This window comes from Pseudomonas sp. GM18 (assembly GCF_000282195.1).
GTDB lineage: Bacteria > Pseudomonadota > Gammaproteobacteria > Pseudomonadales > Pseudomonadaceae > Aquipseudomonas.
The window spans coordinates 1-45,521 of the sequence record NZ_AKJT01000055.1 but is presented as its reverse complement, the minus strand read 5'-3'; the positions used below and the strand labels follow the sequence as shown (position 1 = coordinate 45,521).

General features: G+C 59.5%; 43 protein-coding genes. 27 read left to right on the top strand and 16 right to left on the bottom strand.

Annotated elements, in window-relative coordinates; translation table 11 throughout:
• The first annotated feature begins 255 nt into the window (after window positions 1-255).
• A complete protein-coding gene (locus PMI21_RS12015) occupies window positions 256-753 on the top strand; it encodes a hypothetical protein (RefSeq protein ID WP_007939199.1) in 498 nt (165 codons plus the stop codon).
• Between the two features lie 146 nt (window positions 754-899).
• Here the strand turns inward: PMI21_RS12015 and PMI21_RS12020 are convergent, their stop codons facing one another.
• Together PMI21_RS12020 and fliK are read right to left on the bottom strand one after the other, a co-directional pair.
• Entirely contained in the window at window positions 900-1,229 is a 330-nt protein-coding gene (locus tag PMI21_RS12020; protein WP_007939198.1) for an EscU/YscU/HrcU family type III secretion system export apparatus switch protein, read from the bottom strand.
• Window positions 1,226-2,800: a flagellar hook-length control protein FliK gene (gene fliK / locus PMI21_RS12025; protein ID WP_007939197.1), complete on the bottom strand. Its 1,575-nt coding sequence runs from the start codon at window positions 2,798-2,800 to the stop codon at window positions 1,226-1,228. The genes PMI21_RS12020 and fliK overlap by 4 nt, the downstream gene beginning before the upstream one ends.
• Window positions 2,801-2,997: 197 nt before the next feature.
• Between fliK and ccmA the strand changes: the two genes are divergently transcribed.
• From ccmA to PMI21_RS12075, 10 genes are all read left to right on the top strand, one after another.
• Entirely contained in the window at window positions 2,998-3,633 is a 636-nt protein-coding gene (ccmA, locus tag PMI21_RS12030) for a cytochrome c biogenesis heme-transporting ATPase CcmA (protein WP_007939196.1), read from the top strand.
• Window positions 3,630-4,298, top strand: coding sequence for a heme exporter protein CcmB (gene ccmB, locus PMI21_RS12035; protein WP_007939195.1), 669 nt, complete (start codon window positions 3,630-3,632; stop codon window positions 4,296-4,298). The genes ccmA and ccmB overlap by 4 nt, the downstream gene beginning before the upstream one ends.
• Before the next feature lie 80 nt (window positions 4,299-4,378).
• Window positions 4,379-5,134, top strand: coding sequence for a heme ABC transporter permease (locus tag PMI21_RS12040; protein ID WP_007939194.1), 756 nt, complete (start codon window positions 4,379-4,381; stop codon window positions 5,132-5,134).
• Entirely contained in the window at window positions 5,131-5,307 is a 177-nt protein-coding gene (ccmD, locus tag PMI21_RS12045; RefSeq protein ID WP_007939192.1) for a heme exporter protein CcmD, read from the top strand. Before PMI21_RS12040 ends, ccmD begins: the two co-directional genes overlap by 4 nt.
• The gene (ccmE, locus tag PMI21_RS12050) at window positions 5,304-5,759 is read left to right on the top strand and encodes a cytochrome c maturation protein CcmE (protein ID WP_007939191.1); all 456 of its coding nucleotides are present in this window, start codon (window positions 5,304-5,306) and stop codon (window positions 5,757-5,759) included. The genes ccmD and ccmE overlap by 4 nt, the downstream gene beginning before the upstream one ends.
• A 3-nt stretch (window positions 5,760-5,762) precedes the next feature.
• Entirely contained in the window at window positions 5,763-7,766 is a 2,004-nt protein-coding gene (locus PMI21_RS12055; RefSeq protein WP_007939190.1) for a heme lyase CcmF/NrfE family subunit, read from the top strand.
• Entirely contained in the window at window positions 7,763-8,299 is a 537-nt protein-coding gene (locus PMI21_RS12060) for a DsbE family thiol:disulfide interchange protein (RefSeq protein WP_007939189.1), read from the top strand. Before PMI21_RS12055 ends, PMI21_RS12060 begins: the two co-directional genes overlap by 4 nt.
• Entirely contained in the window at window positions 8,296-8,769 is a 474-nt protein-coding gene (locus tag PMI21_RS12065) for a cytochrome c-type biogenesis protein (protein WP_007939188.1), read from the top strand. The genes PMI21_RS12060 and PMI21_RS12065 overlap by 4 nt, the downstream gene beginning before the upstream one ends.
• Complete coding sequence (gene ccmI, locus PMI21_RS12070; RefSeq protein ID WP_033064050.1) at window positions 8,762-9,976, top strand: c-type cytochrome biogenesis protein CcmI; 1,215 nt, start codon at window positions 8,762-8,764, stop codon at window positions 9,974-9,976. The genes PMI21_RS12065 and ccmI overlap by 8 nt, the downstream gene beginning before the upstream one ends.
• Window positions 9,977-9,990: 14 nt before the next feature.
• The gene (locus PMI21_RS12075) at window positions 9,991-10,386 is read left to right on the top strand and encodes a hypothetical protein (RefSeq protein ID WP_007939185.1); all 396 of its coding nucleotides are present in this window, start codon (window positions 9,991-9,993) and stop codon (window positions 10,384-10,386) included.
• 185 nt (window positions 10,387-10,571) lie between these two features.
• Here the strand turns inward: PMI21_RS12075 and PMI21_RS12080 are convergent, their stop codons facing one another.
• Window positions 10,572-11,777, bottom strand: a complete 1,206-nt coding sequence (locus PMI21_RS12080; RefSeq protein WP_007939184.1) for an MFS transporter — start codon at window positions 11,775-11,777, stop codon at window positions 10,572-10,574.
• A 235-nt stretch (window positions 11,778-12,012) separates the two neighbouring features.
• Here PMI21_RS12080 and PMI21_RS12085 point away from each other — a divergent pair, with 235 nt between their 5' ends.
• A complete protein-coding gene (locus PMI21_RS12085; protein WP_007939182.1) occupies window positions 12,013-12,645 on the top strand; it encodes a hypothetical protein in 633 nt (210 codons plus the stop codon).
• 57 nt (window positions 12,646-12,702) lie between these two features.
• Here the strand turns inward: PMI21_RS12085 and PMI21_RS12090 are convergent, their stop codons facing one another.
• Complete coding sequence (locus tag PMI21_RS12090) at window positions 12,703-13,701, bottom strand: sulfate ABC transporter substrate-binding protein (RefSeq protein ID WP_007939181.1); 999 nt, start codon at window positions 13,699-13,701, stop codon at window positions 12,703-12,705.
• Window positions 13,702-13,807: 106 nt separating this feature from the next.
• A complete protein-coding gene (locus tag PMI21_RS12095) occupies window positions 13,808-14,632 on the bottom strand; it encodes an ion transporter (RefSeq protein WP_007939180.1) in 825 nt (274 codons plus the stop codon).
• A gap of 219 nt (window positions 14,633-14,851) precedes the next feature.
• On the opposite strand from PMI21_RS12095, the gene PMI21_RS12100 reads away from it, so the two are divergent.
• Window positions 14,852-17,428 (top strand): autotransporter family protein, encoded by a 2,577-nt coding sequence (locus PMI21_RS12100; RefSeq protein ID WP_007939179.1) that lies wholly within the window; start codon window positions 14,852-14,854, stop codon window positions 17,426-17,428.
• A 61-nt stretch (window positions 17,429-17,489) separates the two neighbouring features.
• Window positions 17,490-18,305 carry an alpha/beta hydrolase gene (locus PMI21_RS12105; protein WP_007939178.1) on the top strand — a complete coding sequence of 272 codons (816 nt, stop codon included), beginning with the start codon at window positions 17,490-17,492 and terminating at the stop codon, window positions 18,303-18,305.
• Between the two features lie 42 nt (window positions 18,306-18,347).
• Here the strand turns inward: PMI21_RS12105 and PMI21_RS12110 are convergent, their stop codons facing one another.
• From PMI21_RS12110 to gcl, 6 genes are all read right to left on the bottom strand, one after another.
• On the bottom strand, window positions 18,348-19,232 hold the full coding sequence (locus tag PMI21_RS12110; RefSeq protein WP_007939177.1) for an urea transporter: 885 nt from the start codon (window positions 19,230-19,232) through the stop codon (window positions 18,348-18,350).
• Window positions 19,233-19,369: 137 nt separating this feature from the next.
• Window positions 19,370-20,785 carry a pyruvate kinase gene (gene pyk / locus PMI21_RS12115; protein ID WP_007939176.1) on the bottom strand — a complete coding sequence of 472 codons (1,416 nt, stop codon included), beginning with the start codon at window positions 20,783-20,785 and terminating at the stop codon, window positions 19,370-19,372.
• Window positions 20,775-22,055, bottom strand: coding sequence for a glycerate kinase type-2 family protein (locus PMI21_RS12120; RefSeq protein WP_007939175.1), 1,281 nt, complete (start codon window positions 22,053-22,055; stop codon window positions 20,775-20,777). Before PMI21_RS12120 ends, pyk begins: the two co-directional genes overlap by 11 nt.
• 165 nt (window positions 22,056-22,220) lie before the next feature.
• The gene (locus PMI21_RS12125) at window positions 22,221-23,111 is read right to left on the bottom strand and encodes a 2-hydroxy-3-oxopropionate reductase (protein WP_007939173.1); all 891 of its coding nucleotides are present in this window, start codon (window positions 23,109-23,111) and stop codon (window positions 22,221-22,223) included.
• Window positions 23,112-23,290: 179 nt separating this feature from the next.
• Complete coding sequence (hyi, locus tag PMI21_RS12130) at window positions 23,291-24,073, bottom strand: hydroxypyruvate isomerase (RefSeq protein WP_007939172.1); 783 nt, start codon at window positions 24,071-24,073, stop codon at window positions 23,291-23,293.
• A gap of 145 nt (window positions 24,074-24,218) precedes the next feature.
• Window positions 24,219-25,994 carry a glyoxylate carboligase gene (gcl, locus tag PMI21_RS12135; protein ID WP_007939171.1) on the bottom strand — a complete coding sequence of 592 codons (1,776 nt, stop codon included), beginning with the start codon at window positions 25,992-25,994 and terminating at the stop codon, window positions 24,219-24,221.
• Window positions 25,995-26,260: 266 nt separating this feature from the next.
• Between gcl and PMI21_RS12140 the strand changes: the two genes are divergently transcribed.
• From PMI21_RS12140 to PMI21_RS12160, 5 genes are all read left to right on the top strand, one after another.
• The gene (locus PMI21_RS12140; protein WP_007939170.1) at window positions 26,261-26,701 is read left to right on the top strand and encodes a GlcG/HbpS family heme-binding protein; all 441 of its coding nucleotides are present in this window, start codon (window positions 26,261-26,263) and stop codon (window positions 26,699-26,701) included.
• 223 nt (window positions 26,702-26,924) lie between these two features.
• The gene (gene kynB, locus PMI21_RS12145) at window positions 26,925-27,590 is read left to right on the top strand and encodes an arylformamidase (RefSeq protein WP_007939169.1); all 666 of its coding nucleotides are present in this window, start codon (window positions 26,925-26,927) and stop codon (window positions 27,588-27,590) included.
• Complete coding sequence (gene kynA / locus PMI21_RS12150; RefSeq protein ID WP_007939168.1) at window positions 27,587-28,441, top strand: tryptophan 2,3-dioxygenase; 855 nt, start codon at window positions 27,587-27,589, stop codon at window positions 28,439-28,441. Before kynB ends, kynA begins: the two co-directional genes overlap by 4 nt.
• Window positions 28,442-28,539: 98 nt before the next feature.
• The gene (locus tag PMI21_RS12155; protein ID WP_007939167.1) at window positions 28,540-29,943 is read left to right on the top strand and encodes an amino acid permease; all 1,404 of its coding nucleotides are present in this window, start codon (window positions 28,540-28,542) and stop codon (window positions 29,941-29,943) included.
• 21 nt (window positions 29,944-29,964) lie between these two features.
• Complete coding sequence (locus PMI21_RS12160) at window positions 29,965-30,978, top strand: AraC family transcriptional regulator (RefSeq protein ID WP_007939166.1); 1,014 nt, start codon at window positions 29,965-29,967, stop codon at window positions 30,976-30,978.
• A gap of 13 nt (window positions 30,979-30,991) precedes the next feature.
• Here the strand turns inward: PMI21_RS12160 and PMI21_RS12165 are convergent, their stop codons facing one another.
• Window positions 30,992-31,465 carry an Lrp/AsnC family transcriptional regulator gene (locus PMI21_RS12165; RefSeq protein ID WP_007939165.1) on the bottom strand — a complete coding sequence of 158 codons (474 nt, stop codon included), beginning with the start codon at window positions 31,463-31,465 and terminating at the stop codon, window positions 30,992-30,994.
• Window positions 31,466-31,675: 210 nt separating this feature from the next.
• Here PMI21_RS12165 and kynU point away from each other — a divergent pair, with 210 nt between their 5' ends.
• The 3 genes from kynU (at window position 31,676) to PMI21_RS12180 (ending at window position 35,829) form a co-directional block, all read left to right on the top strand.
• Window positions 31,676-32,926: a kynureninase gene (gene kynU / locus PMI21_RS12170; protein ID WP_007939164.1), complete on the top strand. Its 1,251-nt coding sequence runs from the start codon at window positions 31,676-31,678 to the stop codon at window positions 32,924-32,926.
• Between the two features lie 105 nt (window positions 32,927-33,031).
• Window positions 33,032-34,345 (top strand): OprD family porin, encoded by a 1,314-nt coding sequence (locus tag PMI21_RS12175; protein WP_007939163.1) that lies wholly within the window; start codon window positions 33,032-33,034, stop codon window positions 34,343-34,345.
• A gap of 74 nt (window positions 34,346-34,419) precedes the next feature.
• Window positions 34,420-35,829, top strand: coding sequence for an amino acid permease (locus PMI21_RS12180; protein WP_007939161.1), 1,410 nt, complete (start codon window positions 34,420-34,422; stop codon window positions 35,827-35,829).
• A gap of 71 nt (window positions 35,830-35,900) precedes the next feature.
• Here PMI21_RS12180 and PMI21_RS12185 read toward each other — a convergent pair whose 3' ends face one another.
• Window positions 35,901-36,506, bottom strand: a complete 606-nt coding sequence (locus PMI21_RS12185; RefSeq protein WP_007939160.1) for a TetR/AcrR family transcriptional regulator — start codon at window positions 36,504-36,506, stop codon at window positions 35,901-35,903.
• 134 nt (window positions 36,507-36,640) lie between these two features.
• Between PMI21_RS12185 and PMI21_RS12190 the strand changes: the two genes are divergently transcribed.
• Window positions 36,641-37,555 carry a DUF808 domain-containing protein gene (locus PMI21_RS12190; RefSeq protein WP_007939159.1) on the top strand — a complete coding sequence of 305 codons (915 nt, stop codon included), beginning with the start codon at window positions 36,641-36,643 and terminating at the stop codon, window positions 37,553-37,555.
• Window positions 37,556-37,634: 79 nt separating this feature from the next.
• On the opposite strand, the gene PMI21_RS12195 is transcribed toward PMI21_RS12190, so the two are convergent.
• Together PMI21_RS12195 and PMI21_RS12200 are read right to left on the bottom strand one after the other, a co-directional pair.
• Complete coding sequence (locus tag PMI21_RS12195; RefSeq protein WP_007939158.1) at window positions 37,635-38,423, bottom strand: MlaA family lipoprotein; 789 nt, start codon at window positions 38,421-38,423, stop codon at window positions 37,635-37,637.
• The gene (locus tag PMI21_RS12200) at window positions 38,416-39,714 is read right to left on the bottom strand and encodes a hypothetical protein (protein ID WP_007939156.1); all 1,299 of its coding nucleotides are present in this window, start codon (window positions 39,712-39,714) and stop codon (window positions 38,416-38,418) included. The genes PMI21_RS12195 and PMI21_RS12200 overlap by 8 nt, the downstream gene beginning before the upstream one ends.
• 221 nt (window positions 39,715-39,935) lie before the next feature.
• Between PMI21_RS12200 and PMI21_RS12205 the strand changes: the two genes are divergently transcribed.
• Window positions 39,936-40,304 carry a hypothetical protein gene (locus PMI21_RS12205; protein WP_007939155.1) on the top strand — a complete coding sequence of 123 codons (369 nt, stop codon included), beginning with the start codon at window positions 39,936-39,938 and terminating at the stop codon, window positions 40,302-40,304.
• 61 nt (window positions 40,305-40,365) lie between these two features.
• On the opposite strand, the gene PMI21_RS12210 is transcribed toward PMI21_RS12205, so the two are convergent.
• Entirely contained in the window at window positions 40,366-41,961 is a 1,596-nt protein-coding gene (locus tag PMI21_RS12210; protein ID WP_007939154.1) for a glycoside hydrolase family 17 protein, read from the bottom strand.
• A 285-nt stretch (window positions 41,962-42,246) separates the two neighbouring features.
• Here PMI21_RS12210 and PMI21_RS12215 point away from each other — a divergent pair, with 285 nt between their 5' ends.
• From PMI21_RS12215 to PMI21_RS12225, 3 genes are all read left to right on the top strand, one after another.
• Complete coding sequence (locus PMI21_RS12215) at window positions 42,247-43,098, top strand: glycine betaine ABC transporter substrate-binding protein (RefSeq protein WP_007939153.1); 852 nt, start codon at window positions 42,247-42,249, stop codon at window positions 43,096-43,098.
• 196 nt (window positions 43,099-43,294) lie between these two features.
• Complete coding sequence (locus PMI21_RS12220) at window positions 43,295-43,606, top strand: DUF485 domain-containing protein (protein WP_007939152.1); 312 nt, start codon at window positions 43,295-43,297, stop codon at window positions 43,604-43,606.
• Window positions 43,603-45,261: a cation acetate symporter gene (locus PMI21_RS12225; RefSeq protein WP_007939151.1), complete on the top strand. Its 1,659-nt coding sequence runs from the start codon at window positions 43,603-43,605 to the stop codon at window positions 45,259-45,261. Before PMI21_RS12220 ends, PMI21_RS12225 begins: the two co-directional genes overlap by 4 nt.
• The last annotated feature ends 260 nt before the right edge of the window (window positions 45,262-45,521 follow it).

Below are 45,521 nucleotides of genomic sequence, written 5' to 3'. Positions count from 1 at the left end.
CAAAAGATCAAAAGATCAAAAGATCGCAGCCTTCGGCAGCTCCTACAGGGGGACGTACTCTTGTAGGAGCTGCCGAAGGCTGCGATCTTTTGCTTTTAAACGCCAATGAATAATCCGTCCTCAGATAGGGATTACGTTGCCGTAGTCCCCTGCCTATAGTTTTTCCGGATTCCTCCGGCTTGTGATCGCGCCCCGCCATCGGTAGCTTGATCATCAATTCAATGTTCTATCGCCGATGGACAGCCAAGGAGGCCTATGCTCGATATTCTGCGTGGTACACCGCTGTGGGTTTATGCGGTCTTTTTTATCCTGACTTATTACGGTGTCCTTGCTTGCTTCAAGAGTCATGAATCGAAAAGGTCTTTGCAGATCACACCGGCGATATTCGTCGCTATTTCCTTGGCGTCACTGAAACTCTCCCAAGGCGTTGCAATCCCGCTCTCGGCATATGCATTAGGTTTGTTGGCGGGGTGGGTGCTGGCATTGCGCTTTTACTCGTACCACAACGTGGAGCGCGAGGGGGAAAGTCTGGTGCTGGGTGGCACCATCAAAGTGCTGATTGTGTATTGGTGTTTCTTTGCCTGGCGTTACTACTGTGGTTACCTGGCGGCTATGCATCCGGAGCTGGTCAATGAGGTACCGGCGGTGGCATGGTCAGCACTGGGGGCTGGGCTTATTAATGGGTTGATTGTCGGTCGTAGTCTCAGGCTGTTGCGTTTTTTCAAGTCCGCTAACGTGAAGGCGGGGAGTTGATGAGCAAGTTGCACAGAAACTAACGCCTGCCAGGATCGTTCCCACGTTCTGCGTGGGAATGCCTCCTGGACGCTCCGCGTTCCGTTGTTGAATGTGACGCGGAGCGTCACGGGCTGCATTCCTTTGCTGCGCGTGGGAACGATCAATCAGTAATCATCCCCGCGCTCGGTGACATCCTTCTCCACCATCGGCGCATGCGGATCATGCCCTTGGGGAAACTTGCCTTTCAGATTCCACGCAAACGCGATGATCTCGGCAATCGTGCGATACAGCTCTTCCGGGATGCTGTCCCCCAACTCCATCCGCGCCAGCAGTTTCACCAGCTCGGCGTTTTCGTAAATCGGCACTTCGTAATCGCGGGCAATCCGCAGAATTTCTTCAGCCAGTTCCTCGTCACCCTTGGCCGTGAGGGTAGGGGCGTGGCTGCCGTCGTATTTGAGGGCGATGGCCTGGCGCGGTGCGGTGGATTCGTTCATGCGGTTTCGTCGACCCAGCGTTGTTCGAGGCGGGTTTGAGGGCCCTGTGGTGGTGTGCCGAGGTGGCAATCCAGATCGCCGACGTTCAGGCCTGACGCCAACAGGCGTTCACGCAGCGCGGCCAGATTGCTTTCGATCAGGCTCGCGGTGTACGGCCGTTCGGCCCACAGCTGGCTGGAGAGGCTGCCTTTGATCAGTTGGGCCTGAACCTGCAACGGCCCCAACGGTTCCATGTCGAACGCCAGGTCGACTCGCCACAATTGTTGTTTTGGTTCGCGTTCGTCGCGACGTTCGCGCGGTTGTTCTTTTTCGGGGGCTTCTTCGCGCTGGAATTTGACCTGCAACGGCACGATGTCCTGCAGGTTGCGCATGGGGATTTCCAGCTGCCAGGTGCTCATCAACCGCCCGTCACTGGTGACGCCAGTCTGCTCAATACTCGACAGCTGATGACTTTGCAAGCGTGAAACCGCCGCCGCAGCCAGGCGCAGCAGATGCTCGAGATCATCTTCGCCTTCCGCGTTTTGCAGCAGGCGCTCGGGCAGTGGAAAACTGGTCGGTGACGGCTTGGCACTGACTTGCCCGAGCATGCCGAGGGCATTGCGCACGAAACTCGGCATAGCCTGGACCAAGGTGTTGGCGGCGATGATTGCGTTGAGATTGGTGTTGGCCGGCAGGCCTGGCGTCAGTTGGGCGATCAGCTTGAGCAGGTCGCCTTTCATGTCTGGCGTCAGTGTCGGGTTTTGTCCGGTCAGCAATTTGGCTTCGAGGAACAGGCCACTGTTGGCCAGCGCCTGGGCCAGGCCTTTGGGCGAACTCAGTTGCTGCACGTCCGGCAGGCCTGCGAGCAATTTGTCCACGGCGGCGCGCAGGTCGCTGGAGGTCTGATCCGACGGCGGCAGGTTTTGCAGGACTTTGATCAAGCCATCCAGAGAGCCTTGGCGACTTTGCTGGCTGACCAGTTGTTGCGTCACCGCCAGCTGTTCCTGACGGCTGCTCAACGGCACGAATTTGAGTGTCTGGGTGTCCTGCACCAGGGCGCTCAGCAAGGTGCCGATGCGCAGCGGCGTCGGGCTGTCGATGCTCAACGTGCTGCCGCTCAGCGCGGTGTTGAGCAGGCTTACCATCGAGCGAAACACCGTCGGCTGGCCCGGCACCTGCGGCATCACTTGAGAGGTCAGCACTTTGCCTTGCAGCAAGGTGCCGACCGGCAGTTGCGCGGTGTCGATGCGGGTGAGGGTGGCGACACTGGAGGCGATGGCCTGTTGCACCGTGACCGCCAGATTGCCCGCCGACGGCTGGGTAATCGTCAGGCTGGCGCCCTGGGGCAACGGCTGAGTGCTGGTGGCCTGGACCGTGGTCTGACGGCCGTTGTCGAGGGTGACCTTGAGCAACAGTTGAAAGGTCTGATCCGCCTGCTTGAGCGACAGTACTTCAGCCTTGGCGGTCTGACCGGCCGTGATCAGGCCCTCCATCGGCGTCAGCAGATTGAGCAACTCGCCGCTGATCACCAACGGGCGCGAAGTCGCCGGGGTGGTTGGCGGGAGCGGGAGGATGTTCATTTCGCCTGTCATACGCGGACACAACCTGAGGAAATTGCACTCTTGAGAGTAAGGTACGGCATGTATAATGCCGCCCGTCTTTCGCAGAGTGGCGAAAACATTGCAATTGATTGACGCAGCTCTCTAGAACAAGCCGTCATAGCATCTATGCTGCATCTCTTTAACGGCCGCGCCAGAGCCGACTTGAACCGTATAAGGCCCGTGAACCCTTGACCAGTCCTGTCCTGCAAACCGTTGCCCTTGCCTGTGAGCGAGACCTTCGGCTGCTTTTCGAAAATCTCGAATTGCGACTGGCCAGTGGCGAAATGTTACAGATCAGCGGCCCTAACGGCAGCGGCAAGACCAGTCTCTTACGTCTGCTTTGCGGCTTGATGCATCCGACCGCCGGTCAAGTGTTGCTCAACGGCCAGCCACTGAACGAACAACGCAGCGAACTGGCGCGCAACCTGTTGTGGATTGGCCACGCCGCCGGGATCAAGGACCTGCTGACCCCCGAAGAAAACCTCAGTTGGCTCTGCGCCTTGCACCAACCGGCCTCCCACGAGGCGATCTGGCAAGCGCTGGCGGCGGTGGGGCTGCGCGGTTTCGAGGATGTTCCCTGCCACACCCTGTCTGCCGGCCAGCAACGTCGCGTGGCGTTGGCGCGGTTGTACCTGGACAGCCCGCCGCTGTGGATCCTCGACGAGCCGTTCACTGCACTCGACAAACAAGGCGTGGCGCAACTCGAAGAACACCTGGCCGCGCACTGCGAGCGGGGCGGCATGGTGGTGTTGACCACTCACCACACGCTGAGCCGGATGCCGGCCGGCTATCGCGACATTGATTTGGGGAACTGGGCCGTATGAGTGTTTTCGGCCTGTTGGTCGCCCGTGAGGCACGTTTGCTGTTCCGCCGTCCTGCCGAATTGGCGAACCCGTTGGTATTTTTCGCCATCGTCGTCTCCTTGTTCCCGCTGGCGGTCGGTCCCGAGACTCAATTGTTGCAAACCTTGTCTCCGGGACTGGTCTGGGTGGCGGCGCTTTTATCGGTTTTGCTCTCGCTGGATGGGCTCTTCCGCAGTGATTTCGAAGACGGATCCCTTGAACAGTGGGTCCTTTCGTCGCACCCCCTGCCTCTTTTGGTGCTGGCCAAGGTGCTGGCACACTGGGCCTTTTCCGGCCTGGCACTGGTTTTGCTCGCGCCATTGCTGGCGCTGATGCTCGGTTTGCCTGCCGCTTGTCTGCCGGTGTTGCTCCTTTCTTTATTGCTCGGTACACCGGTGTTGAGCCTGCTCGGTGCGGTGGGCGCGGCGCTGACGGTAGGATTGAAGCGTGGTGGCCTGTTGCTGGCGCTGCTGATTCTGCCGCTGTATATCCCGGTGTTGATTCTCGGCAGTGGCGCCTTGCAGGCGGCATTGCAGGGCATGCCGGCGACCGGTTATCTCTTGTGGCTTGGCAGCCTGACCGCCCTGGCGATAACCCTGGCACCTTTTGCAATAGCTGCTGGCCTGAAAATCAGTGTCGGCGAATAATGAGGTCTGGTTAAATTTTAACCAGTAAAGACCCTTTGGCTGTTTCGTGATAACGAACAGCAACCGTGATGGAAACAGCAATGAACTGGACCTGGTTTCATAAGCTCGGCTCGCCCAAATGGTTTTACGGCATCAGCGGCAAATTGCTGCCCTGGCTGAGCGTCGCGGCGTTGCTGCTGATTAGCGTCGGCGTGGTCTGGGGCCTGGCCTTCGCGCCGCCGGACTACCAGCAAGGCAACAGCTTTCGAATCATCTATATCCACGTTCCCGCCGCCATGCTGGCGCAATCGATCTACGTGATGCTGGCCGTGTGCGGCGTTGTCGGGCTGGTGTGGAAAATGAAACTGGCCGACGTCGCCCTGCAATGCGCCGCCCCGATCGGTGCCTGGATGACCGCCGTGGCGCTGGTTACCGGGGCGATCTGGGGCAAACCGACCTGGGGTTCGTGGTGGGTCTGGGATGCGCGACTTACGTCCATGTTGATTCTGCTGTTCCTGTACTTCGGTCTTATTGCGCTGGGCAACGCCATCAGCAATCGTGACAGCGCGGCCAAGGCCTGCGCGGTGCTGGCGATTGTCGGCGTGATCAACATCCCGATCATCAAATACTCGGTGGAGTGGTGGAACACCCTGCACCAGGGCGCGACGTTCACCCTCACCGAAAAACCGGCGATGCCCGCCGAGATGTGGTTGCCACTGCTGCTGACGGTGCTGGGTTTCTACTGTTTCTTCGGCGCGGTGCTGTTGCTGCGCATGCGCCTTGAAGTGCTCAAGCGCGAAGCCCGGGCGAGTTGGGTGAAATCCGAAGTGCAGAACAGTCTGGAGGCCGCTCGATGAGTTTCGCTTCATTCGGCGACTTTCTCGCCATGGGCCATCACGGCCTGTATGTCTGGTCAGCCTATGGCATTTGCCTGGCGGTGCTGGCCCTCAACGTGGCGGCGCCGATCCTGGCCCGCAAGCGGTATCTGCAACAAGAGGCGCGTCGTTTGCGCCGGGAGAACGGTCAGTGAATCCGCTGCGTAAAAAGCGTCTTGTCATCATTCTCGCGATCCTGGTCGGTGTCGGCGCTGCCGTCGGCCTGGCCCTGAGCGCCCTGCAGCAGAACATCAATCTGTTTTACACCCCGACCCAGATCGCCAATGGCGAAGCGCCGCAAGACACGCGCATCCGTGCGGGCGGCATGGTCGAAAAGGGCTCGCTGCAACGCTCCGGCGATTCCCTGGACGTGAAATTCATCGTTACCGACTTCAATAAATCCGTAACCATCAGCTATCGCGGCATCCTTCCGGACCTGTTCCGCGAAGGGCAGGGCATCGTTGCCCTCGGCAAGCTCAACGCTGATGGCGTGGTGGTGGCCGACGAAGTGCTGGCCAAGCACGACGAGAAGTACATGCCGCCGGAAGTGACCAAGGCGTTGAAAGACAGTGGTCAGTCGGCACCTACGCCAGCCAAGGAGGGCTAACTGATGACTTCCGCACTTTACAGTTCAGGGCTGTTCATCCCCGAACTCGGCCACCTGGCCATGATCCTGGCGCTGTGTTTTGCGCTGGTGCAGGCCGTGGTGCCGTTGCTCGGTGCCTGGCGCGGCGACCGTTTGTGGATGAGCCTGGCCCAGCCGGCCGCGTGGGGGCAGTTCGCGTTTTTGCTGTTCGCTTTCGGTTGTCTGACCTATGCGTTCATGGCGGACGACTTCTCTGTCGCCTATGTGGCCAGTAACTCCAACAGCGCGCTGCCGTGGTACTACAAGTTCAGCGCCGTGTGGGGCGCTCACGAAGGTTCGTTGCTGCTGTGGGCGTTGATCCTCGGCGGCTGGACCTTCGCGGTATCGGTGTTCTCCCGGCAGTTGCCGCAAGTGATGCTGGCCCGGGTGCTGGCGGTGATGGGCATGATCAGCACCGGTTTCCTGCTGTTCCTGATCCTGACGTCCAACCCGTTCGCCCGGATCCTGCCGCAAATGCCGGCAGACGGGCGCGATCTTAATCCTCTGCTGCAAGACATCGGCCTGATCGTTCACCCGCCAATGCTGTACATGGGTTACGTCGGTTTCTCCGTGGCCTTCGCCTTCGCCATCGCCGCGCTGTTGGGCGGTCGTCTCGATGCGGCGTGGGCGCGCTGGTCCCGTCCGTGGACCATCGTCGCCTGGGCCTTCCTTGGTATCGGTATCACGTTGGGTTCCTGGTGGGCCTACTACGAACTCGGCTGGGGCGGCTGGTGGTTCTGGGACCCGGTGGAAAACGCGTCCTTCATGCCTTGGCTGGTGGGTACGGCACTGATTCACTCGTTGGCGGTCACGGAAAAACGTGGTGTGTTCAAGAGCTGGACCGTGCTGTTGGCCATCGCTGCGTTCTCGTTGAGCCTGCTCGGGACCTTCCTGGTGCGTTCCGGCGTGCTGACCTCGGTTCACGCCTTTGCGTCCGACCCTGAACGCGGCGTGTTCATTCTGGTCTTCCTGCTGTTTGTGGTCGGTGGTTCGTTGACGCTGTTCGCCCTGCGCGCGCCGGTGGTCAAGAGCCATGTCGGCTTCAACCTCTGGTCCCGGGAAACCCTGCTGCTGGGCAACAACCTGGTGCTGGTGGTGGCTGCTTCGATGATCCTGCTGGGCACCTTGTATCCGCTGATTCTCGATGCGATGACCGGTGCCAAGCTGTCGGTCGGCCCGCCGTACTTCAACGCGCTGTTCATTCCGTTGATGGCGATCCTGATGATAGTGATGGCGGTCGGCGTGGTGGTGCGCTGGAAAGACACCCCAGTCAAATGGCTGATGAACATGCTGACTCCGGTGCTGCTTGGCAGCGCCGCGTTGGCCGTCGTGGCGGGCGTCGCTTACGGCGATTTCAACTGGGCGGTGCTGGCGACCTTCATGCTCGCTGCCTGGGTGTTGCTGGCCGGAGTGCGGGACATTTTCGACAAGACTCGCCACAAAGGCTTGATCAAAGGCCTGCCGACCCTGACCCGCAGCTATTGGGGCATGCAACTCGCGCATTTGGGCATCGCCGTGTGCGCGCTGGGTGTCGTGTTGTCGAGCCAGAACAGTGCCGAGCGCGATCTGCGCCTGGCACCGGGTGATTCCATGAGCCTGGCCGGTTACCAGTTTGTGTTCGAAGGCGCCAAGCACTTCGAAGGCCCGAACTTCACGTCCGACAAGGGCACCGTACGGGTGATCCGCGACGGTAAGGAAGTCAGTGTGCTACACCCGGAAAAACGCCTGTACACCGTGCAGAACTCGATGATGACCGAAGCCGGGATCGACGCCGGTTTCACCCGTGATCTGTACGTCGCACTGGGCGAGCCGTTGGGCGAGGGCGCCTGGGCGGTTCGCGTGCACGTCAAACCGTTCGTGCGCTGGATCTGGTTCGGTGGTCTGCTCACCGGTTTGGGCGGGTTGCTGGCGGCGCTGGATCGCCGTTATCGAGTCAAGGTAAAAAGCCGCGTGCGTGAAGCGCTCGGCATGACGGGAGCCACTGCATGAGACGTTGGTTGATGCTGTTGCCGCTGGCGATTTTTCTGGTGGTTGCTGTTTTTCTGTATCGGGGGCTGTACCTGAACCCGGCCGAGTTGCCCTCGGCGATGATCGACAAGCCGTTCCCGGAGTTTTCCCTGCTCTCGGTGCAGGGCGACAAAACCCTGACCAAAGCAGACATTCTGGGTAAACCGGCACTGGTCAATGTGTGGGGTACCTGGTGCATTTCCTGCCGGGTCGAGCACCCGGTGTTGAACAAACTGGCCGAGAAGGGCGTGGTGATCTACGGCATCAACTACAAGGACACCAATGCAGACGCCTTGAAGTGGCTGGCCGAGTTCCACAACCCGTATCAACTGGATGTCCGTGACGATGAAGGCACCCTGGGCCTGAACCTCGGCGTGTACGGCGCACCGGAAACCTTCTTCATCGACGCCAAGGGCATCATCCGCGACAAATTCGTCGGGGTGATCGACGAGCAAGTCTGGCGCGAAAAACTGGCGGCCAAGTATCAGGCGCTGGTCGACGAGGCCAAGCCATGAAGCGCTGGATTGCCGCCGCCGTTCTGGGGTTGAGCATGGCTGGCGTGGCCCACGCGGCCATCGACACCTATGAGTTCGCCAAAGAGAGCGATCGCGAGCGTTATCGCGAGCTGACCAAAGAGCTGCGTTGCCCCAAGTGCCAGAATCAGGACATTGCCGATTCCAACGCACCGATTGCCGCCGACCTGCGCAAAGAGATTTTCCGCATGCTCGGCGAGGGCAAGGACAACCAGCAGATCATCGACTTCATGGTTGATCGCTACGGTGACTTCGTCCGCTACAAACCTGCCCTCAACGCCAAGACCGCATTGCTCTGGTTCGGCCCCGCCGGTCTGCTGCTGGGCGGTTTTGTGATCATCGCCGTGATCGTCCGCCGTCGTCGTGTGCAACGTGCCGACAGCAAGGATGAGCTCTCTTTTGATGAGCGTGAGCGCCTCGACCACCTGTTGGATAAAACCAAGCATGATTGATTTCTGGCTCGCTGCAGGTCTGCTGCTTCTGGTAGCCCTGAGTTTTTTGCTGATCCCCGTTCTGCGCGGTCGTCGCGCCCAGCTTGAAGAGGATCGTACGGCGCTTAACGTCGCGCTGTATCAGGAGCGCGTGGCTGAGTTGCAGACTCAGCAGGAAGAAGGCGTGCTAAACGCCGAACAAATGGATGCCGGCCGCGCCGAAGCCGCCCGTGAACTGCTTGCCGACACCGAAGGCGTCGAGGCACCGCGAGTGTCGCGTCTGGGCAAACCATTGCCATTGCTGGCGGCGATTCTGGTGCCCGTGCTGGGCCTTGGGCTGTACCTGCATTTCGGTGCCAGCGACAAAGTCGAGCTGACCCGCGAGTTCGCCCAGGCGCCGCAGTCGATGGAAGACATGACCCGTCGCCTGGAACGTGCGGTTGCAGCCCAACCGGATTCAGCCGAAGGCCTGTACTTCCTCGGCCGCACTTACATGGCTCAGGACCGTCCTGGCGATGCGGCGAAGATCTTCGAACGCACCGTGAACCTGGCCGGTCGCCAGCCGGAACTGCTCGGGCAGTGGGCTCAGGCTCAATACTTCGCCGATGGCAAGAAGTGGTCGGATAAGGTCCAGAGCCTGACCGACGAAGCGCTGAAAGCCGATCCGAAGGAAGTCACCAGCCTCGGCCTGCTGGGCATCGCGGCCTTCGAAGGCGAGCGTTACCAGGAAGCCATCGACTACTGGAATCGCCTGTTGGTGCAACTGCCGCCGGATGACCAGTCCCGTGTCGCGCTGCAAGGCGGTATCGCTCGGGCCGCCGAGAAGCTTGAAGCCAGCGGTGGCAAAGTGGCTCAGGCTCAGGCTCAGGCTCCGGCAGTGAAGGTTGCAGCACTGCTCAAGGTGCGTGTCGATCTTGCCCCCGACTTGAAAGCCAAGGTCCAGCCCGGCGACAGCGTGTTCATCTTCGCCCGTGCCACCGCAGGCCCGCCCGCACCATTGGCGGCCAAGCGTCTGACCGTCGCCGACCTGCCGGCGACTGTCGAGCTGGGCGATGCCGACGCAATGATGCCGCAATTGAAACTGTCGAACTTCCCTGAAGTCCAACTGGTTGCGCGCATCTCCCGCGCCGGCCAACCGACTGCAGGCGAATGGATCGGTCGTAGCCAGCCCTTGGCCACCAGCACCACCGCGCCACAAAAACTGACCATCGACAGCCCGGATAAATAACAGGAAGCGCCACCATGACCGCCATCGCTCGTATCACTCTCCTCAGTATGGTTTTGGGGCTAAGCGCGTGTGCGGTCCAGGAGCACGAGCCCGAACGGCTGCCGCCGATCCCGCCCTCGCAGCCGAGCACCAAACCGACCACGCCGAGCAAACCGGTCACGCCGATCAAACCATCGAAACCGCTGCCACGCACCTCCGCCAGCTTCGCCCCGCCACCGGGCGGCAATAGCCATTGGGATGCGAAACTTGGTGTTTACGTCCTCGACAACCAGACCAACACCTTCTACCGCCAGCGCACCTACTACCGCTGGAACAACGGCTGGAGCCGCTCGATCAGCCCGAACGGGCCGTGGGAAGAGACGGATATCCACGGTGTGCCGGGTGGATTGGGCAGACAATTCGGGCAGTGAATGGAAACGGCGATCTGAGGATCGCCGTTTTGCTTTTTGGGGTTTGAAAAGATCGCAGGCTTCGCCAGCTCCTACAGAATCGCGTACGACGATGATCGCGCATGTACGCGGTTAATGTAGGAGCTGGCGAAGCCTGCGATCTTTTGATTTTGGTTGAGCGTTTGTTCACGATGCTTCTAACGTTGTTACGCCGTCGCCAGTGCCGGCTTCTCTGAAGCACTCAAAAACCGCAACAACGCCAGCAACGGAAACACGCTGCCGACAATCACGATCCACAACCAGCCACCGTGTTCGTACACCGCACTGGCCACCGATGAGCCGAACGCGCCGCCGATGAAGATGCTGGTCATGTACAGCGCGTTAAGGCGGCCGCGGCTCTTGGCGTCGAGGGCGTAGACCGCGCGTTGGCCGAGGACCATGTTCATTTGCACGCAAAAATCCAGCACCACGCCCGTCACGGCCAAGCCGATGATGCTGTAGGCCGGGTGGATGAAGGCCGGCAGGAAGCTCAGGCTGGCGAACAGCATCGCCAGCAGCGAGGCGAGTCGGGTGTGGCCGGCATCGGCCAGTCGACCGGCGATGGGCGCGGCAATCGCGCCGATGGCTCCGACCAGGGCGAAAATCGCGATCTGGGTTTGCGACAGACCGTGATTGCGCGCCAGTTCCAGCGGCACGGCGGTCCAGAACAGGCTGAAGGTGGCGAACATGCAACCCTGATAAAACGCCCGCTGACGCAACACCGGTTGCTGGCGCAGCAGTGTCCAGAGCGAACCCAGTAACTGACCATAAGAGGCGCTGTGATCAGGCTGGCGCTTGGGCACCGTCAGGGCCAGGACGATGCTGATCGCTGCCATCAACACCGCAGCGATGACGAACATCGCACGCCAGCCGAAGTGGTCGGCCACTACGCTGGACACCGGCCGGGCCAGCAAAATCCCCAGCAGCAGACCGCCCATGATCCCGCCAACCACGCGGCCGCGCGACGCTTCCGGCGTCAGGTGGGCGGCCAGCGGAATCAGGATCTGTACCGACACCGAGCTGAAACCCACCAGCAACGAAATCAGCAGAAACACGTTCGGCTGATCGGTGAAAGCCGCGCCCAGCAGACTGGCAATCGCCACCACGGTGGTGATGATCATCAAACGACGGTTTTCCAGCAGATCACCCAGCGGCACCAGGAAGAACAGGCCCAGCGCATAACCAATCTGCGTCAGCGAAACGATCAGGCTGGCCATGGTGTCGGTCAGGCCGATGTCCGGGGCAATCAGGCCGATAATTGGCTGGGCGTAGTAGATGTTGGCGACGATCGCGCCGCAGCAGAAGGCGAAAAGCAGCACCATGCCCCGGGTCATTGTCGCGGTACCGTGGGGCACCTGAGTCGCTGAATTCATAACGTGGCTCGCTGAGCAAGAAGAAAGTGAGCAGAGGCTAATCGGCTGGCTAGAGCGGCGGAAGAGGGTTTGCAGTGATAGTAATCATTCCTTTGCGGAATGAGTGACACAGGTGTGAACTGTCTGCCGATGAACCATGCGTCCGAACAGTGGGATCCGATGATACATTCACTTACATCTTCTTCGATAGCGTGCTTATGTTCTCTTACGCTCCATAAACCGGAAGGCACTCAACATGAATGCGATGTTCCGTCACCTGATCCACGGCGCTTGTGTTGTTACCCTGATCAGCTTGTTCACGGCAGCTGTTGCTCAGGCTGCCGATGTGCCGCCGGGAATGCGCATCGGCGTGCGTGGCGAGATCACCGGCGTCAGCGCCGATGTCATGAAAGTCCACGTCAACAGTGGCGAAAACGTGGTGATCAACCTGACCAAGGACACCAAAATCCGCGCCGTCACCCTGGCCAATATCGAAGACATCAAGCCCGGCAGCTACATCGGCTCGGCTGCCGTGCCGCAAGAGGATGGCACGCTCAAGGCGCTGGAAGTCCACGTATTCCCGCCGGAACTGGCCGGCAGCGGCGACGGCCATCGGCCTTTTGATCTGGTCAAGGGCAGCAGTATGACCAACGGCAGCGTGGGCGATCTGGTGGTCAGCAACGGCCGGGTTCTGACCGTCAACTACAAGGGCGGCCAGCAGACGATTCTGGTGCCGGAGGATGTGCCGATCGTCAATCTGGTGCCGGGGGATCGCAGCTTGCTGAAGGTGGGCGTGAAGATCGTGACGTTTGTGACCCAGAGTGCCGACGGGACGCTCACTGCTCAATCCGTTTCGGCCGGCAAGGACGGTGTAACCCCACCGATGTAACGGTATTCCACAAAAAAGGCGACCTTCACAGGTCGCCTTTTTCATTGAGCTCAGCGATTACTGACCGCTGTAAATCTGGTCGAAAATCCCACCATCATTGAAGTGGGTCTTCTGCACGGTGCGCCAGTCACCAAAGGTCTTCTCCACCGACAGGAAATCCACTTTCGGGAAGCGATCGGTGTACTTCGCCAACACCGCCGGATCACGCGGGCGCAGGTAGTTGGCAGCCGCAATCTCCTGACCTTCCGGCGACCACAGGTACTTCAGGTATTCTTCGGCAGCAGCGCGAGTGCCTTTCTTGTCGACAGTTTTGTCGACCACCGACACCGGCGGCTCGGCTTCCGCGGAAACGCTCGGGTAGATCACTTCAAACTGATCACGACCAAACTCGCGAGCAATCATTTCCGCTTCGTTTTCGAAGGTCACCAGCACGTCGCCGATCTGGTTGGTCATGAATGTGGTGGTTGCTGCACGGCCACCGGTATCCAGCACCGGGGCTTGTTTGAACAGTTTACCGACGAAGGCTTTTGCCTTGTTTTCGTCACCGCCGTTTTTCAGCACATAGCCCCAGGCCGAGAGGTAGGTGTAGCGGCCGTTGCCCGAGGTTTTCGGGTTGGGGACGATCACCTGCACGCCGTCCTTGAGCAGGTCCGGCCAGTCTTTCAGGGCTTTCGGGTTGCCTTTGCGCACGATGAACACGGTGGCCGAAGTGAACGGCGCGCTGTTGTTCGGCAGGCGTGTGACCCAGTTGTCCGGGACCAGTTTGCCGTTGTCCGCCAGAGCGTTGATATCGGTGGCCATGTTCATGGTGATGACGTCAGCCGGCAGGCCATCGATCACTGAACGGGCCTGTTTGCTGGAACCGCCGAAGGACATCTGCAGCGTGATGTTTTCGTTGTGTTCGGCTTGCCAGTGTTTCTGGAAGGCAGCGTTGTAGTCCTTGTAGAAATCTCGCATCACGTCGTAGGAAACGTTAAGCAGGGTCGGTGCGGCCTGAGCCATGCTGCTCAAGGCCAGGCCAGCGGCCAGAAGTGAGGCGCCAAAGAGTTTTTTCACTGCGCATTCCTTGTTTTATCAAACGTGTTCGATGGAAAGTGTTGGCAATTTGCCAGCGACTATAGCCGGGCTCGCATAGTCGTTTAAAGATTAAAAAGAACTTTGCTTATTCCATTTTCTTGAACAGCACATTGCCACAACGGGAGCAGAACGCCGCGCTGTGTTCGTGGCTGTTTTTCTTGCAGGTCGGGCAATCGTGTTGCAGTTGTTCACCACGCATTGCGTTGGCCAGTTCCGCGGTGAAGATCCCCGTCGGCACGGCGATGATCGAGTAACCGGTGATCATCACCAGGGATGAAATGACCTGACCCAGTGGCGTCTTGGGCACGATGTCGCCAAAACCCACGGTGGTCAGCGTCACGATAGCCCAATAGATCCCTTTTGGGATGCTGGTGAAGCCGTGCTCCGGACCTTCGATCACGTACATCAGCGTGCCGAACACCGTTACCAGGGTGCTGACGCTGAGCAGAAACACCACGATCTTCTGCTTGCTGCCGCGCAACGCCGACATCAAATAGTTGGCTTGCTTGAGATACGGGCTGAGCTTGAGCACGCGGAAAATCCGCAACATCCGAATGATCCGGATGATCAGCAGGTACTGCGCGTCGCTGTAATACAGGGCGAGGATGCCGGGCACGATCGCCAGCAAATCCACCAACCCATAGAAGCTGAACGCGTAGCGCAGCGGCTTGGGCGAGCAATACAGGCGCAGGCCGTATTCGATGATGAAAATGACGGTGAAGCCCCATTCGATGTACGCCAGCACGTCGGCATAGTTCTGGTGAACGCTGTCGATACTGTCCAGAACCACGATCACCAGGCTGGCGAGGATGATCAGTAACAGCGTGCTGTCGAAGCGCCGTCCAGCCATTGTGTCGCTCTGGAAAATCATGACGTAGAGGCGATGGCGCCAGTCGTTGTTGCTTTCCATATGGTCTTGCCCAAGCCGAAAAATGGAAGAAGCCTGGGTGATCGGTGAGGATTGCGCAAGCTGGACGCTAAGTGCGCCATGTTCGACCGATTTTTTTCGTTGATGGATTAAGAAGTTGACGATCTCGTCGATATATCGACTTCCCGCAGAACAAGAACCTTTGTCTTGATGTGCGGCCCGGATTTCAGGCGATGGGTCTCAAAACCTCACGGAAGCGATATGGATAACAAGTTTTTCAAGAAAAGCCTACTGGCAATGGTTGTCAGCGCTTCGACCGTTCAGGCATTTGCCAGCGAGTACGACCTGAGTCAGGGATTCAAGGACTGGACGGGGCAAACCCTTAATGAAACGTTGACCCTGACCGGGCAGCGAACCCGCCAGAGCAATACGGACAACAAAGGTGTCACGTTCTTCCAGAACACTGTCGCGGGTTCGATCATTAATCAGGGGGATTTCACCTTTGACGCTCAAGGCGCGAGAGTATCCGGCATCGGCCTGGATGCCGGGTTAATGAGCAATACCTCGGCTGGAAGTCACCTTCAAGGTGACTTCATCAACGCCGGCCACATTATTCTGAACAACGTGAGTGGCGCGCAGGGGATCGAAGTCGGTAATGCGACCATCACCGGTAACTTCGTCAATGCCGGGACCGTATCCATCACTCAGGTCGCGGGGCCCAGCATCTTTTCGTCGGAAGGTATCTACCTGCATGGCACTACTCTGGGCGGGGATCTGCTCAATAGCGGCCTGATCGATGTGACCGGTAACGAAGTCACCGGCCTGATTCTGGACTCCCATTTCGGGCATCCGGTGAACATCGCCGGCAAGATTCTCAACACAGGGACCATTCGGGTCACGGGTGAGGAGTCCATCGGTTTTGATGTCGAGACCAATACCAGTGATTTGCGAATCGAGAACAGTGGCTCGATTTTGAGCAATGGCAAGAACTCCGAGGCCATCATCTTGCAGGCCGGCTCGGTCGATTCGCTGCGCAACAGTGGAACTATTCAAGCTACAGGCGATAACGCAGTCGCCATCAAGCTCGATGGCACTACCTTTACCCAGAATGCCGCGTCGGGCGCGCGGGGTATTATCAATACGGGCAGTATCGTGGCACAGGGTGTTGCGATTCAGGTAGGTGGTGACCAGGTCTCTGCTTTCGAGATCAATCAGCAGGCGGGCGTGATACGCAGTACCCAGGCCGCGGCGATTGACGGTGCAGGGCTGGCGAAGCTGAACTGGACCGGAGGCGCTATCGAAGGGGACCTGCTCAACCTCGACGGGACGAATATCGCCGGTCAAGCCAATTACACCGGGAAGAAAATAGGCAGCACGGTTTCTGTGACGTCAGGCTCTCTGAATCTGCAAAATCAGGGGGTCGTGATTACCGGTGACCTGAACGTCGGTGCCAACAGTGGTATCGATATGTTGCTTTCGGATCGCGTCACGCCCGGTACGCCTTATTTGACGGTGGACGGCAAGGCTACCTTCGCCCAGTCCTCCAAAGTGACGTTGAATGCCAAACCAGGTGATTTCACGCCGACCGCTGCCGGCACTCAATACACGCTGGTCAAGGCGAGCAGCCTGCAGAACAACGGGTTGAGCGTCACCAGTTCGTCTTCGTTGTTGAACGTCGCCAGCTATACAACCGATGCCCAGACCGTCAACGCGCTGGTCACACTGAAAAGTGACAGTCAGGTGGATGAAGAACAGGGGAATATCGGCACTTCCCGCAGCACCCGCCAGATCCTCAATCGCTTCAAGAATGGCCCGCTGGGACAATTGAACAGTAATGATGCGGTCTTCAAAGCCTTTGCCAACGCCTCTTCCCAAGAGGAACTGGCAAAGCTCGGTGAACAACTGGCACCGGAAGTCAGCCGTGGCGCAGTCAACGCGGCAGTATCGGGTCAGGCGATGATGAATGGAGCGATCAGCAATCGCGTGTCCGGCCTGCGCTCGGGGCTCTCATCAGGGGATTCGCTGGCAGATACCGGCGTGTGGGTTCAGGGGTTGAGCAGCAACCAGGATCAGGACAGCCGTGATGCAGTCGCCGGTTATTCGGCCAACAGCAGCGGTATTGCTGTCGGGGCGGATGGCAAACTGAATGCCAACTCCACTGTGGGACTGGCCTATTCGTATCTGAACACCAACGTCACCTCCGACACCGGAAATAAAACCGATGTACAGGGCCAAGCATTGACGCTGTACGGTAGCTGGGATCTGCGCAACTGGTTTGTCGATGGCAGCCTCAGTTACGGGCGCAATGACAATGACAGCAAACGTTATATTGCCGATAGCGCGGCCAAAGCGAGCTACAACAGTGACGCATGGGCACTGAGCGCCTTGAGCGGTTATACCTTCAAACTCACTGACCAACTGATTGTCGAACCGCGTGTCGCCGCACGCTACACCAATATTCAGCTGGACAGCTTTAATGAGCATGGCTCATCGGCCGCCTTGCACTCCAATGCCCAGCGCTTCGAAATTGGCGAGTTGGGCGCCGGGTTGCGAATGGCCGCTGACGTGCCATTGCTCAATGGCACCCTTACCCCTGAAGCGAGCGTGATGGCTTACCATGACTTCATCGGTGACCAGATCAATCAGACCTCCAGTTTTATCTTGGGGGGCTCGCCTTTCATTGTCGCGGGAGCCAGTCCGGTGCGTAATAGTTATGAAGGTCGCATAGGGGTGAAGTATCAAATTGATGCTCTAACCCTGGGGACCAATTATGGCTATCAAACGAAGACCGGTTTTAACGCCGACACCTTTACCGTTGAAGCGCGCTACGCTTTTTGATCGACTGGATTGCAACGGTTCGCACTGGCGGATCGTTGCGTCTGATCAACAGGTCTAAACCATGTTTAAAGCACTGGCCGCCATCGGCTTCGCGGTCCTCGGGCTCAGCGGGTGCGCGGGTAAAGTCGATTTGCAGGCGGTAAGCCAAGGCTCTTCGCTTACGCCTGGCACGCTCGATAGTTCACCTTACACACTCATGGCCTTACTACCGCCACCAGGGGGCTACAAGCATCTGCGTGTTTACATTGAAGGCGACGGTCGGGCATGGGCGACACGATCTCAACCGAGTATCGACCCGACCCCTCGTGTGTCCTTGATGGCGAGATTGGCCGCTGGAGATCGGGGGGCCAGCGCCTATCTGGCGCGCCCTTGTCAGTTCGTGACATCTGCGGGTTGCAACACTGATTTATGGACTTCCGGTCGTTTCAATTCATCAGTCATAGAGGCCATGAACGCAGCCCTTGATCGTCTGAAAAGCCGCTTTGCAGTGGAGCAGTTCGAACTGGTCGGATATTCGGGCGGCGCGGCGATTGCCTTGATCCTTGCGGGTTCTCGTCACGACGTCACTCAAGTGCAAACGATTGCCGGGAATCTTGACCCGGTAAAGTGGGCAGAGCTGATGCAGCTCGCGCCATTCTCGAAGCCGGTGACACCTCTGCAGTTTCGCGACAAGTTGCGTGCGCTCCCGCAACGTCATTTCGTTGGTTTGAATGACAAGGTCGTGCCACCTCAAATGCTCCAGGTCTACACCACACAGCTTCAGGGTAAATGCCTGGAAGTCGTCGAAACCCTCGCCACCCACGATCAGGGATACGATGAAAGTTGGGGCTCGCGGTCGGATCTGCCATTGGCTTGCGAGACTGACCCATTGCGCTGAATGCAGACTCAGCCCTGTCCGGCGCCACCATTGATTCAGCGATCAATAGCGCAAGGCGTCGACAGCGGCCTGACGCAGTACTCGGATGCTGGCATGGACCAGCCAGCAGGCAAGAATGAACGGCGCGGTCAGCGTTGCCAGGCCGAGTGCGGCGAAGCCCGGTGTGAGTAATACGGCGAGCAGAATACCGAGCAGCGGCAGCCACGGTTGGCGGCGTTGCGGGCTGAAGGCGAGGGCGGCGAGCAGCGGGTTGTAGCTGCTCAAACCGTGCAAGGCGCTGGAGGTGTCGTGATGCAGCAAGGCGAAGCCCAGGCCGGCGGCGGAGCCGAGCAGTGCCCACAGAAAGGCGCGGCGGTCGGCGATCAGCAACCCGGCGGCAATCAGCGCGCCGGCCAGGGGATGGCCGAGAAACATGACTTGCCCCAAGCCTTTCAATTCGGCGGCGAGCAGGCTGAGGGTGTTCAGTTCGATCAGCGGAACGGGTTGCTGTGGTGCGGCAAAGCCGAGCAATAACCAACTCAACCCAACGAACGGTGCGGTGTAGGCCGGTAGACATTGATGATCGCCAGCGCCTTTGAGCCATTGCTGGGTGAGTATCGCACTCAGGCCGCCGCAGGCGATGATCAGCGGTGGCAACAGCACCGACCATGGGAAATACAGGCTCAGCAACAGGCCAAGCAAAATACCGTTGTAACTGAACAGCCCGGCCTGACGATCCGCCTTGGCATACCCGCGACGTTGCGCGGTAAGCAACCCGGCGACGCCGCCCAGCAACGCACCGCCGAGCAGAGCGGGCGCGGTGAACAGAATCGCCAACAGACACAACAGCCCGCACAGCGGATGGCGCTGGAGGAATATCTGGCTGAAGCCGTTGAGCAAGGCGGTCGCCCAGTCGGGGCAGTGGGTGTTGAAGTGGTTGGCAGGCATGATGGGGCAGTCAGTACAGATCGTTCCCACGCTCTGCGTGGGAATGCCTCAATGGACGCTCTGCGTCTGCTCTTGGGACGCGGAGCGTCCCAGGCTGCATTCCCACGCAGAGCGTGGGAACGATCATGGTGAGGGGGTTAGATTAATGTCTCAATGCGCAACGAATTGGTCGATCCTGGCTGCCCAAACGGCACGCCCGCGGTAATCAGCAACGTATCCCCGCGCTGAGCCATCCCCTGTGCCTGGGCAATTTCCAGCGCCGTCGAGCACACTTCATCCACTTGGCGCAGCCGATCGTTGACCACCGAATGCACACCCCAAGCGACCGTCAACCGCCGGGCGGTTTGCAGGTTCGGTGTCAGGTTGAGGATCGGCACCGTCGGCCGTTCCCGCGCCGCCCGCAGGCTCGAGGTGCCAGACTCGCTGTAGTTCACCAGCACCGCCACCGGCAGCACGTTGCTGATGCGGCGGATCGCGCAGCTGATCGCGTCCGACACCGTGGCCTCGGCTTTTGGCCGGCTCACGTCCAGTTGGGTTTGATAGTCCGGGCCGTTTTCCACCTGACGGATGATCTTGCTCATCATCTGCACGGCTTCCAGCGGGTACTCGCCAGACGCGGTTTCTGCCGACAGCATCACCGCGTCCGCGCCTTCGGCCACCGCGTTGGCAACGTCGGTGACTTCAGCGCGGGTCGGGGCCGGGGAGAAGCGCATCGACTCCAGCATCTGCGTCGCCACTACCACCGGTTTGCCGAGTTGGCGGCAGGTGCTGATAATGTTTTTCTGAATCTGCGGCACGCTTTCGGCCGGCACTTCCACGCCCAGATCACCGCGAGCGACCATGATTGCATCGCTCAACTCTGCGATTTCCCGCAACTGAGTCACGGCCGATGGCTTCTCGATCTTCGCCATCAAGAACGCCTTGTCGCCGATCAGCGCGCGGGCTTCGCGGATGTCTTCCGGGCGTTGCACGAACGACAGCGCGACCCAGTCGACACCCAATTCCAGGCCGAAGCTCAAGTCGCGACGGTCCTTGGCGGTCAGCGGGCTCAGGTCGAGCACCGCTTGCGGCACGTTGACGCCTTTTCGATCCGACAACTCGCCGCCATTGAGCACCGTGGTGTCGATGGCGTCGGCGTACTTGGTCACCACCCGCAGGCGCAACTTGCCGTCGTCCAGCAGCAGGTCCATGCCCGGCTCCAGGGCGGCGATGATTTCCGGGTGAGGCAGGTTGACCCGGCGCTCATCGCCGGGGGTTGCATCCAGATCCAGGCGCAATGCCTGGCCGCGATGCAGCTGCACTTTGCCCTGAGCGAATTTGCCGACCCGCAGTTTCGGACCTTGCAGGTCCATCAGAATCCCCAGCGGATAATTCAGCTGGCGCTCGACTTCTCGAATCCACTGATAGCGCTGCGCGTGGTCAGCGTGATCGCCGTGGCTGAAGTTCAGGCGAAAGATATTGACCCCGGCCCGCACCAGCTCACGGATATCGTCGATCCCGTCGGTGGCCGGGCCGAGGGTGGCGAGGATCTTGACCTTCTTGTCAGGCGTCATGTTTAGGGCTCTCGAGAATCAGGATGGCGCGGAAGTCGTTGACGTTGGTGCGGGTCGGCTCGGTGACGATCAGTGCATCCAGCGCCGCGAAGTAGCCGTAGCCATTGTTGTTGTCCAGTTCATCGCAGGCAGCGAGGCCGAGGGCGGCGGCACGGGCATAGCTGTCCGGAGTCATGATCGCGCCGGCGTTGTCTTCGGAGCCGTCGATGCCGTCGGTGTCACCGGCCAGAGCGTAGACGCCGGGCAAACCTTTTAGGCTGTCGGTCAGGCTCAGCAGGAATTCGGCGTTGCGTCCGCCACGGCCATTGCCGCGCACGGTGACGGTGGTTTCGCCGCCGGACAGAATCACGCACGGCGCCGCCAGCGGCTGGCCGTGCTGGACGATCTGCCGCGCAATGCCGGCGTGGACTTTCGCCACTTCCCGGGATTCACCTTCCAGGTCGCCGAGAATCAACGGGCTGAAACCGGCCTGACGGGCTTTCACCGCCGCCGCCTCCAGCGATTGCTGCGGGCGGGCGATCAATTGGAAATGACTGCGGGCCAGGCTCGGATCGCCGGGTTTGACCGTTTCCGACTCGGGGCTTTGCAGCCAGTTGCGCACCGAGGCCGGGACTTCGATGGCATAACGCTTGAGGATCGCCAACGCTTCAGCCGAGGTGCTCGGGTCGGCCACGGTAGGGCCGGAGGCGATGACCGTGGCGAGGTCGCCTGGCACATCGGAAATCGCATAGGTGTAAACCGTTGCCGGCCAGCAGGCTTTGCCCAGACGCCCGCCCTTGATTGCCGAGAGGTGCTTGCGTACGCAGTTCATCTCGCCGATGGTCGCACCGGATTTGAGCAGCGCTTTGTTGATCGATTGCTTGTCGGCCAGGGTGATGCCGGCGGCGGGCAAGGCGAGCAGGGCAGAGCCACCACCGGACAGCAGGAAGATCACACGGTCGTCTTCGCTCAGGTTGCTGACCAGTTCCAGAACCCGTTTCGCGACGGCCAGACCGGCAGCGTCCGGCACCGGATGCGCGGCTTCGACCACTTCGATTTTTTCGCAGGGGGCGCCGTGGCCGTAGCGGGTCACCACCAGGCCTGACACTTCACCCTGCCAGCAGCGTTCGACCACCTGGGCCATGGCTGCTGCGGCTTTACCGGCACCGATGACGATCACCCGACCGCTGCGGTCGGTTGGCAAATGAGCTTCAAGGACGTGCTGCGGATGGGCCGCGTCGATGGCTGTGGCAAACAGCTCGCGCAGCAATTGTTGCGGATCGACCGACATGGCGGGCTCCAATTTTTATTGTTCTGGGTATGGTGCTAATGATCGTTCCCACGCTCTGCGTGGGAATGCCTCAACTGGACGCTCCGCGTCAGCTCGGCAGGGACGCGGAGCGTCTCGGGATGCATTCCCACGCAGAGCGTGGGAACGATCAGTACGGGGCAGGCGTTATTTATCGCGAATCGAGAAATTCGCCATGTGCTCCAGGCCCTTGATCAGTGCCGAGTGATCCCAGTTACTGCCACCGATGGCCGCGCAGGTGCTGAACACTTGCTGGGCGTTGGCGGTATTCGGCAGGTTGATGTTCAGCTCGCGCGCGCCGGCCAGGGCCAAGTTCAGGTCCTTCTGGTGCAGGCTGATGCGGAAGCCCGGGTCGAAGGTGCCTTTGATCATGCGCTCGCCGTGAACTTCAAGGATCTTCGACGACGCGAAGCCACCCATCAGCGCTTCACGCACCTTGGCTGGGTCGGCACCGTTTTTCGAGGCGAACAACAGCGCTTCGGCCACGGCCTGGATGTTCAGCGCGACGATGATCTGGTTCGCCACTTTCGCGGTTTGCCCGTCACCGTTGCCACCGACCAGGGTGATGTTCTTGCCCATGGCCTGGAACAGCGGCAGGGCGCGTTCGAAGGCATCGGCTTCGCCACCAACCATGATGCTCAGGGTCGCGGCCTTGGCGCCGACTTCACCGCCGGAAACCGGGGCGTCGAGGTATTGCGCGCCTTTTTCGTTGATTTTGGCGGCGAAGGTTTTGGTGGCCGTCGGCGAGATCGAGCTCATGTCGATCACGACTTTGCCCTTGCTGACGCCTGCCGCAACACCGTCGGCGCGGAACAGCACGTCATCGACCTGCGGGGTATCGGGAACCATGACGATGATGAATTCGGCTTCCTGGGCGACTTCTTTCGGGTTCGCCAGCGCAACGGCGCCAGCGGCCACCAGGTCGGCAGGCGCAGGGTCGTGGTGCGCCGACAGGAACAGGCTGTGACCGGCTTTCTGCAGGTTCAACGCCATTGGGTGGCCCATGATGCCGGTGCCGATAAATCCGATTTTAGCCATGAGAAAATCCTCTTGTTTTTATTGCTCTATTCGCAAAATTCGTGGGGTGGCAGCGAGGACGCCTTCGCGGGCAAGTCGGATCGCCGCACCGCTCGCTCCTACAGACAACCATGGCCCCCGTAGGAGCGAGCGGTGCGGCGATCCGACTTGCCCGCGAAGAACGATGACGCGGTGCCGGATCAAACAGCGTTATGGGTTTTCAACCAGCCCAGACCCGCTTCAGTCGTGGTCAGTGGTTTGTATTCACAGCCGACCCAACCCTGATAACCGATGCGGTCCAGGTGTTCGAACAGGAAGCGGTAGTTGATTTCACCGGTACCCGGTTCGTTGCGCCCAGGGTTGTCGGCCAACTGGATGTGGTTGATCTCGCCCAGGTGCGCGGCCATGGTGCGGGCCAGGTCGCCTTCCATGATTTGCATGTGATAGATGTCGTATTGCAGGAACAGGTTGGCGCTGCCGACCTGCTCGCGAATCGACAGGGCTTGCGCCGTGTTGTTCAGGTAGAAACCCGGGATGTCGCGGGTGTTGATCGCTTCCATCACCAGTTTGATACCCGCCGCTTGCAGCTTGTCGGCCGCGTACTTGAGGTTGGCGACGAAGGTTTTTTCCACGGTGGCCTCGTCGACGCCTTGTGGACGAATACCGGCCAGGCAGTTGACCTGGGTGTTGCCCAGCACTTGGGCATAAGCGATGGCCAGATCGACACCAGCGCGGAATTCTTCGACCCGGTCCGGCAGGCACGCGATACCGCGTTCGCCCTTGGCCCAGTCACCGGCCGGCAGGTTGAACAGCACCTGGGTCAAGCCATTGGCATCGAGCCTGGCCTTGATTTCGGCGGAGCTGAAGTCATAGGGGAACAGGTATTCGACACCACTGAAGCCGGCCTTGGCGGCAGCGTCGAAACGGGCAAGAAAATCCTGCTCGGTGAACAGCATGGACAGGTTGGCTGCGAAACGCGGCATGGTGGTCTCCTGTAAAAATATGTGCCTGTAGCAGCTGCCGAGGCACGAGGCTGCGTTGGGCTGCGAAGCGGCCCCCCGACGGCGGTCCTGCGGACACGCAACGCAGCCTCGTGCCTCGGCAGCTGCTACAGGTGTCAGGTCATTCTTAATCGAGCAACGAAATCGCCGTTGGCGCATCGTTGCCGACCAGCGCCAGGTCTTCGAATTCGTTGACGGCGTTGATCTCGGTGCCCATGGAGATGTTGGTCACGCGCTCCAGAATGATCTCGACGATCACCGGTACCTTGAACTCTTCGATCATCTCCTGAGCCTTGCGCAGGGCAGGGGCGATGTCAGCCGGCTCGAATACCCGCAGCGCCTTGCAACCCAGGCCTTCGGCGACCGCGACGTGGTCGACGCCGTAACCGTTGAGTTCCGGAGCGTTGAGGTTGTCGAAGGACAGCTGCACGCAGTAGTCCATGTCGAAACCGCGCTGCGCCTGACGGATCAGCCCCAGGTACGAGTTGTTCACCACGACATGGATGTACGGCAGCTTGAACTGCGCGCCCACCGCCAGTTCTTCGATCATGAACTGGAAGTCATAGTCGCCCGAGAGCGCCACCACCTTGCGGGTTGGATCAGCCTTGACCACGCCGAGTGCTGCCGGAATGGTCCAGCCCAACGGGCCGGCCTGGCCGCAATTGATCCAGTGACGCGGTTTGTAGACGTGCAGGAACTGCGCGCCGGCAATTTGCGACAGACCGATGGTGCTGACGTAGCAGGTGTCCTTGCCGAACACCTGGTTCATCTCTTCGTAAACGCGCTGCGGTTTGACCGGCACGTTGTCGAAGTGCGTCTTGCGCTGCAGGCTGGCCTTGCGTTGCTGGCAGTCTTGCAGCCAGCCGTTGCGGTTTTTCAGTTTGCCGGCGGCTTGCCACTCACGGGCGACTTCGATGAACACGGTCAACGCGGCAGCGGCGTCGGAGACGATGCCCAGGTCCGGGGTGAATACGCGGCCGATCTGAGTCGGTTCGATGTCGACGTGAATGAATTTGCGGCCTTCGGTGTAAACGTCGACCGAACCGGTGTGACGGTTAGCCCAACGGTTACCGACGCCCAGTACCACGTCGGACTTCAGCATCGTGGCATTGCCATAACGGTGCGAGGTTTGCAGGCCGACCATGCCGACCATCAGCGGGTGATCGTCCGGGATGGTGCCCCAGCCCATCAGGGTCGGGATGACCGGAATACCGGTCAGCTCGGCGAACTCCACCAGCAAGTCGCTGGCGTCGGCATTGATGATGCCGCCACCGGCCACCAGCAATGGGCGTTCAGCCTGGTCGAGCATGGCCAGGGCTTTTTCCACCTGCACGCGGGTCGCGCTCGGCTTGGCCAATGGCAGCGGCTGGTAGGCGTCGATGTCGAATTCGATTTCGGCCATCTGCACGTCGAACGGCAGGTCGATCAGCACTGGGCCCGGACGGCCGGAGCGCATCTCATAGAAGGCTTTCTGGAACGCGTAAGGCACCTGGCCCGGCTCCAGAACCGTGGTCGCCCACTTGGTGACCGGCTTGACGATGCTGGTGATGTCGACGGCCTGGAAGTCTTCCTTGTGCATACGGGCCCGCGGTGCTTGCCCGGTGATGCACAGAATCGGGATCGAGTCGGCCGAGGCGCTGTAGAGCCCGGTGACCATGTCGGTACCGGCTGGTCCCGATGTGCCGATGCACACGCCGATGTTGCCGGCCTTGGTACGGGTGTAACCCTCGGCCATGTGCGAGGCGCCTTCAACGTGGCGAGCGAGGACGTGATCGATGCCACCGACCTTCTGCAAGGCGGAGTACAGCGGGTTGATCGCGGCGCCCGGGATGCCAAAAGCGGTATCGACCCCTTCACGGCGCATCACCAGAACGGCGGCTTCGATTGCTCTCATTTTGCTCATGGTTTTGTGCCTCTTACGTTTTGTAATTGTATACAAGTGGCTTTGCGCAGAGTGTATTCACGGCGGACGGCGCAGGTCAATCCATTTTCTCAAGCGGCTGTTTCATTCGTCGGAAGTCCAAAGAACTGTGGCTTTTCGTCGCATGTCGCGCTTTTCGAAAATTATTGTATACAAAAAAATAATTCATTGTGTTCTATTTATTGCATCGGATTGCGCAGCACAAAGCAGTCCAACGGCTTTCCCTATAACAAAATGAGGACAGCACCATGAGCGCTTTAACCTTGAAAGTCGCAGTCAACCTGGCCGATCAGGCCATCACCGCGGGACGGGCGATCTCTGCCGCGCCATTGACCGTTGCCGTACTGGACGCCGGCGGGCACTTGATAACACTGCAACGGGAAGACGGCGCCAGCCTGCTGCGCCCGCAGATCGCCATCGGCAAGGCCTGGGGCGCGATCGCCCTGGGCAAGGGCTCACGCCTGCTGGCACAGGACGCCCAACAACGCCCGGCGTTCTTCGCCGCGTTGAATAGCCTGGGGCAGGGCAGCGTCGTGCCGGTACCGGGCGGCGTGTTGGTTCGGGATCAGGACGGGACTGTGTTGGGGGCAGTTGGCATCAGTGGGGATTTGTCTGATGTCGATGAGCAATGTGCGATCCGCGCGATCGAGGGGCAGGGGTTGAAGGCGGATGCGGGGGTGGCTGGTTGATCTTCGGCGTCTGATTTACCGCTTTCGCGGGCTTGCTCGCGAAAGCGCCTTGCGGATGAAAACAGCTTTTTAGCTGTCTGCTTTCTCCGTTGAAATTTCCATCCGGTAAATTCCGGATTTTTAGAATTTTGTGCGAAACATTTGGCTGTTGCCGAATATTTTCGCAAGAATATTCACAGGTATCACTCGTATCATTCTCTCGGAACAGGCCGAGAGCTTTGCAATGAAAACAACACTGTCGTGGTGGGATATCAGCCCGCCTTTGAGCACCGCTACACCTACCTGGCCGGGTGACACACCTTTTCAGGAAGAGCGCGTTTGGACGTTCGGACCAGAGTGTCCGGTGAATGTCGGGCGTATCACCCTGTCGCCTCACACGGGTGCCCATGTCGATGCGCCGCTGCATTACAGCGCTGATGGCGCGGCCATCGGCGATGTGTCGCTCGATGTCTATATGGGGCCTTGCCGTGTGCTGCATTGCCTGAACAGCAGTCGGCTGGTGCACCCCGAGCAGCTTGAAGGTCGCTTGCAAGACCTGCCTGAACGGGTGCTGCTGCGCACCTGGCGACAAGCGCCGTTGAGCGCCTGGGATCCGGATTTCACCGCCATCGCCAAAGAAACCGTCGACCTGCTGGCGAGCCTCGGTGTGCGCTTGATCGGTATCGATACGCCGTCGCTGGATCCTCAGCAATCCAAAACCATGGATTCGCACAATGCCGTAGCCCGACATGGCATGGCCATCCTCGAGGGCATCGTGCTTGATGACGTCCCGGAAGGGGACTATGAATTGATCGCGCTGCCGCTGCGTTTTGCCCATCTGGACGCCAGTCCGGTCAGGGCAATTTTGCGTCCACTGAATAAACCGCAACTCGAGGAGCCGACTCAATGAGCCAATGCCCCTATTCGCCTGCAAACCAGACAGAAGAATGGCATAACGCCGAGCTGAATTTTTCCGACTCCATGAGCTACGGCGACTACCTGGATCTGGGGCGCATTCTCAGCGCACAGCACCCGTTATCTCCGGACCATAACGAGATGCTGTTCATCATCCAGCATCAGACCTCAGAGCTGTGGATGAAGCTGATGCTGCACGAGCTCAAAGCCGCCCGTGAACACATTCGGCTGGGAGAGTTGCCGCCCGCTTTCAAGATGCTGGCGCGGGTCTCGCGGATTTTTGATCAGCTGGTGCATGCCTGGACGGTGCTGGCCACCATGACACCCACCGAGTACCACGCGATACGGCCGTTTCTGGGGCAGTCATCGGGCTTCCAGTCGTTCCAGTACCGCGAGATCGAATTCATTCTGGGCAACAAAAGTGCGACCCTGTTGCGCCCCCATGCACATCGGCCGGAACTGTTGCAGGCGCTTGAAAAGGCGATCGCCACACCGTCGCTGTATGACGAGGCGATTCGCTTGATGGCCAGCGCTGGCTTGACCATCGACCCGCAGCGTTTCGAGCGCGATCCGACCAGCCCGACGGCGCATGACGCGTCGGTCGAAGCAGCCTGGCGCGTGGTCTACACCGACCCTTCGCGTTACTGGGACCTTTATCAGTTGGCGGAGAAACTCATCGACCTTGAGGATTCGTTCCGTCAATGGCGCTTCCGGCATGTGACCACGGTCGAACGGATCATCGGCTTTCAACCAGGGACCGGTGGCACAGAAGGTGTCGGTTATCTGCGCAAGATGCTTGATACCGTGCTGTTCCCGGAGTTGTGGCGAGTGCGCTCAACGCTCTAATTTACCGAGAGTAATGTCTGAACGCTTAAACCGAGCGGCAATTGAATAAACTGACGCATTCAAACCAGGCCTGACCATAACAATTAGAAGGTAACCAGATGGCGGATGAAATCTTGCGACAAGGCGAGCTCAAGCGAGGGCTGAAAAATCGTCATATTCAGCTGATCGCATTGGGCGGAGCGATAGGTACCGGGTTGTTTCTCGGTTCTGCCGGAGTACTCAAATCGGCCGGGCCGTCGATGATCCTCGGCTATGCGATTGCCGGCTTCATCGCCTTTCTGATCATGCGTCAGCTGGGCGAGATGATTGTCGAGGAACCGGTGGCCGGCTCCTTCAGTCATTTTGCCCACAAGTACTGGGGCGGCTATGCCGGCTTTCTGTCCGGCTGGAACTACTGGGTGCTGTATGTGCTGGTGGGCATGGCCGAGTTGACGGCTGTCGGCAAGTACGTGCAGTTCTGGTGGCCGGAAGTCCCCTCCTGGGTCAGTGCGGCGGTGTTCTTCGTCCTGGTCAATTTGATCAATATGATGAACGTCAAAGTCTTCGGCGAGATGGAGTTCTGGTTCGCAATCATCAAGGTCGTAGCGATCATTGGCATGATCGTCCTGGGCTGCTACATGTTGTTCAGCGGAACGGGCGGCCCGCAGGCCTCGGTCAGCAATCTGTGGAGTCACGGCGGCTTCTTTCCCAACGGCACCACTGGTTTGCTGATGTCCATGGCGTTCATCATGTTCTCCTTCGGCGGCCTGGAGCTGGTCGGTATCACCGCCGCTGAAGCCAGCGAGCCGGGAAAAGTGATTCCCAAGGCGATCAACCAGGTGGTTTATCGCGTGCTGATCTTCTACGTCGGCGCACTCACCGTGTTGCTGTCGCTGTATCCGTGGGATCAACTGCTCCAGACACTGGGCGCTTCGGGCGATGCCTATAGCGGCAGCCCGTTCGTGCAGATCTTCTCCTTGATCGGCAGCGACACCGCAGCGCACATTCTCAATTTCGTGGTGCTCACCGCAGCGCTCTCTGTCTATAACAGTGGCGTCTACTGCAACAGCCGCATGCTCTATGGCCTGGCCGAACAGGGCGACGCACCCAAGGCGCTGATGAAACTGAACAAGCAGGGCGTGCCTCTACTGGCGCTGGGCGTATCTGCGTTGATCACCATGCTGTCCGTGCTGGTTAACTACCTCGCCCCGCATCAAGCGCTTGAGTTGCTCTTTGCACTGGTGGTCGCATCGCTGATGATCAACTGGGCGATGATCAGCCTGACGCACCTGAAATTTCGCAAAGTCATGGGCCAGCGAGGCATCGTGCCGGGCTTCAAGGCGTTCTGGTTTCCCTACAGCAATTACCTGTGCCTGGCCTTCATGGCCATGATCGTCTGCGTCATGCTGATGATTCCAGGGATACGCGCTTCAGTCTTCGCCATACCGGTGTGGGTGTTGATCATCTTCGGCTTTTACCGGATGCGTATGGCCAAGGATCAGGCCTTGCCGATGGTTCAATAGCCTTGCCGTGGGGGCGCCGTGATGAGTAGCAACGCTGATCCGCAGTTTCGCGACATTCGTATCGATCACTATGACCTCGAGGGTGCGAGGAGCTGGATGTCTGGTATCTGCGGGCCGCACCGCCTGCAGACTTCGACGCCCGAGCGGATCCGCTTTCATCACAGCGCCAATGTGTTCAAGTCGATGGCCACGACCCTGGGCACTCTCTCATATGGCACCGATGTCACCATCGATATCGAAGACGCCGAGCACTTCAGCAGTTACAGCCTGAGTTTGCCGTTGGTGGGCGAGCAGGAACTGAGCAAGAACGGCAGCGTGTCGAAATCCAACCGCGATCAAGGGGTGATCATTTCCCCGAATGAGAACCAGGTGCTGGCGATCTCCGGCGACTGTCGCAAAGTCCAGGTGGTGATCACCCGCGTCGCCATGAGCGAGTCGCTGGAAGGCATGCTGCAGCGACCGCTGGATACGCCGCTGCGTTTCGAGCCGGTGATGGATGCGGTGGACGGCGCGTCGGCCTCGTGGTGGCGCATGGCGCGTTATTTCATCGAGGAACTCGAGCGCAGCAATGAACTGTATGAACAGGTGGCCTTCACTCGGGACATCGAAAGCTCATTGATCAAGGGCTTGATCCTCGCCCAGCCGAACAACTACTCCGAAGAATTGCGCAACGTGCTCGGCGTGAAACTGCCGCACTACCTGATCAGGGCCAAGCAATACATTCACGACAATGCTCGCGAAGCCTTGCACCTGGAGGACATCGAGGTCGCGGCCGGGGTCTCGCGTTTCAAGCTGTGCGAGGCGTTCAAGAAGTACTTTGCCCTGTCGCCGATGGTCTACCTGAAAAAGTACCGGTTGAACGCTGTGCGCCAGGAAATCCTCGAACACGGCTCGGCGCGTAATATTTCCGCGATCGCCATGGGCTGGGGCTTTACCCATCTCGGACGTTTTTGCGCCGAATACCGCAAGTTGTTCGACGAGTCCCCCAGCATGACCTTGCAGCGTAACGAAGCCCGGCGCATGCGCGGGGTCTGAATATCCCGGCGGCTCACTTACGCACCACCAAATCAAGCAACGTCTCCCGCTCCTTGATTTTCTGCAACACGATTTCCGAGCGGATATCAGTCACCCCCGCCGTGCGGTTCAGTTGGTTGACGATGAAATCGGAGAAGTGTTTGACGTTGCGCGCCTGGACCCGCAGCACATAGTTGCTCGCCCCGGTAATCACGTAGGCGGTGACCACTTCCGGCCACAACTGGACCTTCTTGATGAAGGTCTCGTGCCAGTCCTCGACGTCCTGTCGCAATGACACATGGACGATGGCTTCCAGTTCGACTCCCAGCTTCTCTGCGTTCAGCATCGCGCGATAGCCGGTGATGATTCCTTCACTTTCCAGCAGGCGTAAACGGCGCAAACAGGCCGACGGCGACAGTGCGACCTTCTCTGCCATTTCGTGATTGCTGATACGGCCGTCCCGCTGCAAGAGATGCAGGATCCGCAGGTCTGTCGGGTCGAGAGTCATGGCTAGAATAAATCCGCGATATTTGGAGTTGGATTCGAATTTTCTTCGAGATAAATACTAGATGGCCGCTTACTTTGCACGAAAATTCTCTGAAGCTTCGTTCATTATTTCCTCACCGTGAAGGCGCAAATGACGCCTGAAACACGACACTCACACCCGACTATCGCGATTTGCCCGGACGGCACTTCTTTCAAAAAAGCAGGACACCCAATGACTACAAGAAACGACTGTCTGGCGCTTGATGCGCAGGACGCTCTGGCCCCTCTGCGTCAGCAGTTTGCGCTCCCCGAAGGCGTGATCTATCTCGACGGCAACTCCCTGGGCGCGCGCCCGGTCGCCGCGCTGGCGCGTGCTCAGGCCGTGATCAGCGATGAATGGGGCAATGGCCTGATCCGCAGTTGGAACAGCGCCGGCTGGCGCGACCTGCCTGAACGTCTGGGCAATCGACTGGCGGGGCTGATTGGCGCCGGTGACGGCGAAGTGGTGGTGACCGACACCACCTCGATCAACCTGTTCAAGGTGCTCAGCGCCGCCCTGCGCGTGCAGGCCACGCGGGCGCCGACGCGGCGGGTGATCGTCACCGAGACCAGCAACTTCCCGACTGACCTGTATATCGCCGAAGGTCTGGCGGACATGCTGCAGCAGGGCTACACCCTGCGTCTGGTCGACAGCCCGCAAGAGCTGCCGCAAGCGATTGACCAGGACACCGCGGTGGTCATGCTCACCCACGTCAACTACAAGACCGGCTACATGCACGACATGCAGGCCCTGACCGCGCTGACCCACGAATGTGGCGCGCTGGCCATCTGGGACCTGGCGCATTCCGCCGGGGCGGTGCCGGTCGACCTGCATCAGGCGCGCGCCGACTACGCCATCGGTTGCACCTACAAGTACCTCAATGGCGGTCCGGGCTCGCAAGCTTTCGTCTGGGTTTCCCCTGAGCTGTGCGATCTGGTGGCGCAACCGCTGTCCGGCTGGTTCGGTCATTCGCGGCAGTTCGCCATGGAGTCGCATTACCAGCCGAGCAGCGGAATCGCCCGCTATTTGTGCGGCACCCAGCCCATCACTTCATTGGCGATGGTCGAGTGTGGCCTGGATGTTTTCGCCCAGACCGACATGGCCAGTCTGCGCAGCAAGTCCTTGGCGCTGACGGACCTGTTCATCCAGTTGGTCGAGCAGCGCTGCGCCGCTCACGAGCTGACCCTGGTCACTCCACGCGAACACGCCAAACGTGGCAGCCATGTCAGCTTCGAACATCCCCAGGGTTATGCGGTGATCCAGGCCTTGATCGCCCGTGGCGTGATCGGCGATTACCGCGAGCCGCGGATCATGCGGTTCGGCTTCACCCCGCTGTACACCAGCTTCACCGAGGTCTGGGATGCGGTACAGATCCTCGGCGAAATTCTCGATCAGAAAACCTGGTCGCAAGAGCAGTTCCAGATCCGCCACAGCGTCACCTGATACCCCCGACGCCTTTGTCTTGCTGCCGCGATTTTCCCGGCAGCAGGGCTTCGGTCGTCTCCGATAAGCAGTTCTGTGAAAACACAATAATAAGGAGCACGCAGAATGAAACTGTCCCTCTGGCCCGCCTTGCCGCTAGCCATTACCAGCTGTCTCGGCCAAGTGGCCTATGCCGTACCCGACAATGGATTCGTTGAAGACAGCAGCCTGACCCTGACCAATCGCAATTTCTATTTTTACCGAAACAACCTCAACAACCCGGGCGGCCAGAACTATCGGGAGGAGTGGGCCCACGGGCTCATGCTCGATTACCGTTCCGGCTATACCCAGGGCACTGTGGGCTTCGGAGTCGACGCCTATGCGCAGTTGGGTCTCAAACTCGACAGCGGCAGGGGTCGTACCGGCACCGGTTTGTTGCCGGTCGATTCCGATGGACGCGCCGAGGATGAGTATTCCGAAGCGGGTGGTGCACTCAAGGCGCGGATCTCGAAGACCGAACTCAAATACGGCAACCTGACACCGCTCAACCCGGTGTTCGGCACCGGCTCGGCGCGCCTGTTCACCACCTACGCCAATGGTTTCCAGCTGACCAGCAACGAGTTGAAAGGACTGAAACTCGATGCCGGGCACTTCACCTCGGGCAATGACAGTGCGTCGACCAACGACGATGGCGCCCTCAAGGCGCTGTATGCCGGGGTCGAGACCCGCAGCGTCGATTATCTGGGTGGCAGTTATGCTTTGAGCGATCAATTGAGCGTCAGCCTTTACGGTTCGCAGTTCGCTGATATCTGGCGGCAGTACTACGCCAATGCCAACTACAGCTATGCCCTGAGCGAAAACCAGTCGCTGAACCTGGATTTCAACCTCTATCGCACCAACGACTTTGGCCAGAGTCTGGCCGGCAAGATCGACAACACCACCTGGTCGCTGGCCGCCGCTTACAAGGTGGGTGCGCACCGCTTGACCCTGGCCTACCAACAGGTCGATGGCGATGAACCGTTCGATTATCTCGGCTTCGATCAGCAGCCGGGCACCTCGATATTCCTTGCCAACTCGGTACAGATCCTCGATTTCAACGCGCCCAATGAACGTTCCTGGCAGCTGCGTTATGACCTGGACATGGCGCCTTTCGGCGTGCCGGGCCTGAGCTTCATGTCGCGCTATGTGAGCGGTGACCATATCGACGACAGCCACTACGACGGCGGCCCCAATGGTGCCTATGGACGTTACGGCAGTGACGGCAAGCGCTGGGAGCGCGACCTTGAAGCGCGCTACGTGGTGCAGGAGGGCAAGGCCAAGGACCTGTCGATACGTGTGCGCCAGGCCAGTATACGTTCCACCGGCCAGGTGGCCCGGGCGGACACCACCGACAACAATGAAGTCCGGGTGATCGTCGAGTATCCGCTGAATATTTTCTAATCCGTGGCTGATCCCCACCGGCAACCCAAAAGATTTGCTCTCTTCAAGAAAGACAATATTCAGAGGACAGAAAAATGACCGATAACGCTGGTTTTGAAAACATCTCCAAGCGTGAGCAGGGCCTCAGGCGCCAGCTCACCTCGGGTCAGATGAGCATGATCGCCATTGGCGGTGCGATTGGCACCGGGCTGTTCATGGGCAGTGCCTACGCCATTGGCTATGCCGGGCCGAGCGTACTGCTCAGCTACGCCATTGGCGCGATCATCACCCTGCTGTTGATGGGCTGTCTGGCGGAAATGACGGTGGCCCATTCGACCTCCGGCTCGTTCGGCGCCTATGCCGAATTCTATGTCAGCCCATTGGCCGGGTTCCTGGTGCGCTATGCCTATTGGGCGGCGATTGTGCTGGCAGTGGGCACGGAAGTGACGGCGGTGGCGATGTACATGAAGTACTGGTTCGCCAACGTGCCTGAATGGATCTGGATTGTTTCGTTCTCGAGCATGCTGATCGTGCTCAACGCCATCAGCGTGAAAACCTTCGGCACCTTCGAGTACTGGTTCTCGACCATCAAGATCGGTGCGATTGTCGGCTTCATCATCCTCGCGGTGTATGTGGTGTTCGGTTCCGGCAATGCGGATTACGGCGTGCACAATTACACCGCCCACGGCGGCTTTTTTCCCAATGGTCTGCAAGGCATGTGGATTGCGGTGATCGTCTCGATCTTCAGCTATCTGAGCGTGGAAATGATCGCAGTGGCCGCCGGTGAGGCGCAGGACCCGGAGCGGGCGGTGAAGAAAGCCTTTCGCGCGACCATCGTGCGGCTGGTGGTGTTCTACCTGCTGACCCTGGCCCTGATGCTGGCGATTGTGCCGTGGGTCCAGGCCGGTCAAGCGCAGAGCCCGTTCGTCACCGTCATGCAGACCATCGGTATTCCCGGCGCAACCGGGGTGATGAATTTCGTGATTCTGATTGCGGCGTTGTCGGCGATGAACAGCCAGCTCTACATCACCACCCGCATGATGTTCAGCCTGTCCCGCGGCGGCTATGCACCCAAGTCCATGGGGGTGTTGAGCAAGACCGGAATCCCGCTGAATGCCTTGCTGCTGTCGAGCTCGGGCATTGCCCTGGCAACGTTGCTCAACGTGCTGTACCCGGAAAGTTCCTTCACCTTGATGATGGCGATCTCGATGTTCGGCGCGATCTTCACCTGGTTCATGATCTTCCTGACCCACTACTGTTTCCGTCGTTACCACGAGCGCAACGGCGAACGGAAACTGTCCTTCCGCATGCGCCTGTTCCCGTACACCACGCTGTTGGGGCTGCTGCTGATGGGCGCGGTGATGATCACCACCTACTTCACCGATGCCTTCAAAATGACCTTGGTATTCGGTGTGCCTTTCCTGCTGATCCTCACGATTGTCTACTGGATCTTCTTCAGAAAACCCAAGGCAGCCGTGGCGTTGAATCCGTTGCCGAAGGTTTAGAGGGAGGCAACATGCAATCCCGACCGGCAGTTTTCATAGACTGCCGAGTCGGCATTGATCCCGGGCCGCTATCAGTCCGGCTCACACCCCTTGAGCACCAAGCGGATAATCGTCTGCGCCGCCGCTTCATAGTCGGCCTCATCCAGCTTGGCCTTGCCGGTCACTGCAGAAATCTGCCAGTCGAAATCGGCGTAGGTCTGGGTCGCGGCCCAGATGCTGAACATCAGGTGGTTGGGGTCGATCGGGGCGATCTGGCCGCGGTCGATCCAGGTCTGGATGCAGTCGATGTTGTGTCTGGCCTGACCGTTGAGCTGCTCGACCAGGTCGGGGCTCAAATGCGGGGCACCGTGCATGATTTCGCTGGCGAACACCTTGGAGGCGAAGGGCAGGTCGCGGGAGATGCGGATTTTCGAGCGAATGTAGCCACTGAGCACTTCGCTGGGCACACCGTCGGCGTTGAACGGCGTCGAGGCCTGCAGGATTGGCTCGATGATGCTTTCCAGGACCTCGCGGTAGAGGTTTTCCTTGGATTTGAAGTAGTAGTAGACGTTGGGCTTGGGCAGCCCGGCCTTGGCCGCGATGTCGCTGGTTTTGGTCGCAGCGAAGCCCTTGTCGGCAAATTCTTCACTGGCGGCACGCAGGATCAGTTCTTTATTGCGCTCGCGGATAGTGCTCATAAACCAGGGGGTTCCTTGCCTGTTCTGGCGGTTGCGCATGGTAGCACCGGCCTCGCGCGGCGCTCAAGAATGCCCCGTGTGGCCTCGGGTCGCGTTATGCTGCGCACCATTCATTCAAGAAGGAAACCCGATTCATGGCAGGAAGCAGTTTGCTGGTGCTGATCGACGACATCGCCACCGTACTGGATGATGTGGCGTTGATGACCAAAATGGCCGCGAAGAAGACCGCCGGTGTACTGGGCGACGATCTGGCGCTCAACGCCCAGCAGGTTTCCGGCGTGCGTGCCGAACGGGAAATCCCGGTGGTATGGGCGGTCGCCAAGGGCTCGTTTCTCAACAAGCTGATCCTGGTGCCGTCGGCGTTGGCCATCAGTGCGTTCATTCCGTGGCTGGTCACGCCGTTGTTGATGGTCGGTGGCGCTTACCTGTGCTTCGAAGGCTTCGAGAAGCTCGCCCACAAATTCCTGCACAGCAAAGCCGAAGATCAGGCCGAACATGCGGAGCTGGTCGAGGCCGTGGCCAACCCGGCGGTCGATCTGGTGGCGTTCGAGAAGGACAAAATCAAAGGGGCGATCCGTACCGACTTCATCCTGTCGGCGGAAATCATCGCCATCACGTTAGGCACTGTGGCTGACGCTTCGCTGACCCAGCAAGTGATCGTGCTCTCGGGCATTGCCATCGTCATGACCATCGGCGTCTATGGCCTGGTGGCCGGCATCGTCAAGCTCGACGACCTTGGCCTGTGGTTGACCCGCAAGCCCGGCCAGATGGCCAAGAGCATCGGTGGAGGGATTCTGCGCGCAGCGCCGTATATGATGAAAAGCCTGTCGGTGATCGGCACGGCGGCGATGTTTCTGGTCGGCGGCGGGATTCTGACCCATGGCGTGCCGGTGGTTCATCACTGGATCGAGAGTGTCACCGCTGGTGCCGGTGGGGCCGGGTTTATCGTGCCGACGTTGCTGAATGCGGTGGCCGGGATTGTCGCGGGTGCGGCGGTGTTGGTGGGGGTGATGGCTGTCGGCAAACTCTGGAAAACGGTGAAAGCCTGAATCTGTGGTGTTTGAAACACCGCGCATGAAAAAAGGCCATTCGACGCAAATCGAATGGCCTTTTTCGTTGCCGATGAAGTTACTCGGCGATCTGCAGCTTGCGCGCCTCGGTATACACGTAACGCACTTTTTCATACTCGAAAGGTGTGTTCATTTGCCCGTAGCGGAAGCCGTTCTGATAGCGCTTGTCGATGGCGCGCAGTGCCCAGATTTCCGGGTGGTTGGAGCTGACTTCGGACACGTTCAGGAAGTTGATCGCCGATTCGCCGGTGTAGTCGACCGCCAGGCCCGCGGTGTCACGCAGGTTCGACGGGCCGAGGATCGGCAGCACCAAGTAGGCGCCGCCCGGTACGCCGTAGAAGCCCAGGGTCTGGCCGAAGTCTTCATTTCGGCGCGGCAGGCCCATGGCGGTAGCTGGGTCCCACAGGCCGGCGACACCGATGGTGGTGTTGAGCAGCAGGCGCGCGGTGGTGTCCAGCGAGCGCTGCCCCTTGAATTGCAGCAGGCTGTTCACCAGGTTCGGCACATCACCGAGGTTGTTGAAGAAGTTGCTGACACCGGTGCGCAGGAAGCTTGGGGTGACGTAGCGATAGCCGTTGACCACGGGCAGGAACACCCATTGGTCGAACCGGTAGTTGAAGTGGTAGACGCGGCGGTTCCACTCTTCCAGCGGGTCATAGACGTTCAGTGCGTTGAGCGATGAGCGTTCGAACTCGCGCTGGTCCAGCCCCGGGTTGAATTTGAGTTTGCTCAGCGGTTCCTTGAAACCGTCTTTATCGATCACCACGGGGGCGTTGGCTTTGCTGTTGTCGGCATTGGCGACGCCTGCACAGAGTAACGCTGCGATCAGCAGGAGGTATTTAGCCACGGAAAAACTCCAGCATGGCGTCGCTGTTGACGCGATAGTTGAGGTTGCCGCAATGGCCGCCCAATGGATAAACAGTCAAACGGTCGCCAAAGGTGCGGCGCAGAAAGCCCAGGTCGCCGGGGCCGAGGATCACGTCATCGGCGTTGTGCATGACGGCGATTTTCGGGCTGTCGTGCAGGTAATCCTTCAGTGCATACAGGCTGACCTGGTCGATCAGCTGCAGCAGGCTGCCACCGTCGGTGCGGGCGCGCCACATCGGGATGACCTGCTCGGTGATGTAGCAATCGAAGTCGCACTGCAGCGCGCGTTTGAGGAACGGCGTGAGGGTGGTGCCTTCGGTGATCGGGAATTTCGGTGGCGTGATCAGGCCGCGACGGTTGATCAGGTCCGAGGTGAAGGCGATGTCTGCCGCCGAGAAACGGAACGAAGTGCCGATCAGCATCGCCATCTGCTCGTTGCTCAGGTGTTGCTTGGACTGCTGGAAGTCGTAGAGCAGCGCATCGTTGAGGTCGATGTAGCCTTTCTGTTGGAAATAGCGGGTCAGTTTGTCCAGCACCAGTTCATAGAAAGTGGTGGTGTTGTTGATGCCTTTCACCTCTGTCTGCACCAGCTTGTCCAGGTTGGTGACCGAGGTGTAAAGGTTGACCGGCGGGTTGAGCAGCAGGACTTTCTTGAAATTGAAGCTGCGGCGGGTTTCATCCAGGTGCGCAACAAAGGCCGCATCCAGGGCGCCAAGGCTGTAACCGGTCAGGAAAAAATCGGTGACCGGCAGTTTCGGGTTTTGTGCCCGCACGGCCTGCATCACCCGGTACATGTCTTCGGCATCTTCCTTGGTCACGCCCGGGGTGGCGAAACGCGAGGCGGCGGTCATGAAGTCGAAGCTGGTGGGCGATGACAGCTGCACTACGTGATAGCCGGCCTTGTAGTAGAGCTTTTTCAGGTATTCGTTGAGGGTGCTGTCATAGCGTGCACCGGTGCCGGAGATCAGGAAGATCAACGGTGCGGCATGATCCTGCGTGGCGATGCGGTAGGTGAGTTTCTTCACCGGCCAGAAGTTATCCGGCAGGCTGAACTCACGCTCCGGGCGCAATGTGACGCTGCGATCTTCTTGATTGATATCATCGTCCTGCGGCAATTCCGGACGCAACTCTGGCGGTGTCGTGGCGATGGTCGCCTCGAACGGGTTGGTCAGGGGATAGCCATAGCTGGCGGCGTCAATGTCGGCCGCCAGTACGGACGCACTTAAAATCAAGCCGCCAAACAGGGCGGCGAAGCGCAAGGAACGGAGCATGACTATATCCCTTAGAGGAAGGTGCCGGATGAAGTTCGCAGGCTATGACCATCGGATTTGGGCCAAAGTGCCATGCATCGGCAGCAAACAGGCCTGATTTCGGAGCAACGGTAGCGGGACGATACACTTTGCAGTTATTTCATGAACAGTTAATTGATGTTATTTGCTTACCACGGGCGGGGGATTAAGCTGGCCGCCGATTTCGTTTATTGGAGTGCTTCATGTCCCGCCGTTTGCCCGTGATTCTGCTGCTCGTTCTTCTGCCATTGTGGCTGGCCGCCAGTTATGGCGCGCGTTATGGCTTCATGGAGGATGCTCAATGGGTCGGCATCTGCGTTGACGAGGCCAGTCGCTGGGAGTGCCAGGTGCGGTCGAATCTGGGCCTGATGATTCATTTCAAGGTGCTGGGCTGGGCAGCAGTGGCGGCAGCCGTGACCGGTTTTGTGCTACCTGGCCGGGCAGGGTGGTGGTTGGCGGTATTGGCGCTGGTGTTCGGGTTTCCGGCACTGGCGTTGTACACCACCACGTTGGCGGTGTTTGCGGTGGTGATTGCTGCTTTGCGTCTGGTCCGGGCTTCCCGTAGCGCTTAATGAAAAGATCGTCCGAACGCGGCCCGAGCCTTCGGACGATCTTTTGATCTTGCTGTGTTGATTACCCCTTGCGAACCCGCAAGCTGCGCCACAACGCCGCCACCATCAACATACTCACCAACGCCCAACCCCAGGCCTGCTGGTTCTGCAAACCTTCACGAAACAGCTGCGGCGCAATGCCGGCGCCGATGATGAAGGTCAGCAGGGCGATTTCCCGACGCGGCACGCTCACCGGGCGGCACAGGTATACCAGCGCCGGCAGGATGAAAGCGACGCTCGGGAAGCTGCGATAACGCGGGTCGAATACCAGTTCCAGCATCATCACTGCCGCAGCAAAACCTGCCGCTGCCAGCCACCAGCCCGCTCGACGCTCCAGCGCATTGAAGGCGCGCCCGCGCCAACCGGTGCGTGCGCTCAAGGTGAGCGCGGCATGGGCCAGCACCAACAGGTTCAACCCCGTCAGCAAGGCTACCCACACCCATTCACTGGTAAACCGGGTGGTGACACGGGCCAGGTCGCCCCAGGCGCCGATCGAACAGGCCGCCAAGGCACCGAGCAGTGGCAGCACCAACGCTGCGCGGGTGCTGCGAACGCGACCGCCGAGGATCAGCGTGCCGATGAAGATCAAGCCGCCCACCGCCAGCCATTGCGACCAGTACGGCACGTTCGAGACCGGCCCGGCGAGCACGCCCTTGTCGTGGCGATCGGCGTCGAACAGTCCCCAATAACCGCCCACCGCACCTTCGCTGGCGCGTTTCCAGGGCTGGTCGAACGCCTCGATCAGGTTGTAATGCCAGCCTTGCTGCTCGGCCATGATCACAAAGCTGCGAATGAACTTGGCTTCATTGACCCGGCTCGGCAGCGCTGTTTCGCGCTGACGACCTTCGCTCGGCCAACCGGTTTCGCCAATCATCACGTCCTTGGGGGCGAACTTGTTGCCAAACACCTGGCGCACTTCAGCCACATGTTGCAGCGCGGCATCGATGTTCGACGGGTCGTCTTCCCAGTACGGCAGTAAATGGATGGTCAGGAAGTCCACCGCCGGGGCGATTTCCGGGTGCTTGAGCCAGAATTCCCAGACATCGGCGTAGGTCACCGGTTGTTTGACCTGACTTTTGACTTTGTTGATCAGCGTTGCCAACTGAGCGCCGGTGACTTCCTTGCGCAGCAGGGTTTCATTGCCGACGATCACCGCGGTCACCACATCCGGGTTGGCATTGGCCGAGGCGATCAGCAGGTCGACTTCCTTGGCGGTGTCCACCGGGTTGCTGTTGACCCAGGCGCCGATCATCAGCTTCAAGCCGTGCTTGCGCGCCAGATCGGGCAGGGCCTGGAGGCCGGTCATGGAATAGGTGCGGATGCATTCGAAACGGGTCGCCAGCAGCGCGAGGTCGGCGTCCATGCGCTCGGGGCGAAGTTTGAACGGCACGTCGAATGGCGATTGGTCCTTGTCGAACGGAGTGTAGGAGGCACATTGCAGCTTGTGCGTTGCGCTGGCCACGTCCGGCAGGATCACCGGTTTGCCGAGGCCGTACCAGAAGCCTCCAAGGGCAAACAACCCCAGCAGGCAAGCGAAAATATAAGCCAAAAAAGGAAAGCGTGATGTCGCGGGCATGTTCAGGCCGTCTGGGAGCAAAGCCGGGCATGTTACCTGCATTTGGCCTACGCTTGGTGGCCTGCATGGTTTTGACATGCAAAGTTCGGGCGGGCCGGCCGAGGCATTTGCGACGGTCGCAATTAATGGCCTTCTGATGTCGTTTCTCGTTGCCTTGATGTCGCTGGCAGAGCAGGTCCTTGTTGGCGTCAGGTTGATGATCGACACGTCAGTACTCCGCTGATGATCGAACGAGTTTGCGGTCGGCGTGATGGGGGCGCTGTGCACCATAAAAATACGTTGAGCGACTCGGCATCCGTCGAGTGCAGCACTTTCGGGGAAGTAACGATGAAGATGCGACGACTCTTGGGCGCAGGTGCCGCTTTGGTGCTGGCGATCAGTTCTACCGTAGCCAGCGCTGAAGGCAAGGCAGTAACGATCGGTTATGTCGACGGCTGGTCGGACAGCGTCGCCACGACCAACGTGGCTGCTGAAGTGATCAAACAGAAACTCGGTTATGACGTGAAACTGCAAGCGGTTGCCACCGGGATCATGTGGCAAGGTGTGGCCACCGGCAAACTCGACGCGATGCTGTCGGCGTGGCTGCCCGTGACTCACGGTGAATACTGGGCGAAGAACAAGGATCAGGTCGTCGACTACGGCCCGAACTTCAAGGATGCGAAAATCGGTCTGATCGTACCGGAGTACGTCAAGGCCCAGTCGATTGCGGATCTGAAAACCGACGAGAGCTTCAAGGGCCGCATCGTCGGCATCGACGCCGGTTCAGGCGTGATGCTCAAGTCCGAGCAGGCGATCAAGGACTACGACCTGACCGGCTACCAACTCAAGGCCAGTTCCGGCGCCGGCATGATCGCCGAGCTGACCCGTGCCGAGAAGAAAAACGAATCCATCGCCGTCACCGGTTGGGTGCCGCACTGGATGTTCGCCAAGTGGAAACTGCGCTTCCTGGAAGACCCGAAAGGCGTTTACGGCGCTGCTGAAACCGTGAACAGCATCGGCAGCAAGGAGCTGGCAACCAAAGCGCCTGAAGTCGCGAAGTTCCTGAAGAACTTCCAGTGGGCGTCGAAAGACGAAATCGGCCAAGTCATGTTGGCGATTCAGGACGGTGCCAAGCCTGAAGCCGCAGCGAAAGACTGGGTGGCCAAACACCCGGATCGCGTTGCCGAATGGACCAAATAATTTGAGCTGAAGCGTCTGGTCAGCACTTCTCAAGGCCCCTTGGCTTAAATGCCAAGGGGCCTTTTGCTTTCTGTTGGGGGCTCGGCGGGGCGAAGCAGTCATGTCGTTCTAATACTAAGGTCGTCTGGAACCTGTCCGGTAGCCGCATAGAGTGGATAACGTTCCAACTAAAATCTGTGCTGCGAGGATAAAAACAATGAACGACAGCATTTACCTCTCGATTCAAAACAGCCCGCGCTTCAAGGAGCTGGTTAGCAAGAGGGAACGATTCGCCTGGATTCTTTCAGCGATCATGCTTGGGCTGTACTCCGGATTCATCCTTTTGATCGCTTACGGGCCGCATATTCTGGGCGCGAAAATCAGCCCCGAGTCTTCGATTACCTGGGGCATTCCGATCGGTGTCGGGCTGATTGTTTCGGCCTTTGTCCTGACCGGCATCTACGTACGACGCGCCAATGGCGAATTCGACGATTTGAACAATGCGATTCTCAAGGAGGCTCAGCAATGATCCGGCGTCTAATCGCTCTCTTGAGCATCGCAGCCTTTGCACCGGGCGCCTGGGCGGCTGAGGCCCTGACGGGTGCCGTGCAGAAACAACCGCTCAACGTATCCGCGATCATGATGTTCGTGGTGTTCGTCGGGGCAACCTTGTGCATCACCTATTGGGCGTCCAAACGCAACAAATCGGCGGCCGACTACTATGCAGCGGGTGGCAAGATCACCGGTTTCCAGAACGGTCTGGCGATTGCCGGTGACTACATGTCCGCGGCGTCCTTCCTGGGTATTTCCGCCCTGGTGTTCACCTCCGGCTACGACGGCCTGATCTACTCGATCGGCTTCCTGGTGGGCTGGCCGATCATTCTGTTCCTGATTGCTGAGCGTCTGCGTAACCTGGGCAAGTACACATTTGCCGATGTGGCGTCCTATCGCCTGGGGCAAACCCAGATCCGCTCGCTGTCGGCGTGCGGTTCGCTGGTGGTGGTGGCGTTCTACCTGATCGCGCAAATGGTCGGTGCCGGCAAGCTGATCCAGTTGTTGTTCGGCCTGGACTATCACGTTGCGGTGATCCTGGTCGGCATCCTGATGTGCCTGTACGTGCTGTTCGGCGGCATGCTGGCGACCACTTGGGTGCAGATCATCAAGGCGGTGCTGTTGTTGTCCGGTGCCTCGTTCATGGCGCTGATGGTGATGAAACACGTCAACTTCGACTTCAACACGCTGTTCTCCGAGGCGATCAAGGTTCACGCCAAAGGTGAAGCGATCATGAGCCCGGGCGGTCTGGTGAAAGACCCGATCTCGGCGTTCTCCCTCGGCCTGGCCCTGATGTTCGGTACCGCTGGCCTGCCGCACATTCTGATGCGCTTCTTCACCGTGAGTGACGCGAAAGAAGCGCGTAAAAGCGTGCTGTATGCGACCGGCTTCATTGGCTACTTCTACATCCTGACCTTCATCATCGGCTTCGGCGCGATCCTGCTGGTCAGCACCAACCCGACCTTTAAAGATGCGGCTGGCGCGCTGTTGGGCGGCAACAACATGGCGGCGGTGCATTTGGCCAACGCGGTGGGTGGCAGTGTGTTCCTGGGCTTCATCTCGGCGGTGGCGTTCGCGACCATTCTGGCGGTGGTGGCGGGCCTGACCCTGGCCGGTGCTTCGGCGGTGTCCCATGATCTGTATGCCAGCGTGATCAAGAAGGGTAAGGCCAACGAGAAGGACGAAATCCGCGTCTCGAAAATCACCACCATCGCCCTGGCGGTGCTGGCGATCGGCCTGGGTATTCTGTTCGAGAAGCAGAACATCGCGTTCATGGTGGGCCTGGCGTTCTCCATCGCGGCGAGCTGTAACTTCCCGGTGCTGCTGCTTTCCATGTACTGGAAGAAACTGACGACTCGCGGCGCGATGATCGGCGGTTGGCTGGGGCTGGTCAGTGCCGTTGGCTTGATGGTGCTGGGGCCAACCATCTGGGTGCAGATCATGGGTCACGAGAAGGCGATCTTCCCGTATGAGTATCCGGCGTTGTTCTCGATGATCATTGCCTTTATCGGGATCTGGTTCTTCTCGATCACTGACAAATCCACTGCGGCTGACAATGAGCGGGCGCTGTTCTTCCCGCAGTTTGTGCGTTCGCAGACAGGGTTGGGGGCGAGTGGGGCGGTCTCGCACTAAGGCTTCTATATATAAGTTGTGTTGACACGAATGCCTCGGTCGAGAGATCGGGGCATTTTTATTGGGGCAGGGCAAAGCAAAGGCAAGATCAAAGATCGCAGCCTTCGGCAGCTCCACAGTCAGGCCGGCCGGTAGGCCGCCTCGCTTTGCTTTGGAGGTGCACGCCCCCCTCGAGAGGCCGAGTGGAGGTTCTGCGCAGTGGGCAACCCGGCATGGATGCCGGGTTAGCCGCCCCCGGCCATGGATGGCCGATGGCGGCG

Excerpts from the sequence above, each read along its gene's own strand:
- PMI21_RS12060 (WP_007939189.1), top strand. The coding sequence starts at position 7,763 with ATGAGACGTTGGTTGATGCTGTTGCCGCTGGCGATTTTTCTGGTGGTT.
- PMI21_RS12075 (WP_007939185.1), top strand. The coding sequence starts at position 9,991 with ATGACCGCCATCGCTCGTATCACTCTCCTCAGTATGGTTTTGGGGCTA.
- ccmD (WP_007939192.1), top strand. The coding sequence starts at position 5,131 with ATGAGTTTCGCTTCATTCGGCGACTTTCTCGCCATGGGCCATCACGGC.
- PMI21_RS12100 (WP_007939179.1), top strand. The coding sequence starts at position 14,852 with ATGGATAACAAGTTTTTCAAGAAAAGCCTACTGGCAATGGTTGTCAGC.
- fliK (WP_007939197.1), bottom strand. The coding sequence starts at position 2,800 with ATGACAGGCGAAATGAACATCCTCCCGCTCCCGCCAACCACCCCGGCG.
- PMI21_RS12155 (WP_007939167.1), top strand. The coding sequence starts at position 28,540 with ATGGCGGATGAAATCTTGCGACAAGGCGAGCTCAAGCGAGGGCTGAAA.
- PMI21_RS12200 (WP_007939156.1), bottom strand. The coding sequence starts at position 39,714 with ATGCTCCGTTCCTTGCGCTTCGCCGCCCTGTTTGGCGGCTTGATTTTA.
- PMI21_RS12220 (WP_007939152.1), top strand. The coding sequence starts at position 43,295 with ATGAACGACAGCATTTACCTCTCGATTCAAAACAGCCCGCGCTTCAAG.
- PMI21_RS12160 (WP_007939166.1), top strand. The coding sequence starts at position 29,965 with ATGAGTAGCAACGCTGATCCGCAGTTTCGCGACATTCGTATCGATCAC.
- PMI21_RS12105 (WP_007939178.1), top strand. The coding sequence starts at position 17,490 with ATGTTTAAAGCACTGGCCGCCATCGGCTTCGCGGTCCTCGGGCTCAGC.
- PMI21_RS12085 (WP_007939182.1), top strand. The coding sequence starts at position 12,013 with ATGAATGCGATGTTCCGTCACCTGATCCACGGCGCTTGTGTTGTTACC.
- PMI21_RS12015 (WP_007939199.1), top strand. The coding sequence starts at position 256 with ATGCTCGATATTCTGCGTGGTACACCGCTGTGGGTTTATGCGGTCTTT.
- PMI21_RS12110 (WP_007939177.1), bottom strand. The coding sequence starts at position 19,232 with ATGCCTGCCAACCACTTCAACACCCACTGCCCCGACTGGGCGACCGCC.
- gcl (WP_007939171.1), bottom strand. The coding sequence starts at position 25,994 with ATGAGCAAAATGAGAGCAATCGAAGCCGCCGTTCTGGTGATGCGCCGT.
- PMI21_RS12215 (WP_007939153.1), top strand. The coding sequence starts at position 42,247 with ATGAAGATGCGACGACTCTTGGGCGCAGGTGCCGCTTTGGTGCTGGCG.
- PMI21_RS12140 (WP_007939170.1), top strand. The coding sequence starts at position 26,261 with ATGAGCGCTTTAACCTTGAAAGTCGCAGTCAACCTGGCCGATCAGGCC.
- PMI21_RS12095 (WP_007939180.1), bottom strand. The coding sequence starts at position 14,632 with ATGGAAAGCAACAACGACTGGCGCCATCGCCTCTACGTCATGATTTTC.
- PMI21_RS12175 (WP_007939163.1), top strand. The coding sequence starts at position 33,032 with ATGAAACTGTCCCTCTGGCCCGCCTTGCCGCTAGCCATTACCAGCTGT.
- ccmI (WP_033064050.1), top strand. The coding sequence starts at position 8,762 with ATGATTGATTTCTGGCTCGCTGCAGGTCTGCTGCTTCTGGTAGCCCTG.
- ccmB (WP_007939195.1), top strand. The coding sequence starts at position 3,630 with ATGAGTGTTTTCGGCCTGTTGGTCGCCCGTGAGGCACGTTTGCTGTTC.
- PMI21_RS12210 (WP_007939154.1), bottom strand. The coding sequence starts at position 41,961 with ATGCAGGTAACATGCCCGGCTTTGCTCCCAGACGGCCTGAACATGCCC.
- pyk (WP_007939176.1), bottom strand. The coding sequence starts at position 20,785 with ATGACGCCTGACAAGAAGGTCAAGATCCTCGCCACCCTCGGCCCGGCC.
- PMI21_RS12080 (WP_007939184.1), bottom strand. The coding sequence starts at position 11,777 with ATGAATTCAGCGACTCAGGTGCCCCACGGTACCGCGACAATGACCCGG.
- PMI21_RS12225 (WP_007939151.1), top strand. The coding sequence starts at position 43,603 with ATGATCCGGCGTCTAATCGCTCTCTTGAGCATCGCAGCCTTTGCACCG.
- PMI21_RS12185 (WP_007939160.1), bottom strand. The coding sequence starts at position 36,506 with ATGAGCACTATCCGCGAGCGCAATAAAGAACTGATCCTGCGTGCCGCC.
- PMI21_RS12190 (WP_007939159.1), top strand. The coding sequence starts at position 36,641 with ATGGCAGGAAGCAGTTTGCTGGTGCTGATCGACGACATCGCCACCGTA.
- kynB (WP_007939169.1), top strand. The coding sequence starts at position 26,925 with ATGAAAACAACACTGTCGTGGTGGGATATCAGCCCGCCTTTGAGCACC.
- kynU (WP_007939164.1), top strand. The coding sequence starts at position 31,676 with ATGACTACAAGAAACGACTGTCTGGCGCTTGATGCGCAGGACGCTCTG.
- PMI21_RS12055 (WP_007939190.1), top strand. The coding sequence starts at position 5,763 with ATGACTTCCGCACTTTACAGTTCAGGGCTGTTCATCCCCGAACTCGGC.
- PMI21_RS12120 (WP_007939175.1), bottom strand. The coding sequence starts at position 22,055 with ATGTCGGTCGATCCGCAACAATTGCTGCGCGAGCTGTTTGCCACAGCC.
- PMI21_RS12040 (WP_007939194.1), top strand. The coding sequence starts at position 4,379 with ATGAACTGGACCTGGTTTCATAAGCTCGGCTCGCCCAAATGGTTTTAC.
- PMI21_RS12020 (WP_007939198.1), bottom strand. The coding sequence starts at position 1,229 with ATGAACGAATCCACCGCACCGCGCCAGGCCATCGCCCTCAAATACGAC.
- PMI21_RS12205 (WP_007939155.1), top strand. The coding sequence starts at position 39,936 with ATGTCCCGCCGTTTGCCCGTGATTCTGCTGCTCGTTCTTCTGCCATTG.
- hyi (WP_007939172.1), bottom strand. The coding sequence starts at position 24,073 with ATGCCGCGTTTCGCAGCCAACCTGTCCATGCTGTTCACCGAGCAGGAT.
- PMI21_RS12165 (WP_007939165.1), bottom strand. The coding sequence starts at position 31,465 with ATGACTCTCGACCCGACAGACCTGCGGATCCTGCATCTCTTGCAGCGG.
- kynA (WP_007939168.1), top strand. The coding sequence starts at position 27,587 with ATGAGCCAATGCCCCTATTCGCCTGCAAACCAGACAGAAGAATGGCAT.
- PMI21_RS12125 (WP_007939173.1), bottom strand. The coding sequence starts at position 23,111 with ATGGCTAAAATCGGATTTATCGGCACCGGCATCATGGGCCACCCAATG.
- PMI21_RS12180 (WP_007939161.1), top strand. The coding sequence starts at position 34,420 with ATGACCGATAACGCTGGTTTTGAAAACATCTCCAAGCGTGAGCAGGGC.
- PMI21_RS12065 (WP_007939188.1), top strand. The coding sequence starts at position 8,296 with ATGAAGCGCTGGATTGCCGCCGCCGTTCTGGGGTTGAGCATGGCTGGC.